The organism is Kitasatospora sp. NPDC092948 (assembly GCF_044754805.1).
GTDB lineage: Bacteria > Actinomycetota > Actinomycetes > Streptomycetales > Streptomycetaceae > Kitasatospora.
In genome coordinates this window covers 618,806-674,275 of record NZ_JBIVPU010000004.1, presented here as the reverse complement: position 1 = coordinate 674,275, position 55,470 = coordinate 618,806, and the positions used below count along the sequence as shown (strand labels likewise).

54 protein-coding genes (2 of these 54 only partly in view) are annotated in these 55,470 nt (G+C 73.0%); 16 read left to right on the top strand and 38 right to left on the bottom strand.

Annotated elements, in window-relative coordinates; all coding sequences use genetic code 11:
- Positions 1–551, top strand: the 3' end of a protein-coding gene (locus ACIQF6_RS16700; protein ID WP_400895182.1) for an acyl-CoA dehydrogenase family protein. Its footprint begins 589 nt before the window's first position; only the last 551 of its 1,140 coding nucleotides appear in the window; its start codon lies off the left edge, out of view; it ends in the stop codon at positions 549–551.
- A gap of 75 nt (positions 552–626) precedes the next feature.
- On the opposite strand, the gene ACIQF6_RS16695 is transcribed toward ACIQF6_RS16700, so the two are convergent.
- From ACIQF6_RS16695 to ACIQF6_RS16685, 3 genes are all read right to left on the bottom strand, one after another.
- Positions 627–2,084, bottom strand: coding sequence for an aldehyde dehydrogenase family protein (locus tag ACIQF6_RS16695; protein WP_400895179.1), 1,458 nt, complete (start codon positions 2,082–2,084; stop codon positions 627–629).
- Between the two features lie 57 nt (positions 2,085–2,141).
- On the bottom strand, positions 2,142–3,011 hold the full coding sequence (locus tag ACIQF6_RS16690; protein WP_400895177.1) for a helix-turn-helix domain-containing protein: 870 nt from the start codon (positions 3,009–3,011) through the stop codon (positions 2,142–2,144).
- 126 nt (positions 3,012–3,137) lie between these two features.
- Positions 3,138–5,798: an AAA family ATPase gene (locus tag ACIQF6_RS16685; RefSeq protein ID WP_400895174.1), complete on the bottom strand. Its 2,661-nt coding sequence runs from the start codon at positions 5,796–5,798 to the stop codon at positions 3,138–3,140.
- A 119-nt stretch (positions 5,799–5,917) separates the two neighbouring features.
- Between ACIQF6_RS16685 and ACIQF6_RS16680 the strand changes: the two genes are divergently transcribed.
- The 4 genes from ACIQF6_RS16680 to ACIQF6_RS16665 all read left to right on the top strand — a co-directional run bounded on the left by ACIQF6_RS16680 (position 5,918) and on the right by ACIQF6_RS16665 (position 9,622).
- Complete coding sequence (locus ACIQF6_RS16680) at positions 5,918–6,283, top strand: nuclear transport factor 2 family protein (protein WP_400895172.1); 366 nt, start codon at positions 5,918–5,920, stop codon at positions 6,281–6,283.
- Positions 6,284–6,501: 218 nt separating this feature from the next.
- A complete protein-coding gene (locus ACIQF6_RS16675) occupies positions 6,502–6,624 on the top strand; it encodes a hypothetical protein (RefSeq protein WP_400895170.1) in 123 nt (40 codons plus the stop codon).
- A 74-nt stretch (positions 6,625–6,698) separates the two neighbouring features.
- A complete protein-coding gene (locus tag ACIQF6_RS16670) occupies positions 6,699–7,403 on the top strand; it encodes an ABC transporter ATP-binding protein (RefSeq protein ID WP_400895167.1) in 705 nt (234 codons plus the stop codon).
- Positions 7,400–9,622, top strand: coding sequence for an FtsX-like permease family protein (locus tag ACIQF6_RS16665; RefSeq protein ID WP_400895164.1), 2,223 nt, complete (start codon positions 7,400–7,402; stop codon positions 9,620–9,622). Before ACIQF6_RS16670 ends, ACIQF6_RS16665 begins: the two co-directional genes overlap by 4 nt.
- A 201-nt stretch (positions 9,623–9,823) precedes the next feature.
- Here ACIQF6_RS16665 and ACIQF6_RS16660 read toward each other — a convergent pair whose 3' ends face one another.
- The 16 genes from ACIQF6_RS16660 to hisI all read right to left on the bottom strand — a co-directional run bounded on the left by ACIQF6_RS16660 (position 9,824) and on the right by hisI (position 27,141).
- Positions 9,824–11,284 (bottom strand): glutamate synthase subunit beta, encoded by a 1,461-nt coding sequence (locus ACIQF6_RS16660; protein ID WP_400895161.1) that lies wholly within the window; start codon positions 11,282–11,284, stop codon positions 9,824–9,826.
- Positions 11,277–15,872, bottom strand: coding sequence for a glutamate synthase large subunit (gltB, locus tag ACIQF6_RS16655; RefSeq protein ID WP_400895158.1), 4,596 nt, complete (start codon positions 15,870–15,872; stop codon positions 11,277–11,279). The genes ACIQF6_RS16660 and gltB overlap by 8 nt, the downstream gene beginning before the upstream one ends.
- A gap of 427 nt (positions 15,873–16,299) precedes the next feature.
- On the bottom strand, positions 16,300–17,040 hold the full coding sequence (locus ACIQF6_RS16650; RefSeq protein ID WP_400895155.1) for a VIT1/CCC1 transporter family protein: 741 nt from the start codon (positions 17,038–17,040) through the stop codon (positions 16,300–16,302).
- 184 nt (positions 17,041–17,224) lie between these two features.
- Positions 17,225–18,226 carry a prolipoprotein diacylglyceryl transferase gene (gene lgt / locus ACIQF6_RS16645; protein WP_400895152.1) on the bottom strand — a complete coding sequence of 334 codons (1,002 nt, stop codon included), beginning with the start codon at positions 18,224–18,226 and terminating at the stop codon, positions 17,225–17,227.
- 90 nt (positions 18,227–18,316) lie between these two features.
- Entirely contained in the window at positions 18,317–19,174 is an 858-nt protein-coding gene (locus ACIQF6_RS16640) for a thioredoxin domain-containing protein (protein ID WP_400895149.1), read from the bottom strand.
- Between the two features lie 60 nt (positions 19,175–19,234).
- Positions 19,235–19,747, bottom strand: coding sequence for a MauE/DoxX family redox-associated membrane protein (locus ACIQF6_RS16635; RefSeq protein WP_400895146.1), 513 nt, complete (start codon positions 19,745–19,747; stop codon positions 19,235–19,237).
- A 129-nt stretch (positions 19,748–19,876) separates the two neighbouring features.
- Positions 19,877–20,047 (bottom strand): hypothetical protein, encoded by a 171-nt coding sequence (locus tag ACIQF6_RS16630; RefSeq protein ID WP_400895143.1) that lies wholly within the window; start codon positions 20,045–20,047, stop codon positions 19,877–19,879.
- Between the two features lie 157 nt (positions 20,048–20,204).
- The gene (gene trpA / locus ACIQF6_RS16625) at positions 20,205–21,014 is read right to left on the bottom strand and encodes a tryptophan synthase subunit alpha (protein WP_400895140.1); all 810 of its coding nucleotides are present in this window, start codon (positions 21,012–21,014) and stop codon (positions 20,205–20,207) included.
- Between the two features lie 2 nt (positions 21,015–21,016).
- Complete coding sequence (trpB, locus tag ACIQF6_RS16620; protein ID WP_400895138.1) at positions 21,017–22,249, bottom strand: tryptophan synthase subunit beta; 1,233 nt, start codon at positions 22,247–22,249, stop codon at positions 21,017–21,019.
- Positions 22,250–22,304: 55 nt separating this feature from the next.
- The gene (gene trpM, locus ACIQF6_RS16615) at positions 22,305–22,454 is read right to left on the bottom strand and encodes a tryptophan biosynthesis modulator TrpM (protein WP_167349402.1); all 150 of its coding nucleotides are present in this window, start codon (positions 22,452–22,454) and stop codon (positions 22,305–22,307) included.
- 9 nt (positions 22,455–22,463) lie between these two features.
- Complete coding sequence (trpC, locus tag ACIQF6_RS16610) at positions 22,464–23,276, bottom strand: indole-3-glycerol phosphate synthase TrpC (RefSeq protein ID WP_400895136.1); 813 nt, start codon at positions 23,274–23,276, stop codon at positions 22,464–22,466.
- A gap of 208 nt (positions 23,277–23,484) precedes the next feature.
- Positions 23,485–23,919, bottom strand: a complete 435-nt coding sequence (locus ACIQF6_RS16605) for a DUF2752 domain-containing protein (RefSeq protein WP_400895134.1) — start codon at positions 23,917–23,919, stop codon at positions 23,485–23,487.
- Positions 23,920–24,009: 90 nt separating this feature from the next.
- The gene (locus ACIQF6_RS16600; RefSeq protein ID WP_400895131.1) at positions 24,010–24,258 is read right to left on the bottom strand and encodes an HGxxPAAW family protein; all 249 of its coding nucleotides are present in this window, start codon (positions 24,256–24,258) and stop codon (positions 24,010–24,012) included.
- 131 nt (positions 24,259–24,389) lie between these two features.
- Positions 24,390–24,986 carry a TIGR02234 family membrane protein gene (locus tag ACIQF6_RS16595; RefSeq protein WP_400895128.1) on the bottom strand — a complete coding sequence of 199 codons (597 nt, stop codon included), beginning with the start codon at positions 24,984–24,986 and terminating at the stop codon, positions 24,390–24,392.
- Between the two features lie 236 nt (positions 24,987–25,222).
- On the bottom strand, positions 25,223–26,725 hold the full coding sequence (locus ACIQF6_RS16590; RefSeq protein ID WP_400895126.1) for an anthranilate synthase component I: 1,503 nt from the start codon (positions 26,723–26,725) through the stop codon (positions 25,223–25,225).
- A gap of 41 nt (positions 26,726–26,766) precedes the next feature.
- Complete coding sequence (gene hisI / locus ACIQF6_RS16585) at positions 26,767–27,141, bottom strand: phosphoribosyl-AMP cyclohydrolase (RefSeq protein WP_400294568.1); 375 nt, start codon at positions 27,139–27,141, stop codon at positions 26,767–26,769.
- A gap of 110 nt (positions 27,142–27,251) precedes the next feature.
- Here hisI and ACIQF6_RS16580 point away from each other — a divergent pair, with 110 nt between their 5' ends.
- Entirely contained in the window at positions 27,252–27,950 is a 699-nt protein-coding gene (locus tag ACIQF6_RS16580) for a hypothetical protein (protein ID WP_400895123.1), read from the top strand.
- 49 nt (positions 27,951–27,999) lie between these two features.
- Here ACIQF6_RS16580 and ACIQF6_RS16575 read toward each other — a convergent pair whose 3' ends face one another.
- Positions 28,000–29,691, bottom strand: coding sequence for a hypothetical protein (locus ACIQF6_RS16575; protein ID WP_400895121.1), 1,692 nt, complete (start codon positions 29,689–29,691; stop codon positions 28,000–28,002).
- Positions 29,691–30,005, bottom strand: a complete 315-nt coding sequence (locus ACIQF6_RS16570; RefSeq protein WP_400895118.1) for a hypothetical protein — start codon at positions 30,003–30,005, stop codon at positions 29,691–29,693. The genes ACIQF6_RS16575 and ACIQF6_RS16570 overlap by 1 nt, the downstream gene beginning before the upstream one ends.
- A gap of 300 nt (positions 30,006–30,305) precedes the next feature.
- Here ACIQF6_RS16570 and ACIQF6_RS16565 point away from each other — a divergent pair, with 300 nt between their 5' ends.
- From ACIQF6_RS16565 to ACIQF6_RS16555, 3 genes are all read left to right on the top strand, one after another.
- Complete coding sequence (locus ACIQF6_RS16565) at positions 30,306–30,620, top strand: septum formation family protein (RefSeq protein WP_400895115.1); 315 nt, start codon at positions 30,306–30,308, stop codon at positions 30,618–30,620.
- A 21-nt stretch (positions 30,621–30,641) separates the two neighbouring features.
- Positions 30,642–31,280 (top strand): TIGR03085 family metal-binding protein, encoded by a 639-nt coding sequence (locus tag ACIQF6_RS16560; protein WP_400895113.1) that lies wholly within the window; start codon positions 30,642–30,644, stop codon positions 31,278–31,280.
- An 82-nt stretch (positions 31,281–31,362) separates the two neighbouring features.
- Positions 31,363–32,145 carry a VOC family protein gene (locus tag ACIQF6_RS16555; protein ID WP_400895111.1) on the top strand — a complete coding sequence of 261 codons (783 nt, stop codon included), beginning with the start codon at positions 31,363–31,365 and terminating at the stop codon, positions 32,143–32,145.
- Between the two features lie 12 nt (positions 32,146–32,157).
- Here the strand turns inward: ACIQF6_RS16555 and hisF are convergent, their stop codons facing one another.
- The 8 genes from hisF to hisD are packed head-to-tail and all read right to left on the bottom strand — an operon-like array spanning position 32,158 to position 37,930.
- Positions 32,158–32,928, bottom strand: a complete 771-nt coding sequence (gene hisF, locus ACIQF6_RS16550; protein ID WP_400895108.1) for an imidazole glycerol phosphate synthase subunit HisF — start codon at positions 32,926–32,928, stop codon at positions 32,158–32,160.
- On the bottom strand, positions 32,925–33,359 hold the full coding sequence (locus ACIQF6_RS16545) for a RidA family protein (protein WP_400895106.1): 435 nt from the start codon (positions 33,357–33,359) through the stop codon (positions 32,925–32,927). Before ACIQF6_RS16545 ends, hisF begins: the two co-directional genes overlap by 4 nt.
- Positions 33,356–34,084, bottom strand: coding sequence for a bifunctional 1-(5-phosphoribosyl)-5-((5-phosphoribosylamino)methylideneamino)imidazole-4-carboxamide isomerase/phosphoribosylanthranilate isomerase PriA (gene priA / locus ACIQF6_RS16540; RefSeq protein ID WP_400895354.1), 729 nt, complete (start codon positions 34,082–34,084; stop codon positions 33,356–33,358). Before priA ends, ACIQF6_RS16545 begins: the two co-directional genes overlap by 4 nt.
- Positions 34,085–34,106: 22 nt before the next feature.
- Complete coding sequence (gene hisH, locus ACIQF6_RS16535; protein ID WP_400895103.1) at positions 34,107–34,742, bottom strand: imidazole glycerol phosphate synthase subunit HisH; 636 nt, start codon at positions 34,740–34,742, stop codon at positions 34,107–34,109.
- A 12-nt stretch (positions 34,743–34,754) separates the two neighbouring features.
- On the bottom strand, positions 34,755–34,898 hold the full coding sequence (locus ACIQF6_RS16530; protein ID WP_400895100.1) for a hypothetical protein: 144 nt from the start codon (positions 34,896–34,898) through the stop codon (positions 34,755–34,757).
- Entirely contained in the window at positions 34,898–35,491 is a 594-nt protein-coding gene (gene hisB / locus ACIQF6_RS16525) for an imidazoleglycerol-phosphate dehydratase HisB (RefSeq protein WP_073813681.1), read from the bottom strand. The genes ACIQF6_RS16530 and hisB overlap by 1 nt, the downstream gene beginning before the upstream one ends.
- 7 nt (positions 35,492–35,498) lie before the next feature.
- Positions 35,499–36,599: a histidinol-phosphate transaminase gene (locus tag ACIQF6_RS16520; protein WP_400895095.1), complete on the bottom strand. Its 1,101-nt coding sequence runs from the start codon at positions 36,597–36,599 to the stop codon at positions 35,499–35,501.
- Complete coding sequence (gene hisD / locus ACIQF6_RS16515) at positions 36,596–37,930, bottom strand: histidinol dehydrogenase (RefSeq protein ID WP_400895092.1); 1,335 nt, start codon at positions 37,928–37,930, stop codon at positions 36,596–36,598. Before hisD ends, ACIQF6_RS16520 begins: the two co-directional genes overlap by 4 nt.
- 102 nt (positions 37,931–38,032) lie before the next feature.
- Here hisD and ACIQF6_RS16510 point away from each other — a divergent pair, with 102 nt between their 5' ends.
- From ACIQF6_RS16510 to ybaK, 3 genes are read left to right on the top strand one after another with little or no spacing between them, the layout of a single operon-like run.
- Positions 38,033–39,688, top strand: coding sequence for an oxidoreductase (locus ACIQF6_RS16510; RefSeq protein ID WP_400895089.1), 1,656 nt, complete (start codon positions 38,033–38,035; stop codon positions 39,686–39,688).
- Positions 39,689–39,748: 60 nt separating this feature from the next.
- Complete coding sequence (locus tag ACIQF6_RS16505) at positions 39,749–40,477, top strand: LON peptidase substrate-binding domain-containing protein (protein ID WP_400895086.1); 729 nt, start codon at positions 39,749–39,751, stop codon at positions 40,475–40,477.
- Positions 40,478–40,491: 14 nt separating this feature from the next.
- Positions 40,492–40,983, top strand: a complete 492-nt coding sequence (ybaK, locus tag ACIQF6_RS16500) for a Cys-tRNA(Pro) deacylase (protein WP_400895083.1) — start codon at positions 40,492–40,494, stop codon at positions 40,981–40,983.
- A 116-nt stretch (positions 40,984–41,099) separates the two neighbouring features.
- Here the strand turns inward: ybaK and ACIQF6_RS16495 are convergent, their stop codons facing one another.
- The 4 genes from ACIQF6_RS16495 to ACIQF6_RS16480 form a co-directional block, all read right to left on the bottom strand.
- Positions 41,100–41,717 (bottom strand): hypothetical protein, encoded by a 618-nt coding sequence (locus ACIQF6_RS16495; protein WP_400895080.1) that lies wholly within the window; start codon positions 41,715–41,717, stop codon positions 41,100–41,102.
- Between the two features lie 72 nt (positions 41,718–41,789).
- A complete protein-coding gene (locus ACIQF6_RS16490) occupies positions 41,790–42,590 on the bottom strand; it encodes an ABC transporter permease (RefSeq protein ID WP_400895077.1) in 801 nt (266 codons plus the stop codon).
- Entirely contained in the window at positions 42,587–43,552 is a 966-nt protein-coding gene (locus ACIQF6_RS16485; RefSeq protein WP_400895075.1) for an ABC transporter ATP-binding protein, read from the bottom strand. The genes ACIQF6_RS16490 and ACIQF6_RS16485 overlap by 4 nt, the downstream gene beginning before the upstream one ends.
- Before the next feature lie 53 nt (positions 43,553–43,605).
- Positions 43,606–44,763, bottom strand: a complete 1,158-nt coding sequence (locus tag ACIQF6_RS16480; protein ID WP_400895073.1) for an NYN domain-containing protein — start codon at positions 44,761–44,763, stop codon at positions 43,606–43,608.
- A 159-nt stretch (positions 44,764–44,922) separates the two neighbouring features.
- Here ACIQF6_RS16480 and ACIQF6_RS16475 point away from each other — a divergent pair, with 159 nt between their 5' ends.
- Positions 44,923–45,684 carry a hypothetical protein gene (locus ACIQF6_RS16475; protein WP_400895070.1) on the top strand — a complete coding sequence of 254 codons (762 nt, stop codon included), beginning with the start codon at positions 44,923–44,925 and terminating at the stop codon, positions 45,682–45,684.
- Positions 45,685–45,687: 3 nt separating this feature from the next.
- Here ACIQF6_RS16475 and fxsT read toward each other — a convergent pair whose 3' ends face one another.
- From fxsT to ACIQF6_RS16455, 4 genes are all read right to left on the bottom strand, one after another.
- Positions 45,688–47,982, bottom strand: a complete 2,295-nt coding sequence (fxsT, locus tag ACIQF6_RS16470) for an FxSxx-COOH system tetratricopeptide repeat protein (RefSeq protein WP_400895067.1) — start codon at positions 47,980–47,982, stop codon at positions 45,688–45,690.
- Positions 47,976–48,386, bottom strand: coding sequence for a hypothetical protein (locus ACIQF6_RS16465; protein WP_400895064.1), 411 nt, complete (start codon positions 48,384–48,386; stop codon positions 47,976–47,978). The genes fxsT and ACIQF6_RS16465 overlap by 7 nt, the downstream gene beginning before the upstream one ends.
- 104 nt (positions 48,387–48,490) lie before the next feature.
- A complete protein-coding gene (locus ACIQF6_RS16460; protein WP_400895061.1) occupies positions 48,491–49,519 on the bottom strand; it encodes an aspartate-semialdehyde dehydrogenase in 1,029 nt (342 codons plus the stop codon).
- 149 nt (positions 49,520–49,668) lie between these two features.
- A complete protein-coding gene (locus ACIQF6_RS16455; protein ID WP_400895058.1) occupies positions 49,669–50,496 on the bottom strand; it encodes a dihydrodipicolinate synthase family protein in 828 nt (275 codons plus the stop codon).
- Positions 50,497–50,567: 71 nt separating this feature from the next.
- On the opposite strand from ACIQF6_RS16455, the gene ACIQF6_RS16450 reads away from it, so the two are divergent.
- From ACIQF6_RS16450 to ACIQF6_RS16440, 3 genes are all read left to right on the top strand, one after another.
- Positions 50,568–51,452 carry a LysR family transcriptional regulator gene (locus tag ACIQF6_RS16450; protein ID WP_400895056.1) on the top strand — a complete coding sequence of 295 codons (885 nt, stop codon included), beginning with the start codon at positions 50,568–50,570 and terminating at the stop codon, positions 51,450–51,452.
- 435 nt (positions 51,453–51,887) lie between these two features.
- Entirely contained in the window at positions 51,888–52,337 is a 450-nt protein-coding gene (locus ACIQF6_RS16445) for a type II toxin-antitoxin system PemK/MazF family toxin (protein ID WP_400895053.1), read from the top strand.
- A 90-nt stretch (positions 52,338–52,427) separates the two neighbouring features.
- Positions 52,428–53,102: an RDD family protein gene (locus ACIQF6_RS16440; protein ID WP_400895050.1), complete on the top strand. Its 675-nt coding sequence runs from the start codon at positions 52,428–52,430 to the stop codon at positions 53,100–53,102.
- A 66-nt stretch (positions 53,103–53,168) separates the two neighbouring features.
- Here the strand turns inward: ACIQF6_RS16440 and dnaE are convergent, their stop codons facing one another.
- Positions 53,169–55,470, bottom strand: the 3' portion of a protein-coding gene (dnaE, locus tag ACIQF6_RS16435) for a DNA polymerase III subunit alpha (RefSeq protein WP_400895047.1). Its footprint extends 1,232 nt past the window's final position; only the last 2,302 of its 3,534 coding nucleotides appear in the window; its start codon lies beyond the right edge, outside the window — the gene reads right to left on this strand; it ends in the stop codon at positions 53,169–53,171.

The window sequence follows — 55,470 nt, the reverse complement described above, 5'->3', positions numbered from 1 at the left end:
ACGAACGCGAGCGGAAGCTCGGCGTCTGGTCCTCGCCCACCGCGCAGATCGGCTTCGACTCCGTGCAGGTCCCGGCCGACCGGCTGATCGGCCGCGAGGGCAAGGGCTTCCTGATCGCGATGGGCGCGCTGGACTGCGGCCGGCTGGGCATCGCCGCCTGCGCGGTCGGCCTCGCACAGGCCGCCGTCGACTACGCGGTGCGGTACGCCAAGGACCGCCGGCAGTTCGGCGAACGGATCATCTCGTTCCAGGGCGTCGGCTTCATGCTGGCGGACATGGCCACCCAGGTCGCCGCCGCGCGGGCGCTCACGCTGGCCGCCGCCCGGCTGAAGGACGCCGGCCTGCCCTACTCGCTGGAGGCGGCGAAGGCCAAGCTCTTCGCCACCGACATGGCGATGAAGGTGACCACCGACGCCGTCCAGGTGCTCGGCGGCGCCGGCTACGTCGCCGACCACCCGGTGGAGCGCTGGATGCGCGAGGCCAAGCTGCTGCAGATCGTCGAGGGGACCAACCAGATCCAGCGGCTGGTCATCGCGCAGGGCCTGGCCTGACCGGCGGGCTTCCCCGGCACGCGGTGCGCCCGACCGGTCCGGTCGGGCGCACCGCGGCGCCGAGCAGGGCGCCGGTCAGAACGGGAAGCGCGAGCGTCCGTGCTGGATCGAGATCCACTTGACGGTGGTGAAGGCGTCCACGCTGGTGTCGCCGTTGAGGCGGCCGAGGCCGGAGCTCTTCTGGCCGCCGAAGGGGACGATCGGCTCGTCCGCGATCGTGCCGTCGTTGACGTGGATCATGCCGGTGTCGATGCGCTGCGCGAACCGCACGCCGCGCTCGATGTTGCCGGTGTGAACGGCGCCGGAGAGGCCGAACGGCGTGTCGTTGGCGATCCGGACGGCCTCGTCCTCGCCGTCGAAGGGGATCAGCAGCGCGACCGGGCCGAAGATCTCGCGGTGCAGGATCGGGGCGTCCGCCGGAATGTCGGTGAGCACGGTCGGCTTCACCAGGGTGCCGACGGTCGTGCCGTGGAGCAGCGCGCGGGCCCCGCCCGCTATCGCGGCGTCGACCTCGGCGGTGACGGATTCGGCCTGCGCGGAGTTGATGAGCGGGCCGAGCTGGGTGGCGGGGTCGCTCGGGTCGCCGGCCCGCAGCGAGGCGACCTTCGCGGTGAACTTCTCGCTGAACTCGGCGAACAGGCCGCGGTCGACCAGGATGCGGTTGGCGGCCATGCAGATCTGGCCCTGGTGGACGAAGCGGCTGGCCACGGCGGCGTCCACGGCGTAGTCGACGTCGGCGTCGTCGAGCACCACCAGGGCGCTGTTGCCGCCGAGTTCGAGCACCGTGCGCTTCAGGTGCGCGGCGGCGACGGTGGCGACGTGCCGGCCGACGGTGTCGGAGCCGGTGAAGGCGATCACCTTGGGCACCGGGTGCTCGATGAACGCGTCGCCGATCTCGGCGATGTCGGTGAGCACCACGTTGAGCACGCCGGCGGGCAGCCCGGCCTCCTCGAAGATCTTCGCGATCAGGGTGCCGCCGGCCACCGGCGCGTCCTGGTGCGGCTTGAGGACGACCGCGTTGCCGAGTGCGAGCGCGGGCGCGACGGCCTTCAGCGACAGGAAGACCGGGGCGTTGAAGGGGCTGATCACGCCGACCACGCCGACCGGCAGCCGGTAGAGGCGGTTCTCCTTGCCGGGCACCGGCGAGGGCAGGATCTTGCCCTCGGCGCGCAGCGCCACCGACATGGCCTCCCGCAACATGTCCTTGACCAGCGAGAGTTCGAACGCGGACTTCATCAGGGTGCCGCCGAGTTCGACGGTCATCACGTCGAGGACCTCGGCCTCGCGGGCCTCCAGCACCTGAAGTGCCCGCTCGAAGACCAGCCGGCGCTCGTACGCGCTGGTGGCGGCCCAGGCGGGCTGCGCCCGCTCCGCGGCACGGTAGGCCTGGTCGATCTCCTCCGCGGTGGCCACCGTGAACGAGGCCAGCTTCTCCCCGCTGAAGGGATCGAGGTCCACGATGTCCCAGGAGCCGGATCCCGGCCGCCATTGGCCGTCGATGTACTGCTGGGCGAGTTCCGCGATCAAGGACATCGGATCCCTTTCGGCGTTAACGATCACCTACTGACGGATCATCATCCTAAGGGCGGGTCAGCTCTCTTGGAGGATCTCCGACAGAAGCGATCGGGTCTCGCCCTCGGACAGCGCCGCCGCCGACACCCGGTCCAGCGCGGCCGTGTACTCGGCGACCTCGCTCGGCTTGTCCAGGTACAGCGCGGTGGTGAACTGCTCGACGTACACCACGTCCACCAAGTCCGGCTCGGGGAAGCACAGCACGGTGAACGCCCCGCTGTCCGCCGCCAGCGCGCCCATGCCCAGCGGCAGCACCCGCAGGCTGATGGTCTCCCGCAGCGACAGCTCGGCCAGCCGCTCCAGCTGACCGCGCATCACCTCCGGCCCGCCGCACGGCCGGCGCAGCGCCGTCTCGTCGACGATCAGCTCCAGCCGGGCGGTGGTGTCCGCCGCGAGGTAGCGCTCCTGGCGGCGCAGCCGGACGGCCGCCCGCCGGGTGATCTCCTCGTCCGACACGCCGGGGCTGCCGGCCCGCATCACCGCGTGCACGTACTCGGGGGTCTGGAGCAGCCCGGGCACGAACTGCACCTCGTAGCTGCGCACCAGGTTCGCCGCGTCCTCCAGGTTGAGGTACGTCTGGAACCAGCCGGGGATGACGTCCCCGTAGCCGTGCCACCAGGCCGGGGCGTTGGTCTCGCCGACCAGGCCGAGCAGCGCCGCCCGGGACTGCTCGTCCTCGACGCCGTACAGCGTCAACAGGTCCGCCACGTCGCGCTGTTTGAAGCCGACCCGGCCGAGTTCCATCCGGCTGATCTTCGACTCGGAGGCGCGGATCGAGTACCCCGCGTCCTCCCTGGTCACACCTCGGGCCTCGCGCAGTCGCCGCAACTGGGCGCCCAACTGGATGCGACGCGCGGTTGCACCACTGCCCGTCTGCAGGCCCGTCATGCAAACCTCCGCCCCGAACCACCAGTTGGACCTCTGTGGGATGCAGTCTGCCACTGCCCGACGACACTCCGCGAGGGGCTTCCGGCATTTGGCCACGGCCGTTGCACAGTTGTGCTGCACCGCCCCTCAGGACAACACCGGCAACACGTCCGCGAGATCGGTGCGCGAACTCACCCCGAGCTTCGGGTACGCCTTGTACAGGTGGTGGCCGACCGTGCGGGCGCTCAGGAACAGCTGCGCGGCGATGTCCCGGTTGGACAGGCCCTGCGCGGCCAGCCGGACGATCTGCGACTCCTGCGGGGTCAGGCCCGCCACCGTCCCCACCGGGCCGCGCACCGTCGGCGCGCCGGCGGCGTCCAGCTCCAGCCGGGCCCGCTCCGCCCAGGGCAGCGCGCCCAGTTGACGCAGCGTCCGCTCGGCCGAGCGCAGCGGCACCCGGGCCTCCGCCTTGCGCCGGCCCCGGCGCAGCCACTCGCCGTACAGCAGCTCGGTCCGGGCCTGCTCCCACGGGCGCGGCTGCTCGGCGTGCCGGGCCAGCGCCGCCGCCCAGTACTCCTGCGCCAACTCCTCGGGGGCCAGCAGCGCATGGCAACGGTGCACCAGCGCCCGCGCCCACGGCAGTCCGCTGCGGTCCGCCCACCGCTCGAACCGGGCCAGCGGCTCGGCGACCTCCTCGAACCGGCGCAGCCGCACCGCCGCCTCCACCAGGTCGGGCACCGAACGGATCGCCGACACCTGGAAGTTCTGCCCGCCGCCGGCCAGCGCCGCCAGCTGCCCGAACGCGTCCTCGGCGCGGCCCGCGCCCAGCTCCAGCACGCCGAGCGCCCACTGCGTCCACGGCGCCCCGGAGCCGCCGCGGGCCCGGGCCAGTCCGGCGTGCTCCCGGCACCGGGCGTCCTCGCCGCGGGCCGCCGCCAGGTACGCCAGGAAGCCGTGCAACTGTCCGGTCCACTGCGGCTGTCCGCAGTCCTCGGCCAGCCGCAGCGCCTCCCCGGCGTGCTCGTCGGCGGCGCCCGGGCGGCCGGTGAACAGCTCCGCCTCGGCCAGGAAGAACAGCAGCGTCGGCAGCGTCCCGAACGCGCCGCCCTCCCGGGCCTCCCGGACCAGCCGGCCCGCCAGGTCCAGCACCTCCTCGTCCCGGCCCGGCAGCAGGCCGGCCCCGCACGCCAGGCTCAGGTCCACCGGCGCCACCGCGCCGGCGGCCCGCGCCGCCCGCTCGGCCTCCGCCAGCGCCGGCCCGTCCGGCGCGTCGCCCAGCGTGCCGGCCAGGTACGCCACCACCGGCACCAGCGGGTCGCCCGCGGGCAGGGCCAGTTCGCCCAGCGCCGTCAGCGTCCGGCGCACCGCGTCCGCGTCGAGGTACCAGGCCGCGTGCGCGGCCTGCACCAGCACCCGGGCCGCCGGGCCGGGCGCGAACTCCGCCGCCAGGCCCGCCGCCTCGGTCAGCCGCCGGTGCGCGGAGCGGTGCTCGCCCCGCCAGAACTCCGCCACCCCGCGGGCGAACAGCAGGTGCGCCCTGGTCACCGCGTCCAGGTCCGGGCCGTCCGCGGCGGCCGCCAGTGCCTCGGCCCGGCCGACCTCGCCCGCCTCCAGTGCCGCCTCGACCGCCTCCACCGTCAACTCCCGGGCCCGCGCCGGGTCCGGGCTCAGCCGCGCGGCCCGCTCGAACGCCGCCGACGCGCCCGTGTGCCCGCCGCGCGACGCCGCACCGGCCGCTGCCGACGCCAACTCCTCCGCCACCGCCGCGTCCCGGCCGGTCGCCGCCAGCGCCAGGTGCCAGGCCCGCCGCAGCGGCTCCCGCTCCCCGCACGCCCGGGCCAGCGCGGCGTGCGCGGCCAGCCGGTCCACCAGCGGCGCCCGGTCGACCAGCACCGACCGCAGCAGCGGATGCCGGAACGTCACCCGGTTCGTCGTCAACTCGACCCGCACCAGGCCCTGTTGCTCGGCCGGGGCGAGATCCGCCGCACTCAGCCCGGCCTCGGCCGCCGCCCGCAGCAGCACCTCCGCCGAACCGGACTCCTCCAGCGCCGCCAGCAGCAGCCACTGCTGCGCGCCGCCCGGCAGCCGGCTCACCTGCCCGTGGTACGTCAGCCGCAGCCGCCCCGCCGGGGGCAGCGCGCCCGCCGCGCCGCCCGCGGAGAGCTCCACCAGCGCCAGCGGGTTGCCCTGCGCCGCCGTCAACACCTGCTCGACGTCCCGGAGTTCGGGCGCGACGGCGGCCAGCAGCTCGGCGGCGGCGGCCCCGTCGAGCGGCTCCACCCGCAGCTCCGGCAGCCCGGGCAGCTCCGGCCCGTCCGTCCTGGTCGCCAGCAGCAGCACCACCGCCTCCGCGCCCAGCCGGCGGGCCGCCACCTGCAACGCCTCCGCGGACTCCCGGTCCGCCCACTGCACGTCGTCCACCAGGCACAGCAGCGGCCCCTGCTCGGCGAGGTCGCCCAGCAGCGTCAGCACCGCCAGCCCGACCAGCAGCCGATCCCCCGCCGGGCCGTCCGCCATCCCCAACACCCGTTCCAACGCCGCCCGTTGAGGCCCCGGCAGGGCAACCGTCCGGTCCAGCACCGGGGCCAGCAGCTGGCTGAGCGCCGCGTACGGCAGCCGCGCCTCCGACTCCACGCCCGTCGCCCGCAGCACCCGCCCCGGCGCGGCCTCCGCCGCCGCGGCCAGCAGCGCGCTCTTGCCGACCCCCGGCTCCCCGCGCAGCACCAGCACCCCGGCCCGGCCCTCAACCGCCGTCTCCAGCAGCCGACTTACCGCCGACTGCTCCGCCCCCCGTCCGTACAGCACCATGCCCAGCACCCTACCTACCCGGGCGAGTCGGCCTTACCTATGCGCGACCGATTCGGCCCCGCCGCGTTCTCCGTAACTTCTTGTCCCGCAAGGAAGACCGAACGAAAACGGAGCACACCATGGACCTGCAGAACCTCGCCGAGCGCTACCTCGCCGCCTGGAACGAGACCGACCCGGCCACCCGCCGCAAGCTCGTCGAGGACGCCTGGACCGCCGACGGCGCCTACACCGACCCGCTGGTCGCCGCCCGCGGCCACGACGAGTTCGACGCCACCCTCGCCGCCGTCCAGACCCAGTTCGCCGGCTTCACCTTCCGCCTCGCCGGCCCCGTCGACGCCCACCACAACGTCGCCCGCTTCACCTGGGAGCTCGGCCCCGAGGGCGCGGAGCCGATCGTCGTCGGCTTCGACGTCCTGACGGCCACGGAGGACGGCCGCATCGCGACGGTCGTCGGCTTCCTGGACAAGGTGCCGGCGGCCCAGTAGCCCGCACCCGAGGAGCCCGGCCGGCCCGTCAACAGGGTTCTCCGCCTTCAGGAAAATTGTGCCTGGCTTGGATGCACCTACTGAAGGCCGCTCGCCGATGGCAGGATCATCACGCCACGGGATCGCATACGGACATAGTGCGACGGAGATCCAGTGGGCAACCGTCAGAGCGGGTGCGGCGTCGGCGCGCCGCACCCGGGCGGAAGCGGGCAGCCGTCATGGCCGCCGTCGTGCTCGGCGGAACAGCACTGATCGGAGCGCCGAGCGCGTCCGCCAGGGTCTGCACGTACGCCAGTTGCTCGTCGGCGATCGACAACTGGAACGGCACCCGGATCCAGTGAACCTGCCAGGGGCGGCGCGCCGGTCGGCGCCGCCCCCGGCGTCATGTGCACGCGGCAATCAATGGGGAGCGGATATGAACCCGAGCGAATCCGCGCTCGGCGGGATCGAGACGAGCGACCTGCACTACGGGATCGCGAACAGAACGCTGCTGAGGGCGGTGAACCTGCGGGTCCGGGCCGGAGAGAGCGTCGCCGTCACCGGTCCGAGCGGGTGCGGCAAGAGCACGCTGCTGAGCCTCCTCGCCGGGCTGCTGGAGCCGAGCCGGGGAACGGTCCGGATTGCCGGGCGGGACCTCGCCGGGCTCAGCGCCGGCCGCCGCGCCGCGGTGCGCCTGCGCAGCGTCGGAATGATCTACCAGTTCGGCGAACTCCTCCCCGAGCTCAGCCCGTTGGAGAACACCGTGCTGCCGGCGCTGCTCGCCGGCGCGTCCAAGGAGGAAGCGTACGCCCGCGGGACGAGGCTGCTCGACGGTCTCGGAGTGCCGACCGCGCCCGGCGCCGAGACCGGATCGCTGTCCGGCGGCGAGCGTCAACGGGTCGCCGTGGCGCGAGCGTTGATAGGGCAGCCGCAGGTCGTGCTGGCCGACGAGCCGACCGGCGCGCTCGACGGGAAGGCCTCCGAGACCGTCGCGGACCTCCTGTTCTCCCTGCCGTCGAAGCACAGTTGCGCCCTCGTCGTGGTCACCCACAACCCGGAGGTGGCGGCCCGCGCCGACCGGGTGCTCACCATGTCCGACGGTCGCCTTGCGCCGGTCGACGACGCGGAGGTCCCCCGGTGAGCCGCACCGACCGGTCGGCAAAGGGGCGGTTCCGGCTCGTCCTGGCGATCGGACACCGGGCCGGCCGGGGACGGGCCGGCAGCGTGCACCGGGCCTCGCTGTTCTTCGCCGCTCTGCTCACCTTCCTCACCGCGTGGGCCGCGGTGTGCTCCGGGACCGTCCACGAGCAACGCGACCGGCGAATGACGGCCCGGAATCCCGTGCCGGTCGCCGAGTCCGAACACGCGTCCGCGGTGGCCCGCTGGTGGGAGCGACCGGACAACGTCGACCGCCGCAGCATCTCCGTGATCTTCGTCCGGCCGCTGCGTCCGGACACTCCGCCGCCGCCCGGACTGCCCCGCTGGCCGGCTCCCGGCGAGGCCTTCCTCTCCCCCGCGCTGCTCGCCGCGGACAGCACGACTGCGGACCGCTACGGGACACTCGCCGGCACGATCACGCACGAGGGCCTGGCCGACGGCGCCGAACTGGTCGTCTACACCAACCCGGTTCGGCCGGAGTTCTTCGCCGAGGTCGAGGAACGGACCTCCTACATCGGCGGGTTCGGCAACCCCGACCGGGTCTTCTTCTTCATCGGCAGTCACCAGTTCGACCGGAGCCTGGGCGACCTGCTGATCCTGCTGCTGCTGATGGCGGGGCTGCCGTGCGCGGCGCTGGTCCTGGTCGCGGTCCGCAGCCGGTCCGAGTCCCGCGACCGACGCCTGGCCGTGCTGGACGCGCTCGGCGCACCGACCGGGCGGCGCGCGCTGGTCCTCGCCGGTGAGGCCGCCCTCCCGCTCGCGGCCGGGGTCGGCACCGGGCTCGCGCTGGCAGCGGCCCTCTCTCCCACCTCGCCGACGCTGCCGTTCACCGGCTACGTGGCCTGGTCGGAGGATCTCCGCGCGGCCCTGCCACTGCTGCCGCCGACCGCGGCCGGGACACTGGCCGCCCTGCTGGCGATGGTCGTGGCCGCCGGCATCCGCCGTCCGGTGCGCACGGGCACCCGGCCGACCAGGGTGCCGGCCAGGCCCACCCGGTGGGCGCCTCCGGTGTTCGCCGTCGGGCTCGCGGCCGCCGCCTGGGGCTCGAACGCCCGTGGGGTGGAGGGGCGGGCCGGGTTCTTCCTCGGCGCGGCGGTCGCACTCGTCACCCTGCCGCACACGGCGTCCCAAGTGGCCCGCCGCTTGGGACGCGTGCTCGCCGAGCGCGGCGCCGCGCGGGGCGACGCAGGGCGGCTGATCGCGGGAAGGTGGCTGGCCGCTCGCCCCGCCACCCTGGCCCGGCTCAGCGCGGCCCTGCTGGTCGGGCTCGGCGTGGTGACCATCGGACAGGTCCTGACCACCCAGTTCACCGGCCCCGCGGAACAGGCCCGGCAACGATTCGAACAGTCCGGTGCCACCCTGATCCAGGTCCGCTCGCGCAACATCCCCGCCACGGCGGAGGGGTTCGTCGCGGCCGTCGGGCCGTCCCGTACCCTGCGCTACGCGCCGCTGCCGGACTCCACGAACAACTCTCCGCTGCTGTCCGTCACCGGTCGGTGCGAGGCGCTCGCCGAGCTCGGACGCCTCCGGGCCTGTCCCGCCGAACCCGTCGCCCCGAAGGAGGCCTTCGAGAGCCTGACCCCGCTCGGCCGCACCGTCCTGCTGAGCGACGAACTGGTCAGTGCCCCGGTGGAGACGGTCTGCGGTTGCGCGGACCCGGCGACCGGCGGCGATCTCGCGCTCTACGGGTTCCTCATCCTCAACCGCGACGGTGAGCCGGGCGTGTCCGCGATCGAACGGGCCGCGTACACCCATCTCATCGGTCCCATGACGAGTCGTCCGGGGCAGTCCTGGTTCCTCGGCACGGTCGCTCAGGCCGCGCAGATCCGCTGGCTTCCCGATGTCGCACTGCTCGGCCTGCTCTCGCTGGCCCTGGCCGGGTCGCTCGGCGCGGCCGGCATCTTCCTCGAACAGGCCGAGGCGCTCGGCCCGTTGGCTTCGTACCGCGCCGACGCGCGGTTCTACCGGGGCATCGCGTTCTGGAATCTCGCCCTTCCGCTGGGTTGCGTCGGTATCGCCGGGGCCGTGGTGGCCGCGCTCCTGGGCCGGCTGCTGATCAATCTCGGCAAGGGCGGCACGATGTCGCTGCCGGTCATCGTCGTGGGCCTGTCCGTCGTCGCCGTCTCCGGCGCGGCCGTCGCGCTGGTCTGCGGCCGGGTCGCAGCGGGACAGGCCGCGGCCTGGCGTCCGCGGGCGGACTGAATTGAACGGTCGGCGCGGCCGGGGGCGGACAGGGGTGTCCGTTGTCGGTCGTGCCGACCTGTAGGAACAAACAACGACGCCTGCCCTAGACCTGGTCGGGGAAAGGGGCAGGCGTCTACCGGATCCCGGCGGCTCTGGCGGGTCGGTATTTGTCGGCCGTGCCCCCCGGGAGGGGGGCTGGCGTTCTTGGGGCGGTGGGGGTCAGACCACCAGGGGACGGTCGGTCGGCCTGATCGGGGCGGGGAGCGGTGTCTTGCCACCCAGATACTTGTCGACCGCCGCGGCGGCCGAGCGGCCTTCCGCGATCGCCCAGACGATCAGCGACTGACCGCGACCGGCGTCACCGCAAACGTACACCCCGGAGACGTTGGTGCCGAACTTGCCGTCGCGGGCGATGTTTCCGCGGGCGTCGAGGTCGACGCCCAGCTGCTCGACCAGGCCGTTCTTGACGTCCGTGCCGGTGAATCCCATGGCGAGGGTGACCAGCTGCGCCGGGATCACCTTCTCGCTGCCGGGCACGGGCTCGAACTTGCCGTCCTTGAAGGCGACTTCGACCAGGTGCAGCTCCTGGACGCTGCCCTCCTCGTCGCCCGCGAAGTGCGTGGTGGAGACGGAGTAGATCCGCTCCCCGCCCTCCTCGTGCGCGGAGGTGACCTTGTACGTCATCGGCATGGTCGGCCACGGCTGACCGGCCGGACGCTCCTCCGAGGGCCGCGGCATGATCTCCAACTGGGTGACGGAGGCCGCGCCCTGACGGTGCGCGGTGCCGACGCAGTCGGCGCCGGTGTCGCCGCCGCCGATCACCACGACGTGCTTGCCCTTGGCCGAGATCGGGGAGTCGACGTAGTCGCCCTCCTGGACCTTGTTGGCCAGCGGCAGATACTCCATCGCCTGGTGGATGCCGTTCAACTCCCGCCCGGGGACGGGCAGATCACGGGCGGTGGTGGCGCCGGCGGCGATCACGACGGCGTCGAAGCGGGAGCGCAGGTCCTGGCCGGTGAGGTCGACGCCGACCTCGACGCCGGTGCGGAACCGGGTGCCCTCCGCTCGCATCTGCTCGATGCGGCGGTTGATGTGGCGCTTCTCCATCTTGAACTCGGGGATGCCGTAGCGCAGCAGCCCGCCGATCCGGTCGGCGCGCTCGTAGACGACCACGGTGTGCCCGGCCCGGGTGAGCTGCTGGGCGGCGGCCAGGCCGGACGGGCCGGAGCCCACCACGGCGACGGTCTTGCCGGACAGCCGCTCCGGGACCTGCGGGGTGACGCCGCCGCGGTCCCAGGCCTTGTCGATGATGGTGACCTCGACGTTCTTGATGGTCACCGCGTCCTGGTTGATGCCGAGCACGCACGCCGACTCGCACGGAGCCGGGCACAGGCGGCCGGTGAACTCCGGGAAGTTGTTGGTGGCGTGCAGCCGCTCGATGGCGCCGACGAAGTCGTCCCGGTACGCGAGGTCGTTCCACTCGGGGATCAGGTTCCCGAGCGGGCACCCGTTGTGGCAGAACGGAATGCCGCAGTCCATGCAGCGTCCGGCCTGCTCGGTGATGATCGGAAGGAGGCTGCGCTCGACGTAGACCTCGTTCCAGTCGCGCAGTCGCACGTCCACCGGACGGCGCTCCGCCAGCTGCTTGGGCGTGGTCAGGAAGCCCTTGGGGTCAGCCACGTGCCGCCTCCATCATCTTCGCGGTGGTGTCGGCCTCGGAGAGGCCGTCGCGCTCGGCGGCGTCCTTGGCGGCGAGCACTGCCTTGTAGTCGGTCGGCATGATCGTGGAGAAGCGGGAGACCCCGCTGCCCCAGTCGGCCAGGAGCTCGGCGGCGACGGTGGAGCCGGTCTCCTCGTAGTGCTGCTGCACGGTCTCGCGCAGCCATTCGCGGTCGGCGGCGCCCGGGGCCTCGATGCCCACCATGCCGCTGTTGACGTTGGCGGGGCGCAGGTCCAGCACGTAGGCGACGCCGCCGGACATGCCCGCCGCCAGGTTGCGGCCGGTCTCGCCGAGGACGACCACCCGGCCGCCGGTCATGTACTCCAGGCCGTGGTCGCCCACGCCCTCCACCACCAGGGTGGCGCCGGAGTTGCGGACCGCGAACCGCTCACCGGCCTTGCCGCGCAGGTGGATCCGGCCCGCGGTGGCGCCGTAGCCGATGGTGTTGCCGGCGATCACGTGGTGCTGCGCGTCGGCGCCGATCGCGGCAGCGTCCCGGGCCGGGCGGACCACGATCACGCCGCCGGACAGGCCCTTGCCGACGTAGTCGTTGGCGTCGCCCTCCAGGCGCAGCGTCACGCCCTTGGGGAGGAAGGCGCCGAACGACTGGCCGGCCGAGCCGGTGAAGGTGACGTCGATGGTGCCCTCGGGCAGGCCCTCGCCGCGGTACTTCTTGGTCACCCGGTGGCCGAGCATGGTGCCGACCGTGCGGTTGACGTTGCGGATCGGCAGCTGGATGCGGACGGCGTCGCCGCGCTCCAGGGCGTCCTCGGCGAGCTCGATCAGCTGGTTGTCGAGGGCCTTGTCGAGGGCGTGGTCCTGCTCGGTGGTGCGGTGCAGGGCCGCGCCCTCGGGCAGGTCGGGGACGTGGAACAGCGGGGCGAGGTCGAGCCCGGCGGCCTTCCAGTGGTCGATCGCGGCGCGCGCGTCGATGTGCTCGGCGTGGCCGACGGCCTCCTCCAGCGAGCGGAAGCCCAGCTCGGCGAGGATCTCGCGGACCTCCTCGGCGATGAACTCGAAGAAGTTGACCACGAATTCGGGCTTGCCGTTGAACCGCCGGCGCAGCACCGGGTTCTGGGTGGCGACGCCGACCGGGCAGGTGTCCAGGTGGCAGACCCGCATCATGATGCAGCCGGAGACCACCAGCGGGGCGGTCGCGAAGCCGAACTCCTCGGCGCCCAGCAGGGCGGCGATGACGACGTCGCGGCCGGTCTTCAGCTGGCCGTCGGTCTGCACCACGATGCGGTCGCGCAGGCCGTTGAGCAGCAGGGTCTGCTGGGTCTCGGCGAGGCCGAGCTCCCAGGGGCCGCCGGCGTGCTTGAGCGAGGTCAGCGGCGAGGCGCCGGTGCCGCCGTCGTGGCCGGAGACCAGCACCACGTCGGCGTGCGCCTTGGAGACGCCGGCCGCGACCGTGCCGACGCCGACCTCGGAGACCAGCTTCACGTGGATGCGGGCGTCCGGGTTGGCGTTCTTCAGGTCGTGGATCAGCTGCGCCAGATCCTCGATGGAGTAGATGTCGTGGTGCGGCGGCGGGGAGATCAGGCCGACGCCCGGGGTGGAGTGCCGGGTCTTCGCCACCCACGGGTAGACCTTGTGGCCGGGCAGCTGGCCGCCCTCGCCGGGCTTGGCGCCCTGGGCCATCTTGATCTGGATGTCGTCGGCGTTGACCAGGTACTCGGAGGTGACGCCGAACCGGCCGGAGGCGACCTGCTTGATCGCCGAGCGGCGCTCCGGGTCGTACAGGCGGTCCGGGTCCTCGCCGCCCTCGCCGGTGTTGGACTTGCCGCCGAGCCGGTTCATCGCGATGGCGAGGGTCTCGTGCGCCTCCATCGAGATGGAGCCGTAGGACATCGCGCCGGTGGAGAACCTCTTGACGATCTCGGAGACCGGCTCGACCTCGTCGACGGGGATCGGGGCCCGGCCGAGGCCGTCCAGCCGGAACAGGCCGCGCAGCGTCATCAGCCGCTCGGACTGGGCGTTCACCCGGTCCGTGTACTGCTTGAAGATGTCGTAGCGCCGGGTGCGGGTGGAGTGCTGGAGCCGGAACACCGTGTCCGGGTCGAACAGGTGCGGCTCGCCCTCCCGGCGCCACTGGTACTCGCCGCCGATCTCCAGCGCGCGGTGCGCGGCGGAGATGCCGGACGCCGGGTACGCCTTGGCGTGCCGGGCGGCGGTCTCCCTGGCGATCTCGTCCAGGCCGATGCCGCCGAGCTTGGTGGTGGTGCCGGCGAAGTAGGCGTCCACCAACTCCTGGGACAGGCCGATGGCTTCGAAGACCTGCGCGCCGCGGTAGGAGGCGACGGTGGAGATGCCCATCTTGGACATCACCTTCAGCACGCCCTTGCCGAGCGCCTTGATCAGGTTCTTGATCGCCTTCTCGGGCTCGGCGCCCTGGACGAAGACCCCCTGCTGGACGAGGTCCTCGACGGACTCCATCGCCAGGTACGGGTTGACCGCGCCGGCGCCGTAGCCGATCAGCAGCGCGACGTGGTGCACCTCGCGGACGTCGCCCGCCTCGACCAGCAGTGACACCTGGGTGCGCTGCTTGGTGCGGATCAGGTGGTGGTGGATCGCCGAGGTGAGCAGCAGCGACGGGATCGGCGCGTGCTCGGCGTCCGAGTGCCGGTCGGAGAGGACGACGATCCGGGCGCCGTCGGCGATCGCCGCGTCGGCCTCGGCGGCGATCTCGGCGAGCCGGGCGGCCAGGCCCTGGCCGCCGGTCGCGACCTTGTACAGGCCGGACAGCGTGACGGCCTTCAGGCCGGGCTGGTCGCCGTCCGCGTTGACGTGGACCAGCTTGGCCAGCTCGTCGTTGTCGATCACCGGGAAGGTGATGCCGACCGAGCGGCAGTGCGCCGGGGTGGCGTCCAGCAGGTTGCCCTCGGGGCCGAGGTTGCTGTGCAGCGAGGTGACCAGCTCTTCGCGGATGGCGTCCAGCGGCGGGTTGGTGACCTGGGCGAACAGCTGGGTGAAGTAGTCGAACAGCAGGCGCGGCTTCTCGCTGAGCGCGGCGATCGGCGAGTCGGTGCCCATCGAGCCGAGCGCCTCGGCGCCGGTCTTGGCCATCGGCGCGAGGATGACCCGCAGCTCCTCCTCGGTGTAGCCGAAGGTCTGCTGACGGCGCGTCACCGAGGCGTGGGTGTGGGCGATGTGCTCGCGCTCGGGGAGCTTGGCGAGCTGGATCTGTCCGCCGGCGACCCACTCCTCGTAGGGGTGCTCGGCGGCGAGCGCGGACTTGATCTCCTCGTCCGCGACGATCCGGTGCTCGGCGGTGTCGACCAGGAACATCCGGCCGGGCTGGAGGCGGCCCTTCCTGACCACCCGGTCCTGCTCGATGTCGAGCACGCCGACCTCGGAGGAGAGCACGACCAGGCCGTCCTCGGTGATCCAGTACCGGGCGGGGCGCAGGCCGTTGCGGTCCAGGACGGCGCCGATCCGGGTGCCGTCGGTGAAGGTGACGCAGGCCGGGCCGTCCCAGGGCTCCATCAGGTTGGAGTGGTACTGGTAGAACGCGCGGCGGGCCGGGTCCATGGTGGCGTGGTTCTCCCACGCCTCCGGGATCATCATCAGCACCGCGTGCGGCAGCGACCGGCCGCCGAGGTGGAGCAGCTCCAGCACCTCGTCGAAGGACGCCGAGTCGGAGTGGTCCGGGGTGCAGACCGGGAAGATCCGGCCCAGGTCGCCGGGGATCAGGTCGGTGGCGAGCTGGGACTCCCGGGCGGTCATCCAGTTGCGGTTGCCCTTGACCGTGTTGATCTCGCCGTTGTGCGCGACGAAACGGTACGGGTGGGCCAGCGGCCAGCTCGGGAAGGTGTTGGTGGAGAACCGCGAGTGCACCAGGCCGATCGCGGAGGCGTACAGCCGGTCCGACAGGTCGGGGAAGAACGGCTCCAGCTGACCGGTCGTCAGCATGCCCTTGTAGACCAGGGTCCGGGCGGACAGCGAGGGGAAGTACACCCCGGCCTCCCGCTCGGCGCGCTTGCGCACCACGAACGCGATCCGGTCCAGCTCGATGCCCGCGCGCTCGCCGTGGCCCAGCAGCAGCTGGCGGAAGCGCGGCATGACGGAGCGCGCGGTGGCGCCCAGCAGTTCGGGGGCGGTGGGGACGTCGCGCCAGCCGAGGACGGTCAGGTCCTCCTCGGCGGCGATCGCCTCGATCCGGGCGGCAGCGGCGGCCGCCGCGTCCTCGTCGACCGGCAGGAAGGCGATGCCGACCGCGTAGGAGCCGGCCGCGGGAAGCTCGAAGTCGACGTTGGCGCGCAGGAACGCGTCCGGGATCTGGGTCAGGATGCCCGCGCCGTCGCCGGAGTCGGGCTCGGCGCCGGTGGCGCCGCGGTGCTCCAGGTTGCGCAGTACGGTCAGGGCCTGCTCGACGATCCGGTGGTCGGCGACACCGGTCAGCGTGGCCACGAAGCCGACGCCGCAGGCGTCGTGCTCGTTGCGCGGGTCGTACAGACCCTGGGCCTGGGGACGCGCGTCCGGAACGAGGGCGTAGGGGCCGGCGGCCCGGGTGTCCTCGTGGCCGGAGTGCATGGATGCAGACAGCATCGGCTCTCCCGTCGTCGTGATCAGTTGCTTGATGCAAAGGGACGACGTTGGCCCTGATGCGAATTGGTCGGTGCAGGTTACATGATGCCGGGCGTCCCGGGAAGTGGGATTCTGCGTCCGCATCGCGGACGCAACCCCAGGTCACGGACCGGATGGAGGGTAGGCGCAGCGTCGCGCGTCGAGACCAGTGTGCCCGGGGTCGAGAGGGACGAAACAGGGGCGAAACGCCCATGGAACGATCTTTGCCAGGGGTTGACCTGGGATTCCCGGACCGGGACGCCGACCCCGCTTGGGATTGTGCGGGTCGGCGACCGGATGTTGAGACTAGGGCAAGGCGAGCACCCCTGCCCATGTGTGGAACATCACGCACCCGAATGCATAGTCATGCAGAGGTCTGGGTGTTCGTACAAGCCCGTCCGGGGCCCGGTCAGCCGATCGCCCCGCCGATCAGCCGGCCCAGCAGGAAGGTGACGGCCGCCGCCGCGCCGCCCAGCGCCAGCTGGCGCAGGCCGCTGAACCACCAGGTGCGGGCGGTCACCCGGGCCACCGCCGCGCCGCAGGCGAACAGGCCGAGCATCGCCAGCAGCGCGGCCGGCCACAGCGCCGTCGCGCCCAGCAGGTAGGGCAGCACCGGCAGCAGCGCGCCCAGCGCGAAGCAGCCGAACGAGGAGACGGCGGCGATCAGCGGCGAGGGCAGGTCCTCCGGGTCCACGCCGAGTTCCTCGCGGGCGTGCACGGCGAGCAGCGTGTCCGGGTCGGCGGACAGCTGGCGGGCGACCTCCATCGCCAGCTCCGGGTCCACGCCCTTGGCCACGTACAGCTGCGCCAGCTCGGCGAGCTCGCCGTGCGGGTTGCGCTTCAGCTCGATCCGCTCGGCCTCCAGCTCGGCCTCCACCAGCTCGCGCTGGGAGGCCACCGAGGTGTACTCCCCCACCGCCATGGAGAACGCGCCGGCCGCCAGGCCGGCCAGTCCGGTCAGCACCACGGTGCTCGGCTCGGCGGCGCCGCCGACCACGCCGGTCATCAGCGCGAAGTTGGACACCAGGCCGTCCACCGCGCCGAACACGGCCGGCCGCAGCCAGCCGCCGTTGACGTCCCGGTGGTGGCCGTCGGCGGGTATCCGGGGCTGCGGGCTGTCGGTGTGCTGGTCGGCGGTGATGGTGCTCATGCGGGCGGCTCCCCTTCCGGGCACGGCGAAGAACCCCCCTGCCGGGTTCCGAACAGGTTGCTCGTGCCCCTCGAAACTAGCCGTTTGACCTGCGAGTTTCCAGCAAAGTAAGCCTGACCAAAGGCAGTTGGGGCCGCCCCGCCGATGGTGGCGGAACGGCCCCGGGGAGGGTCAACTGGCGTGCTCAGGAGGACTTTTCGGAGCCCTCCGCGGCCTTCACGCCCTGGTCGTCCTGTGCGTCCTCGGACGTCCCGGCGTCCTTCGCGCCGCCGGACGTCCCGGTGTCCTTCGCGTCCTTCGGCGTGTCGCCGGCCGGGGCGTCCGCGGTGCCGGCCGCGGCCTCGGCGCGCTCCAGGGTGGCCTGCGGGTCGATCTCGTCCGGGTCCTCGCGGCCGGGGCGCAGCCTGCCGACGACCACGATGTAGGCCACCGCGCCGAGGAAGACCAGGATCGCCGTCCAGTCGTTGAGCCGCAGGCCGAAGAAGCGGTGCGCCTCGTCGATCCGCAGGTACTCGGTCCAGAACCGGCCCACCGTGTAGGCGGCGACGTACAGCGCGAAGGCCCGGCCGTGGCCGAGGGTGAAGCGCCGGTCGGCCCAGATCACCAGCACCGCGACCAGCACGCACCAGAGCGACTCGTACAGGAAGGTCGGGTGGTAGGTGCCGGTGACCACTTCGCCGTTCGGCAGGGTCTTGTCGATCTCCAGGCCCCAGGGCAGCGTGGTGGGCTTGCCGTACAGCTCCTGGTTGAACCAGTTGCCCCAGCGGCCGACGGCCTGGGCGAGCGCGATGCCGGGGGCGACCGCGTCGGCCCAGGCGGGCAGCGGGACGCCGCGGCGGCGGGCGCCGATCCAGGCGCCGACCGCACCGAGGGCGATGGCGCCCCAGATGCCGAGGCCGCCCTGCCAGATCTTCAGCGCGTCGAGCGGGTGCTTGCCCTCGCCGAAGTACAGCTGGTTGTCGGTGATGACGTGGTACAGCCGACCGCCGACCAGGCCGAACGGCACCGCCCAGACGGCGATGTCGCCGACCGTGTGCCGACCGCCGCCGCGAGCGACCCAGCGCCTGCTGCCGAGCCACACGGCCACGAGGACACCGACGATGATGCAGAAGGCGTAGGCGCGCAGCGGGATGGGTCCCAGGTACAGGACGCCCCGCGACGGGCTCGGAATGTATGCGAGATCCATGACATCCTCGACGCTACCGTGTCCCGCCCGTCATACCGGCACCGGTGCGGGTCACGGAAGCATCAAACCTCCCGGTCGGTCCTTCGGCGGTCAGGGCGACGGCGGGGTGTTGCTCTCGACGGCGGTCGAGGTGGGCGCCGGGCTCTGCCCGTGCGAGCCGGGGGTTCCCAGCGGCTTGCCCTGGTTGGCCTCGTCCACCCACTTCACCAGGTTCTCCTGGCTGATCTGCTCGTCGCCCTTCTTCGGGTAGATCGGCTGGCCGTTGAGCAGCACCGTCGGCGTGGACTTGAAGCTGGACTTGTCGAAGTCCTGCTGGACCGCGGACACCCAGCCGCTGAACCGGTTGGTGTCGACGCAGGACTGGAATTCGGGGTTGTCCAGGCCCGGCACCTGCTTGCCCAGGTCGACCAGGGTCTGCTTGCTGCCGAAGGTGTCCTCGGTCTCACCCGGCTGGTTGCGGTACAGCACGTCGTGGAAGTCCCGGAAGTGCCCGGCGTTCTGCGCGCAGCCCAGCGCGTTGGCGCCGTACTTGGAGCCGTTGCCGCCCAGCGAGCGGTCGATGAACGAGACGATGTGGTAGTTGACGAAGATCTTGCCGGCGTCCTCCAGCTGGTCGATGGTCGGCGAGAAGGCGCGCTCGAAGCTGCCGCAGGCCGGGCAGCGCGGGTCCTCGTACACGGTGAGGGTGGACGGGGCGTCGGCGGATCCGACCGGGATGATCAGGTTCTTGTCGCCGATGGTGCCCGCCGGGGCGGCGGTCGGGGTCTCCGGCTTGGAGCGCTGGTTCTGCACCACCACGCCGACCACCACGGCGGCGGCGATCACCGCGATCACCGCGCCGCCGACCACCAGCTTCTTGTTCCGCTTCGCCCGGGCCTCCTGACCCGCCCGTTCCTCCAGCATCCGCTCACGGGCGCTGCGCTTGCCTTCTTCGTTCTTCTCGCTCATGAGGTCTTCTGCCATGGTCCAGGGGGTCGGTTCTCTTCGATGGGTGGGCGGTGCGGCACCTCAGGCGGCCAGCCAGGCGTCCGCCGAGAGCTTGGTGCGGGGACGGAGGATCAGCCAGGCCGACAGCAGCAGGAAGCCGATGTCGCGGAGGATCTCCTGCAGGTACGTGGTCTTCGACTCGTCCACCGTGCCGCCGCCGCCGAAGCAGCCGCAGTCGATCGAGATGCCGCGCGCCCAGGCGGAGGAGATGCCGGCGATGAACACCAGCAGCAGCGTCGCGGAGATCACCGCGACCACCCGGGTCCCCAGGCCCAGCACCAGCAGCACCGCCAGGGCCAGCTCCAGGAACGGCAGCCCCCAGCCGACCGGCTTCACCAGCGCCTCGGGGAGGATCTCGTAGGCCCGTACGGCCTGCGCCGCCTCCGCCGGGTCGGCGACCTTCGCCAGCCCGGCCCAGCCCCACACCACGGCCAGGCCCAGCCGCACCGCCAGCCCGAACCACTCCGCCGCCGGGCCGTCCACCACCCGGCGAAACCCGCTCACCCGGTCGTGTTCGGCCTGCTGACTGGCCATCGGTTCCCCCTCGGGCGCGCTCCACGGATTCCTGCCTGATGAACCGTAGGGGATGGCGGGTGGTTCCTCCATATTCGCGAGTTACGCCGGACGAGTGAGGCTATGTGGACATATGTCCGATGATGCGCATCATCGTCCCGGCGGCCCGCACTCCGCCTCCGACTGCTGGCACACCACCGCCCGCTCCGCGCCCCGGCGGGCCAACTCCCGCTGCACGTCGCCGCTTCCGGCCAGCGCGGCGACCAGCGCCAGCCCGGCCAGCAGCGCCCGCAGCAGGACCGCCTTCTGCACCCGAGCCATCCGCCCGCCCTTTCACCGCCCGACCGTCAGCGGGTTCAACGGCCGGCCCGGGACAAGATCACCGAGCGGCCCGGACAGTTCACCCGATCAGGTGGCGGCCCGGAAACGGCGAAGAGCCGCCCGGGAGTTGATCCCGGACGGCTCTCGGCCCGACGCGCTACTTGCGGCGCACGCCCGACGCCAGGTCGGCGGCCAGCTCCCGGACGGCGGCCACGCCGGCCGCCGGCTCGGCGGCCTCCAGCAGGCGCTTGACGAACGCGGAGCCGACGATCACGCCGTCCGCGAAGGCGGCGACCTCGGCGGCCTGGTCGGCGTTGGAGACGCCCAGGCCGACGCAGACCGGCAGCGCCGTGGCGGCGCGGGTCCGGGCCACCAGGTCCTCGGCCAGGTTGCCGACCGCGGACCGGGTGCCGGTGACGCCCATCACCGCGGCGGCGTAGACGAAGCCGGAGCCGGCCGCGGTGACCTCGGCCAGGCGGGCGTCCTTGGAGGACGGGGCGACCACGAACACGGTGTCCAGGCCGTGCTCCCCGGCGGCCTTGCGCCACTCCGCGGACTCCTCGACCGGCAGGTCCGGCAGGATGCAGCCCGCTCCGCCGGCCGCGGCCAGGTCGGCGGCGAACCGGGCCACGCCGTAGCGGTCCACCGGGTTCCAGTACGTCATCACCAGCACCGGCACGGCCGGGTGCGCCGCGGCGACCTCGGCGACGGTGCGCAGCACGTCCTTGATCTTCACGCCGCCGCGCAGCGCGATGTCGTCGGCGGTCTGGATGACCGCGCCGTCCAGCACCGGGTCGGAGTGCGGCAGGCCGACCTCGACGACGTCGCAGCCGCCGTCGATCAGCGCGTTGATCGCGTCGATGCCGCCGTCGACGGTCGGGAAGCCGGCCGGCAGGTAGCCGATCAGCGCGGCCCGGCCCTCGGCCTTGGCGGCGGCGAGGGCGGTGGTGAGCTTGGTGTCGGCCATGGTCAGTTGGTCCCCTCGGCGTCGTCGTAGAGGCCGAAGTACTCGGCGGCGGTGTGCATGTCCTTGTCGCCGCGACCGGACAGCGACACCAGGATGGTCGCCTCCGGGCCCAGCTCGCGGCCGAGTTCGAGCGCGCCGGCCAGCGCGTGCGCGGACTCGATGGCCGGGATGATGCCCTCGGTGCGGGACAGCAGCCGCAGCGCCTCCATCGCGGCGCGGTCGGTGACCGGGCGGTACTCGGCCCGGCCGGTGTCCTTCAGCCAGGCGTGCTCGGGGCCGACGCCCGGGTAGTCCAGGCCGGCCGAGATCGAGTGCGACTCGATGGTCTGGCCGTCCTCGTCCTGCAGCACGTAGGTGCGCGAGCCGTGCAGCACGCCCGGGTCGCCCTTGGTGAGGGTGGCGGCGTGCTTCGGGGTGTCGGCGCCGTCGCCGGCCGCCTCGCAGCCGATCAGGCGCACGCCCGCGTCCGGGATGAACTCGTGGAAGATGCCCATCGCGTTGGAGCCGCCGCCGACGCAGGCGACCACCGCGTCGGGCAGCCGCCCGGTGCGGTCCAGCACCTGCTGCCGGGCCTCGATGCCGATGACCCGGTGGAAGTCGCGCACCATCATCGGGAACGGGTGCGGGCCGGCGACGGTGCCGAACAGGTAGTGGGTGGAGTCGACGTTGGCGACCCAGTCGCGGAACGCCTCGTTGATGGCGTCCTTCAGGGTGCGGCTGCCGGACTTGACCGGGATCACCTCGGCGCCCAGCATCCGCATCCGGGCCACGTTCAGGGCCTGGCGCTGGGTGTCGATCTCGCCCATGTAGATCGTGCAGTCGAAGCCGAACAGCGCGCAGGCGGTGGCGGTGGCCACGCCGTGCTGGCCGGCGCCGGTCTCGGCGATGATCCGGGTCTTGCCCATCCGGCGGGTCAGCAGCGCCTGGCCCAGCACGTTGTTGATCTTGTGCGAGCCGGTGTGGTTCAGGTCCTCGCGCTTGAGCAGCACCCGCGCCCCGCCGGCCTCGGCGGAGAACCGGTGGACGTCGGTCAGCGGGCTGGGCCGGCCGGTGTAGTCCTTCAGCAGGGCGTCGAGTTCGGCGGCGAACGCCGGGTCGGCCTTGGCCTTCTCGTACTCCTCGGCGACCTGCTCGACGGCGGCGACCAGCGCCTCCGGGATGAAGCGGCCCCCGTAGGCGCCGAAGTAGCCGCGGGCGTCCGGGACTTGGGTACCCGGAACGTTGAGCTCGGACATGAAGCGTCCTCTGTGTGGAAGTTGACGGCGTGAAGGTGGAACGGGCGGCGAGAGCTCAGCCGCGCGTTCCGCGCCATCGGCGTCCGGGGACCTGTCCGGGCTCGCAGCCGATCACGTAGCGCACCCGCCGCCCCAGCACCCGGCGTGCGGGCGCGCGGCAGCCGCGCGGGCGGCAGCCGGGGGCGAGACGGGTGGCGATCGACATGGCGGAGGGTCAGCCCCGCCCGTTGTTGCGCAGCGCCGGGTGGGCGCCGGCGGCGACCAGGTCGGCGACCGCGGTGCGCGGGTCGCGGCCGGTCACCAGGGACTCGCCGACCAGCACCGCGTCGGCGCCCTGGTTGGCGTAGGTGATCAGGTCGTGCGGGCCGCGGACCCCGGACTCGGCGACCTTGACGATGTGCGCCGGGATGGCGTCCACCACGTTGCCGAAGGTGTTCCGGTCGACCTGGAGGGTCTTCAGGTTGCGGGCGTTGACGCCGATGATCTTCGCGCCGGCGTCCACCGCGCGGGCGATCTCCTCCTCGTCGTGCACCTCGACCAGCGGGGTCAGCCCGATCGACTCGGCCCGCTCGATCAGCGAGACGAGAGCCGGCTGCTCCAGCGCGGCGACGATCAGCAGCGCCAGGTCCGCGCCGTGCGCGCGGGCCTCCCACAGCTGGTAGGCGGTGACGATGAAGTCCTTGCGCAGGATCGGGGTCTCGACCGCGGCGCGCACCGTGTCCAGGTCCGCCAGCGAACCGCCGAAGCGGCGCTGCTCGGTGAGCACGCTGATCGCGGCGGCCCCGCCGGCCGCGTAGTCGACCGCGAGTGCGGCCGGGTCGGCGATCGCCGCCAGCGCGCCCTTGGACGGGCTGGAGCGCTTGACCTCGCAGATCACCCGGACGCCGTCGCCACGCAGCGCGGCCACGCCGTCCTTCGCCTCGGGTGCCTTCGCGGCGAGCTCCTTGAGCTCGTCCAGGGAGGTCCGGGCCTGTCGCTCGGCGAGGTCCTGCCGGACCCCGTCGATGATCTCGTCGAGCACAGTCACGCGTGCGCCCCCATCGTGTATCGCTGGTGTGGCCGGGGACACAGGTGCACGTCCTCGGCCTTTCGATGGTATCGGGCCCGGGGGGCGCACTCCGCATCCGACCGGCGCGCGTCTCGATCGGCGGACCGCCGGGCGCGTGCCCAGGGCCTGTTCGGGCGCGGATTCCGGGCCGGCCCGGGCCCTCGGCCGGACCGCCGGGGCGCGTGTTTCAGACCACCGGGGGTGCGAGTCCGGCGCCGATCGGGAGGTTGCGGACCACCGTGAACAGGACCAGCGCCAGCATCAGCAGCACGGTCTGCCGGCCGGTCAGCCGGACGCCCGCGGGGCGGCCGCGCACCGCCCGCACCGTCCAGCGCGCCCACAGCACCAGCGCGGTCAGCGCCAGCAGCGTCACCAGCAGGTTGTCGTGGGCCGCGGTCAGCAGGTCGCCCCTGGTCAGCGCGTGCACGCAGCGCAGGCCGCCGCAGCCGGGGCACCACCAGCCGGTGGCCTGCAACACCGGGCAGACCGGGTAGTGGCCGGGCGTGTTCGGGTCGACCGCGGCGACGAACGCGGTGGGCATCGCCACCGCGGCCAGCGCCGCCAGCGGACGGACCAGCCGGCGCGGCACCGAGCCGGCGGCGGGAGCGGGAGGAGCGTTCACGGGCACGATTGTGCCCGGGCCGGTCGGGGAACCGCCCCGGAAAACGCCGAACGGCGGGCCCGCGGCCCGCCGTTCGTACCGTCCCCGAGGTCAGGCCGCGGTGACCGCGGCGCGCTCCTCGGTGGACGCGGGCGCGAAGTTCTTGCTGGGCTGCTTGCCCATGCCCGCCATCGACATCGCCTTGCCGACCACGCCGCCGATCAGCACCACGGCGAGACCCGCGATGACCAGCACGACGTTCGGCATGATCATGGCCACACCGGACACACAGAAACCGACGAAGGAAATGACCACGCCCGTCCACGCGGCGGGGGTGTGGCCGTGCGCTGCTGCAGCCATCTGTTGGTGCTCCTTGAATCTCCGGGGCCCCGATCGGGCGGTCCTGGGCGGCGCTCGACGGGTTGACACCTCCATTGTGCCGGGCCCAACACGGCTCCCCCAAGCGGGGTCCACCGTGGTCCCGAGCACACTCAGCCGGTGGGGTCCTCGCCGCGGTCCAGGGCCTTCCACAGGTCAGCGGGACTGTTCCCGGCCGGGGCGGGCCTCCGACGGCCGGTCGGCGCCTCGTAACGGGATCCCATGGCGGGCCAGCTCCGGCCGAAACGGGCCGTCACCACGCCCGCCGCGACCAGCAGCAGACCGCCCGCCAGGGCCACCCACGGCCAGCCGGTGCGGGTGATCTCCTCGGCGTGCGCGCTGGTCAGTCCGAGCTGTCCGGCGGCCAGGGCGTGCAGGCCCGCGGTGTCGGTCCGGCCGATCAGCGCCCCGGCGACCGCGCCGACGCCCGCCAGCGCCGTCAGCAGGCCCACCAGCAGCCGGGCCCGGCCGCGCACCGCGAACACCACGACGGCGGCGGCCATCGCCACCAGCGCCATGCCGGTCGGCAGCCCGGTCAGCTTGCTGCCCGGGGCGGAGATCGCGATCCGGCCGCCGGCCGTGCCCGGCGCCACCCCCTCCGCCCAGGTACGGCCGACCGCGGTCAGCACCAGCGCGGCGCCGAGCGCGGTCAGCAGCAGCATCAGCGCGAGGGTGCCTCGGGACTTGGGGGCAGCGGGGGTCTCACTCACCCGACCAGTGTCCCCGACCGCACACCGCCACCCGCCACCGCCCCACACCCACCGCACGCCGCAGGCCCGACCGCACGCCATCGGCCCCGACCACCACAGCCCCGACCGCGCACCGCCACCCGCCACCGCCCGACACGCACCCCACGCCGCAGGCCATAGGCCACAGGCCATCGCCCGACGGCACGCCGACCCCCACGGCCCCCGGGCGCCCCGCCCCGCCGTTGGCGTGGCGTGGCTCAGCGCAGCGTGTTCGCGGCGGCGACCGCCCGCAGCACCGCGGTGGCCTTGTTGCGGCACTCGGTGTCCTCGGCGTGCGGGTCGGAGTCGGCGACCACGCCCGCCCCGGCCTGGACGTACGCGGTGCCGCCGCGGATCACCGCGGTGCGGATCGCGATCGCGGTGTCCGAGTCGCCGGCGAAGTCCAGGTAGCCGACGCAGCCGCCGTACAGGCCGCGGCGGGTCGGCTCCAGCTCCTCGATGATCTGCATGGCTCGCGGCTTGGGCGCGCCGGACAGCGTGCCGGCCGGGAAGCAGGCGGTGAGCACGTCGAACGCGCTGCGGCCCTCGGCGACCTTGCCGGTGACGGTGGAGACGATGTGCATGACGTGGCTGTAGCGCTCGACCGCCATGAACTCCACCACCTCGACCGAGCCCGGCGCGCAGACCCGGCCCAGGTCGTTGCGGCCCAGGTCGACCAGCATCAGGTGCTCGGCCCGCTCCTTCGGGTCGGCGAGCAGTTCCGCGGCCAGCTCGGCGTCCTCCAGCGCGGTGGCGCCGCGGTGCCGGGTGCCGGCGATCGGGTGCACCATCGCCTCGCCCTCGGCGACCTTCACCAGGGCCTCCGGGCTGGAGCCGACCACGTCGAAGCCGCCCTCCGCGCCGCCGTCCGGGCCGGGGAAGCGGAACAGGTACATGTACGGGCTGGGGTTGGTGGTGCGCAGCACGCGGTAGACGTCCAGCGCGGACGCCTCGCAGGGGGCCTCGAAGCGCTGCGAGGGCACCACCTGGAACGCCTCGCCGGCCCGGATCCGCTCCTTCACCACCTCCACCGCCTTGCGGTAGGGCTCGCCGCCGAACGGCGAGTGCGCGTCCACCTCGGTCGGCGTCCAGGTGGCCAGGCCCGGGTCGACGGGGCGACGCAGGTCGGCCTCCATCGCGTCCAGCCGGGCCACCGCGTCGGCGTACGCCTCGTCCACGCCGGTGGCCAGGTCGTTGTGGTTGACGGCGTTGGCGATCAGCAGCACGGTGCCGTCGGCGTGGTCGAGCACCGCCAGGTCGGTGGCCAACAGCATGGTCAGCTCGGGGAGTTGCAGGTCGTCCGGGGTGAGCTCGGGCAGCTTCTCCAGGCGTCGGACCACGTCGTAGCCGAGATAGCCGACCAGGCCGCCGGTGAGCGGCGGCAGGCCGTCGTCGGGGTGCCGCGGGGTGTGCAGGGCGGCCAGCGTGGCGCGCAGCACCTCCAGCGGGTCGCCGGAGGTCGGGATGCCGACCGGGGGCTCGCCCAGCCAGCGCGCGCCGCCGTCCCGACCGACCGTCAGGACCGCGCCGGAGCGCACCCCGACGAACGAGTACCGGGCCCAGCTGCCCTGTTCGGCGGACTCCAGCAGGAAGGTGCCGGGCCGCTCGGCGGCCAGGCTGCGGTACACGCCGATCGGAGTGAGGCCGTCCGCGAGGAGCCGGCGGGTGACGGGAATGACCCGGGTGTCTGCGGCGAGCGTGCGGAAAGCCTCAAGTTCCATGGGGCACCGATCGGATGAGAGAGCGGATGGTCGGGAACAGGCTAGCGGGACAGCGGCAGCACGTCGGCGTCGAAGCAGGTCCGGTCGCCGGTGTGGCAGGCCGCGCCGACCTGGTCGACCTTGACCAGCAGGGTGTCGCCGTCGCAGTCCAGCGCGACGTGCTTGACGTGCTGCACGTGGCCGGAGGTGTCGCCCTTCACCCAGTACTCGTTGCGACTGCGGCTCCAGTACGTGCAGCGGCCGGTGGTCAGGGTGCGGTGCAGCGCCTCGTCGTCCATCCAGCCGAGCATCAGCACCTCACCGGTGTCGTACTGCTGGGCGACGGCGGGCAGCAGGCCGTCCGCGGTGCGCTTGAGGCGGGCGGCGATCGCCGGGTCCAGGGCGGTGCTGCCGGGGGCGGCGGGGTTGGTCGACATGCCCCCATTCTCGCAGGGCGCGCCGGTCGGCCCGGGCGAGCGGCCCCGACCCGGTAGTTTGAGCCCCGACAAAAAAGCAGAACTGCTGTGCAAGTTGGGGGAATTCACGGGTGAGCCAGTACCAGTCGCAACCACTGCCCACCGCCGCGTTCGGCGACTACCGGCTCCAGCGGACGGCGGGCGAGCACCTCCACCCCGGCGAGCCGATGATCGGCGCCTGGGCGATGAAGCTGGACCGCCTGGCGCCGCTGTGGTGGGACCGGGACACCGTCCGGGCCGCGAGCTACGCCCCGCTGACCTGGATCCACAACTTCTTCGTCGCCCTGTGGCGCGGATTCTGGATGTACTTCCTGCCCCGCTGGCTGGTCATCCTGTTCGTCCCGGACCTGCACATGCGCCGCCCCTACGGCCTGTCGCTGACCCGGCGCGCCTACCGGGCGCTGCGCCGGCCGCTGCACGGCGGCTCGCTGAGCGGCGGCGAGGGCAGCACGGCGTGGCAGTTCTGGCGGGCGGTTCGGACCACGCCCGGCGAGAAGCTGCTCGCCGACCACGACTACTTCACGGTGCTGCTGACGGACCGTCGGCTGCTGGTCCTCAGCCGCTGGACGTACGGGCAGCACACCGAGCACTACCGGGCCGTCCCGCTGTACGAACTCCCGCTCGGCAGCTGGTGGCTGCGCCCCGACACCCCGAACGACGTCTGGGCCGCCCGCCAGGACCTGCTGTTCGCGGACGGCTCCTGGATCGCCCTGGACTTCGAGGACTCCGACGAGCGGCAGGCGTTCCGCGCGGTGACGGCGGGGCGCTGACGTCCCGGCCGGGCCCCGCCGCCGCTCCGGCGGCGGGGCCCGGTTCCGATCAGCCGAACGCGGTCGAGATCCGCGACTCGTCCACCCGGTACGGCGCCGGGTCGTGGGCCAGGCCCACGTCGTGCAGGAGTTCCTGCTTGATCGCTTCCTTGTTGGTGTCGCCGGTCAGGGCCTCCTTGGCGACCGCCCAGGAGGACTGCCCGGCCGCCTTGAGGCCGCCCTTCACGGTGCCGTCGCCGCGCTGCAGGTTGTCGTCGTCGCTGATGCCCATCACGTTGTCGAAGGTGTCCTTCACCTTCCCGGTGATCTGCTCGTCGAGCTGCTTGGCCGCCTTCGCCGCGAGGCCCTCGCCCTGCTCCAGCTCGCGGATGCCCTCGAACGCCTTCTTGACGTTCTTGACCTCCTTCAGCGCCTTGCTGATGCCCTCCATGTTGCGGACGGCCTTCACCGCGCTGCCCAGCTCCTTGAGCGCCTTCAGCAGCTCCTCCAGCTTCTGCGCCAGCTGGGTGGAGACCCGGGCCACCCGGGCCACGAAGGTGGCGATCTCCGCCTCGCTGATCAGCGCGTCCGCGATCAGGCCGATGCCCATGGTGAACACCGCGATCACCGCCTCGGCGGCCAGCGACACGATCAGCGCCTCGATCGCCTCGCTGATGATCTGGATCACCATGCCCTCGGCCATCGCGCACTCCTGCGCCGCCGAGTTGATGATCTGCGCGGTCTGCATCATGCCGTCCGCGGTCTGGTCGAGCGCGTCCGCGACATCGCCCATGTGCCCGCCGAAGGCGTCGCTGGCCCCGCCCGCCCACGCCTCGGAGAGCGGCACCGCGCCGCTGCGCAGCTCGCGCGCGACCGACTGCACGGCGTGCGCCTGCGCCTGCCACTCCTCGGCGGCGTTGTTCAGCTCGGCCAGGTCGCCGGTGACCTTCTCCAGCATGTCGATCAGGCCGGACTCCTTCAGCGCCCACTCGACCGCCTCGTCGAGCGCCCCGCCCAGGCCGCCCCGGCTGGGGTGCTGCGCCGGGTCGAGGTTCGCCATCGCCTGCTCGACCTGCGCGTGCGCCCAGGCGTAGGCGTTGCTCTGGCGCTCCATGATGCCGGGAGGCGCCTGGCCGTAGGCGATCATTTCGCGGCCGTTGCGGTTCTGCTCGGCCGCCGCCGCGGCGGCCTGCGCGGCGGCCGCGCCGATGACCGCACCGAGCCCGCCGCCGGCCTCGCCACCGCCGGCGGCGCCCTCACCGGCGCCACCGCCCGACTCGGGCGCCGGGTCCTTCGGGCCGAACAGCTGGTCGCCGGCCCAGTCGGCGGCGCGCTGGCTCAGGCCGTCGAGGACCGTCGAGGCCCCGTCCTTGAGCTTGCCCTTGAACCAGCCCTCCCGCGGGTCGATCGGCCCGACCCCGGGCGTGTCGTCGCCGCCCGCCGGCTGGTGCGACGGCGCCGGCTGGGGCTGCGTGGTGTGCGACGGCGAGGGCTGCTGCGGGAGGTGCGGCGGCGCCGGCATCTGCGGCGTCGTCGGGTGCCCCGAGCCGGCCGGCGGCTGGGTCGTGTGCGACGGCGAGGGCTGGGCGGTGTGCCCCGGGCCGGCCGGCGGCTGCGTGGTGTGCGACGGCGGCGTCTGCGTGGTGTGCGACGGCTGCGTCGTCGTCTGGTGCGAGGTGCTGTCGTGGCTGTGGCTGCCGCCGGAGCCGCCCGAGGACGACTTGCCCGATGTGGACGTCTTGGGGCTCGGCTTGTAGGTCATTACTGAGCACCGCCCATCACGCGCGCCACGTACTCCTCGTGGGCCACGTAGTTCTCCGAGACGCCGGCGAGCCCCTGCGAGGTGCCGTCGACGGCGCTTCCCAGCTTGTCGACGTTCTGCCGGCTGGCGTTGGCGTGCTCCTGGTACGCCGACGCCAGGTGCTGGGCGTTCGGCAGGTGTCCGAAAGCGTCGGACGCGATGGTGATCGAGGCGGTGACCGACGCGATCCTGCTCAGCTGTTCGGACTGCTCCGCGAGCAGTGACGCATATCGGTCAAGTGCGCCCGGTTCCACCCGAAACCCGCTGTCCCCCATGACAGTTGCCCTCCCTCGGCGACCTATACAACAGGCGGGTCATCCTACTGATCCGCATGCAAAGGCTTCGCAAACAGATGTCCGAAAAGGACTGACGCGGCAACCTGCAGGCCATCACAATGGCGTGGGAATCAGGGGGTTGGCATGAGTGGGCGACAGAAGACGGTCCTGGCTGCGGCGGTGGCGGCGATTATCGCGGTGGTGGCCGCCGTTCTGCTGTGGCCGGACCCGCACCGGCCGGTCGCCGCCCCACCGCCTCCCCCCAGTTCCTCCCCAGCGCCTTCACCGAGTCCGACCAAGGTGATTCCGTACCCGTACTTCACCCCGGGGACGTGCTTCCAGGTGCCGCGGCTCAGCAACGTGCAGCAGCCCACCGCCGTCCCCTGCGAGCAGCCGCACGACGCCGAGTCGATCGCCAACGCGGACCTGCCGGACGGGCTGGCCGACCTGCCGGCGATCTTCCGCACCATGACCGACCTGTGCAAGGAGCCGACCAAGCAGGCCCTGGCGCGCACCACCGGCGGCCCGCGGCACGGCACCTCGGTCGGCCTGCCGTTGGAGTTCTACCAGCAGGGCATGCGCGGCATCACCTGCGCGCTCACGTTCAAAGCCTGACCGCTGCGTAGGCTGGGCGGCATGTCGAGCCTTGCGCGGGCCGAGCGTGCCCGTCTTTCCGGATTGTTGTCGGCGGCCGGCCCCGACCGGCCGACCCTGTGTGCGGGGTGGCTGACCAGGGACCTGGTGGCGCACCTGGTGGTGCGGGAGGGGCGGCCGGACGCGGCGGCCGGGATCAGGGTGCGGGCGCTCGCCGGGTGGACGCACCGGGTGCAGGACCGGGTGGCGCAGCGCCCGTACGGGGCGCTGGTGAAGTCCTTCCGCTCGGGTCCGCCCGCGCTGTCGCCGTTCAACCTGCCGGGCGTGGACGAGGCGGCGAACCTGCTGGAGTACTTCGTGCACGCGGAGGACGTCCGCCGGGCGGTGCCGTTCGGGCCGGAGGAGCCGAAGGCCGAGTTGGTCGAGGCGCTGTGGCGGCGGGTGCCGGTGGCGGCCCGGCTGGGCGACAGCCGCCCGTCGGTGTCGTTGCGGCTGGTGCGCCCGGACGGCCGGGAGGTGACGGTCCGTCGGCACGACCGGCCGGTGGTGACGGTGACCGGGGAGCCCGGCGAGCTGGTGCTGTTCCTGTTCGGGCGCGGCGCGAAGGCCGCGGTGACGGTGACGGGCGAGCCGGCGGCGGTCGCCGAGCTGGCCGAGGCGCTGCCGCTGCCGGAGGACTGACGGCGCGTCACACCGCTCCACCCGGCCCGGAGGTGCCAGCCTGGCGGTGGCCCCGCCCACCCCGTCCCTCCCTGGAGCGCCCATGGTCAGCACCGATTTCCGGACCGGATCGCCGAACTGGATCGACCTCGGCAGCCCGGACCCGGCCGAGTCCGAGCTGTTCTACGGCGCGGTGTTCGGCTGGACCTTCGAGTCGGGCGGCCCGGACGCGGGCGGCTACGGCTTCTTCCGCAAGGAGGGCCGCACGGTCGCGGCGGCCGGCCCGCTGACCGAGGCGGAGGCGCTGCCCGCCTGGACGGTGTACTTCCGCACCGAGGACGCCGACCGCACCGCCGCGGCCGTCGCCGAGGCCGGCGGCACGGTGCGGGTGCCGCCGTCGGACGTCATGGCGGAGGGCCGGTTCGCGCAGTTCACCGACCCGACGGGCGGCGACTTCGCGGTCTGGCAGCCCGGCCGGACCCGCGGGCTGGAGGCGGTCCGGGAGACCGACGCGCTGTGCTGGGCGGAGCTGCACACCTCCGACGCCGCCAAGGCGCTGCGCTTCTACCGGGCCCTGTTCGGCTGGCGGGCGCGCGACAGCGGGGTGCCGGGCGTGGACTACACGGTGCTGTCCACCGCCGAGGGCGAGGACCCGCGCGAGGCGTCCTTCGGCGGCGCGGCGGGCGTGCACCCGCGGGTGAACGTCGGCTGGCTGGTCCACTTCGCGGTGGCGGACGCGCTGCTGGCGACCGATCAGGTCCGCAAGGCCGGCGGCAGCATCCTGGTGCCGCCGGAGCAGGTGCCGACGGTGGGGCGGATCGCGGTGCTCGCCGACCCGTTCGGCGCGCAGTTCGCGATCCTGGAGCCGGAGCCCCGCCGCGCCTGACCCGGCGGCGGCTCAGCGGACGGGGTGCCCGGTCGCGCGGAGCTCGTCCTTGACCTGGCCGATCGTCAGGTCGCCGAAGTGGAAGACGCTGGCGGCGAGCACCGCGTCGGCGCCGGCGTCGACGGCGGGCGCGAAGTCGGCGAGCTTGCCGGCCCCGCCGGAGGCGATGACGGGCAGCGAGACGAGCTTGCGGACGGCCCGGAGCATCTCCAGGTCGTAGCCGTCCTTGGTGCCGTCGGCGTCCATCGAGTTCAGCAGGATCTCGCCGGCGCCGAGTTCGGCGGCCCGCACCGCCCACTCGACGGCGTCCAGGCCGGTGCCCTGCCGCCCGCCGTGGGTGGTGACCTCGAAGCCGGAGGCGGTCTCGGTGCCCTCGGGGCAGCGCCGGGCGTCCACCGACAGGACCAGCACCTGGCGGCCGAAGCGCTGCGCGATCTCGCGGATCAGCTCGGGGCGGGCGATCGCCGCGGTGTTGACGCCGACCTTGTCCGCGCCGGCCCGCAGCAGCTTGTCGACGTCCTCGACGGCGCGCACGCCGCCGCCGACGGTCAGCGGGATGAACACCTGCTCGGCGGTGCGGCGGACCACGTCGTAGGTGGTCTCCCGGGAGCCGGACGAGGCGGTGATGTCGAGGAAGGTCAACTCGTCGGCGCCCTGGGTGTCGTACAGCTTGGCGAGTTCGACCGGGTCGCCGGCGTCGCGCAGGTTCTGGAAGTTGACGCCCTTCACGACGCGTCCGGCGTCCACGTCCAGACAGGGGATGACGCGTACTGCGAGTGTCACGGCTGCTTGCCTTCCAGAGTGCGGGCCAGGCCGGGCCGGTGGGCCTCCACCTCGACCTCGACCATCATGCGGGAGTCGGTCAGGCCCTCGACCACCACCATGGTGGTGACCGGCCGGACCGTGTCGAAGATTTCCTTGTGGGCGCGGCCGACCGCCTCGCAGTCCCGGACGTGGGTCAGGTACATCCGGGTGCGGACCACGTCGGCGACGGTGAGTCCGTAGGGGTCGAGCGCGTCCAGCGCCACCTTGAACGCGGCGATCGTCTGCTCGTACGGGTCGCCCTCGGACAGCACGGCCCCGTCCTCGAAGGCGGTGCAGCCCGCGACCAGGACGAAATCCCCGGCCGCCACCGCCCGAGAGCTTCCGTAGGCGTCCTCGAAGGGGGACTCAGCGGAACGGCGGGCGACGGCGGCCGGGGTTTCGTCGGTCATCGGGACACAGCCTCCAGGGCCTCTTCGAGGGTGAACTTCTGCTCGTAGAGGGCCTTGCCGACGATCGAGCCCTCGACGCCCTCCGGCACCAGGGTGGCGATCGCGCGCAGGTCGTCCAGCGACGACACGCCGCCGGAGGCGACCACGGGGCGGTCGGTGGCGGCGCAGACGTCGCGCAGCAGCTGCAGGTTGGGGCCGGTCAGGGTGCCGTCGCGGTTGACGTCGGTGACCACGTAGCGGGCGCAGCCCTCGGAGTCCAGGCGGGCCAGCACGTCGAACAGCTGGCCGCCGTCGCGGGTCCAGCCGCGGCCGCGCAGGGTGGTGCCGACCACGTCCAGGCCGACGGCGATCTTGTCACCGTGCTGGGCGATCACCTTGGCGACCCACTCGGGGCTCTCCAGCGCGGCGGTGCCGAGGTTGACCCGGGTGCAGCCGGTGGCGAGCGCGGCGGCCAGCGACTCGTCGTCGCGGATGCCGCCGGACAGCTCGACCTTGATGTCGAGTCGGCCGGTGACCTCGCGGAGCAGGTCGCGGTTGCTGCCGGTGCCGAACGCGGCGTCCAAGTCGACCAGGTGCAGCCACTCGGCGCCGGCGTTCTGCCAGGCCAGGGCGGCGGCCAGCGGCTCGCCGAAGGAGGTCTCGGTGCCGGAGGCGCCCTTGACCAGGCGAACGGCCTGGCCGTCCCGGACGTCGACGGCGGGCAGCAGTTCGAGGCGGTTGGTCATGGTCAGCGGTTCTCTCAAGTCCTCAGAGGGTGTCGACCCAGTTGGTCAGCAGGGCGGCGCCGGCATCGCCGGACTTCTCGGGGTGGAACTGGGTGGCCCACAGCGGGCCGTTCTCCACCGCGGCGACGAAGGGCTGCCCGTGGGTGGTCCAGGCCACCTTCGGGGCGCGGATCTTCTCGGAGTGGGTCTCCAGCGCCCAGTGCCGCACACCGTAGGAGTGCACGAAGTAGAACCGGGTGTCGGCGTCCATCCCGGCGAACATCCGGGTGTCCTCGGGGGCGTCCACGGTGTTCCAGCCCATGTGCGGGACGACCGGCGCGTCCAGCGGCTCGACCACGCCGGGCCACTCGTCGCAGCCCGCGGTCTCCACGCCGTGCTCGACGCCCTTCTCGAACAGGATCTGCATGCCGACGCAGATCCCCAGCACCGGGCGGCCGCCGGCCAGCCGGCGGCCGATGATCTGCTCGCCGCGCACCGCCTTCAGGCCGCGCATGCACGCCTCGAAGGCGCCGACGCCGGGCACCAGCAGCCCGTCCGCGTCCATCGCCTGCTGGAAGTTCGAGGTGACGGTGACGTCGGCGCCGGTCCGCTCGACGGCGCGCTGGGCGGAGCGCAGATTGCCGGAGCCGTAGTCCAGCACCACCACGTTCTTGCTCATGTCGCAAAGCTCCTAGTAGCGCAGGATGCCGGCGGCCAGGCACATGACCGAGGCGAAGCCGAGGACGAGGATCACGCTCTTCGGCTTCGCCTGCTTCCAGAACGAATAGACGCCGGCGGCGAAGAAGAGGCCGAGGAAGATCAGGACCGATGCCATCAGAGGGCGCCCTTCGTGGACGGGAGGATGCCTTCGGCCCGCGGGTCCCGCTCGGAGGCGTAGCGCAGCGCCCGGGCGAGCGCCTTGAACTGGCACTCGACGATGTGGTGCGCGTTGCGGCCGTACGGCACGTGGACGTGCAGGGCGATCTGCGCCTGCGCCACGAAGGACTCCAGGATGTGCCGGGTCATCGTGGTGTCGTACGAGCCGATCATCGGGGCGATGCCCTCGGGCTCGCTGTGCACCAGGTACGGGCGGCCCGACAGGTCGACCGTGACCTGCGCCAGCGACTCGTCCAGCGGGACGGTGCAGTTGCCGAACCGGTAGATGCCGACCTTGTCGCCGAGCGCCTGCTTGAAGGCGGCGCCGAGGGCGAGCGCGGTGTCCTCGATGGTGTGGTGGGTGTCGATGTGCAGGTCGCCGTCGGTCTTCACGGTGAGGTCGAAGAGACCGTGGCGGCCCAACTGGTCGAGCATGTGGTCGTAGAACCCGACGCCCGTGGAGACGTCCGTCCTGCCGGTTCCGTCGAGGTCGATCTCGACCAGGACGGAGGTCTCCTTGGTGGTGCGTTCGACGCGGCCGATACGGGACATTGCGGGTTTACAGCTCCTTGATTGCAGCGGAGACGGCGCTCAGGAAGGCGTCGTTCTCGGCGGGGGTACCGGCGGTGACGCGCAGTCGTCCGGGCACGCCGTTGTCGCGGATCAGCACGCCCCGGTCGAGGATCGCCTGCCACACCGCGCGGGTGTCGGCGAAGCGGCCGAACTGGATGAAGTTGGCGTCCGATTCGGTCACTTCGAGGCCCAGCTCGCGCAGCGCGACCACCAGCCGGTCGCGTTCGGACTTCAGCTGCGCGACGTAGCCGAGCAGCGTGTCGGTGTGCTCCAGGCAGGCCAGCGCCGTCGCCTGGGTGACCGCCGACAGGTGGTACGGCAGCCGGACCAGCTGCACCGCGTCGACCACGGCCGGGTCGGCCGCCAGGTAGCCGAGCCGCAGCCCGGCCGCACCGAACGCCTTCGACATGGTGCGCGAGACCACCAGGTTCGGGCGGCCGTCGAGCAGCGGGAGCAGCGAGGCGCGGTGCGAGAACTCGACGTACGCCTCGTCCACCACCACCATGCTGGGCTTCGCGGCCTGTGCGGCCTCGTACAGCGCGAGCACCGTGTCGGCCTCGACGGCGGTGCCGGTCGGGTTGTTCGGCGAGCAGATGAACACCACGTCCGGGCGCAGCTCGGCGATCGCCGCGCGGGCCGCGTCCACGTCGATGGTGAAGTCCTCGTTGCGCGGGCCGGACACCCAGGCGGTGCCGGTGCCGCGGGCGATCAGCGCGTGCATCGAGTACGAGGGCTCGAAGCCGATCGCGGTGCGGCCGGGCCCGCCGAAGGTCTGCAGCAGCTGCTGGAGCACCTCGTTGGAGCCGTTGGCGGCCCACACCTGGTCCTTCGTCACGGCGTGGCCGGTGGTGTCGGTCAGGTACGCCGCCAGGCCGGTGCGCAGCTCCACCGCGTCCCGGTCCGGGTAGCGGTTGAGCTGCCGGGCGGCGTCGGCGACCCGCTCGGCGATCCGGGCCACCAGGGGCTCGGGGAGCGGGTACGGGTTCTCGTTGGTGTTCAGCTGGACGGGCACGTCCAACTGCGGTGCGCCGTAAGGGGACTGGCCGCGCAGCTCGTCCCGGACGGGGAGGTCGTCGATCTTCGTCACGAGGCGGGAACCGTCCACTCGCTGTGCCAATTGAGTTCGTCTCCGACAAAACGTGCCTTCACAGCATCCCCGTGGCCGGGCAGGTCCTCGGCCTCGGACAGGTTGACCACGTGCGCGGCGATCCCGGCCAGCGCCTCGCGGTCGTACTCGACGACCTGGACGCCGCGCAGGAAGGTCTGCACGGACAGGCCCGAGGAGTGGCAGGCGCAGCCGCCGGTCGGCAGCACGTGGTTGGAGCCGGCCGCGTAGTCGCCCAGCGAGACCGGGGTGAAGCGGCCGAGGAAGATCGCGCCGGCGTTGCGCACCCGCTCGGAGACGGCGTGCGGGTCGGCGGTCTGGATCTCCAGGTGTTCGGCGGCGTACGCGTTGACCACGGCCAGGCCCTGGTCGAGGCCGTCGACCAGGATGATCCCGGACTGCGGGCCGCCCAGCGCCTCGGCCACCCGCTCGGAGTGCCGGGTGCGGGCGACCTGCGTCTTCAGCTCGGCCTCGACCGCGTCGGCCAGCTCCACCGAGGCGGTGACCAGCACCGAGCCGGAGGTCGGGCCGTGCTCGGCCTGGCTGATCAGGTCGGCGGCGACCTCGGCGGCGTCCGCGGTGTCGTCCGCGAGCACCATGATCTCGGTCGGGCCGGCCTCTGAGTCGATGCCGATCCGGCCGGCGAACAGCCGCTTGGCGGCGGCGACGTAGATGTTGCCCGGGCCGGTGACCAGGTTGACGGGCGCGCACTCCTCGGTGCCGAGCGCGAACATCGCCACCGCCTGGGCGCCGCCCACCGCGTACACCTCGTCCACGCCGAGCAGCGCGCACGCCGCCAGGATGGTCGGGTGCACCCGGCCGCCGAACGCCTTCTGCGGCGGCGAGGTGACGGCGATGCCGCGCACCCCGGCCTCCTGGGCGGGCACCACATTCATCACAACGGAGGACGGGTAGACCGCCAGACCGCCCGGCACGTACAGGCCGACCCGGTCCACCGGCACCCACCGCTGGGTGACGGTGCCGCCCGGCACCACCTGCGTGGTGTGGCCGGTGCGGCGCTGGTCGCCGTGGACGGCGCGGGCCCGGCGGATCGACTCCTCCAGCGCGGCGCGCACCTTCGGGTCGAGCTGCTCCAGGGCCTCGGCGATCTGCTCGGCCGGGACCCGGGTGGACGTCAGCCGCACGCCGTCGAAGCGTTCGGTGATCTCGATCAACGCCGCCACGCCACGATGGCGTACGTCCTCCGCGATCGGCCGCACCTTCTCAAGGGCGGCCTCCACGTCGAACTCGGCACGGGGCAGCACGTCGCGGGGGTCCTGGTCGGAGCCGCGGAGGTCGATTCGAGAGATCACAGGCCCAAGTGTAAGGAGTGGCGAAAACCGGCAGCCGGGCATTTCAGTCCGTGATACGAAGAGTGAGACACCACCAAGATCATCCATCGGGGGGACGGACGGATGGAACGGGCGCCGCGGGGCTGGACCGAGACCGAGCGCGGACTGTGGGCCGCCTTCCGCCGCGGCGAGGTGTACGACCTGCGCGCCGGGCGCGCCGCCGGCCCCGCCGACCTCGTCCTGCCCGCCCCCGCCGGCGAGGCCGTCCGCCCCGACGGCGAGAGCTCCGGACCGGACGACCCGTTCACCGCCGAGGAGTGGGGCCCGGAACGCACCGTCCGCGCCGAGGTGATCGCCCGGCTGCTGCTGCACGGACCCGAACCCGTCCCCGGCCGGGTCACCGCGCTCAAGCTCACCGGCGCCCGGATCACCGGCGACTTCACCCTGGCCGGCGGCGCCATCGGCGGCTACGTCGAGTTCCAGCTGTGCCGCTTCGACCGCAAGCTGCTGCTCTCCGAGGCCACCGCCGGCACCCTGCGGCTGGTCTCCTGCGCCCTCCCCCGGCTGGAGGCCTCCCGGCTCGCCACCGAGGGCGACGTGCACCTCGCCCGCTGCGGCATACCCGGCGGCATCCGGCTCACCGACGCCCGGATCGGCACCGACCTGCTGCTCAACCAGGCCGCCGTCGGCCCCGACGCGTACGGGCGGGCGATCTCCGCCGACGGCCTCACCATCAGCCAGGACTGCGAGGCCGAGCGCCTCGAACTGCACGGCGAGTTCAGCCTGCGCTCGGCCCGGATCGGCGGCCGGCTCTCGCTGCGCGGCGCCGCCCTGCGCTCCGCCCCCGCCAACCCGAACGCGCTCAACGCCCCGCGGATCACCATCGGCCACACCCTGTACCTGTCCGGCTCCGACGACACCACCTGGACCGGCTCGCGCACCGTCTACGGCTCCGGCTACGGCGAGTCCGGCGACCGCCTCGACCAGCGCGCCACCAGCCACACCCCGTTCCGCTCCTGGGGCCGGATCCGGCTCTCCGACGCCCGCTTCGACAACGCCTGCCTGATCACCTCCGCCGAGTTCCACCTCGGCCCGGGCCAGGAACTCTCCCTCAACCGGATCCAGACCCCGGAACTGCGCTTCACCTGCGCGACCCCGCCCACCGGCACCGTCAGCCTCAACCGCGCCCGGATCGGCAACCTGGTCGACTCCCCCGGTGCCTGGCCCACCGACCGCCACGTCTCGCTCACCGGCTTCAGCTACGAATCGCTCCGCCCGGTCGAACCGTTCCCGCTGGAGCGCCGCGTCGCCTGGATCGAGTCCGGCGCCGAATTCCGCCCCGAGGCGTACGAGCAGCTCGCGGCGGCCCTGCGCCGCGACGGCGCCGACGAGGACGCCCGCACCGTCCTGTTGGCCAAGCAGCGCCGCCGCCGGGCCACCCTGCCGCTGCCGGGCCGGCTCTGGGGCCACCTCCAGGACGCCGCGATCGGCTACGGCTACCGCCCCGGCCGGGCCGCCACCTGGCTGGTCCTCGCCTGGGCGCTCGGCACCCTGTACTTCCGGGAACACCCGCCGGCCCCGATCAAGCCCGACGAAACGGTGGTGTGGAACCCGGCCCTGTACGCGGCCGGCAAGGTCCTCCCGCTGATCGACCTCGGCCAGGCCGGCTGGAACCCCGACCACCCCGGCCAGTGGGTCGCCACCGCCCTGGTGCTGACCGGCTGGGTGCTCGCCACCACCGCCGTGGCCGGCGTCACCCGGCTCCTCCAGCGCGGCTGAGGCCCGTCCCGGCGGTAAGTCCGGAGCGGCGGCGGCCCGACGGGAACTACGCTGTCCGCCGTGACTGATCGGCTCCCGCTCTTCCCGCTCAACACGGTCCTCTATCCGGGCCTGGTACTGCCCCTGCACGTCTTCGAGGAGCGCTACCGCCGCCTGGTCGCCGACCTGCAGAAGCTGCCCGAGGACGAACCGCGCCGCTTCGGCGTGATCGCCATCAGGGACGGCCGGGAGACCGCACCGGTCCGCGAGTCCGACGACCCCGCAGGCCCGCTGGACGGCATCGGCGCCCCCGGCGACGACCCGCTGGACGCCCTCCACCCGGTCGGCTGCGTCGCCGACGTCGCCTCCGTCCGCGAGCAGCCCGAGGGCCGCTACGAACTCCTCGTCACCGGCACCACCCGGTTCCGGCTGCGCGCGATCGACGCCACCGGCCCCTACCTGGTCGGCGACGTCTCGGTGCTCCCCGAACAGCCCGGCGAGGGCTCCGGCGCACTCGCCGCCGGTGTCGAACGCGCCTTCCGCACCTACCAGAAGCGCCTGGCCGGCGCCCGCGAGGCCACCCTCAACGGCGAGCCCGAACTCCCCGACGACCCGCAGGTGCTCTCCTACCTGGTCGCCGCCGCGACCACCCTGCCGGTGGCCGTCAAGCAGGAGCTCCTCGCCTGCCCCGACACCGCGCAGCGCCTCACCCGCGAACTCGAACTGCTCCGCCAGGAGAGCGCGGTGATCGCCAAACTCCCGTCCCTGCCCGCCGCCGATCTCACCCGCCAGGCGTTCAGCCCGAACTGAGGACTCCCCGCCCCATGCCGAAGAAGAAAACCGCCGGCGGCACCCCCGCCACCGTCGCCCTCGACGCCGCCGACGTCCCGTTCACCGTCCACGAGTACACCCACGACCCCGCCGCGAGCTCCTACGGTGCCGAAGCCGCCGAAGTCCTCGGCGTCCCGGCGGCCCGCGTCTTCAAGACCCTCCTCGCCGAGACCGACGGCGCCCTCGCCGTCGCCGTCGTCCCCGTCTCCGGCCAACTCGACCTCAAGGCCCTCGCCACCGCGCTCGGCGCCAAACGCGCCACCATGGCCGACCCCGCCGCCGCCGAACGCTCCACCGGCTACGTCCTCGGCGGGATCTCCCCGCTCGGCCAACGCAAGAAGCTCCGCACCGTCATCGACACCTCGGCCCTCGACCACCTGACGGTCTACGTCTCCGCCGGCAAGCGCGGCATGGAGATCGAACTCGCCCCGGCGGACCTGGTGCGCCTGACGAACGCGGCCACTTGGGCAATCGGGAAAGCCTGAGAGGACGGGGAGGCTCGCACGAGGAAGGGGCTCAACCGCAAGATCGCGACGCGGGACGATGACCTGCACGTGATCGCGACCTTGCGGAGGTGACGTGCGCTTGTCGCGCGGTTCCCCTACTGCACCCAGTACGGCGGCCGGTCCGGCTCCCGCTTGCCGAACGTCGCCGACAGTGCGAGCAGCACAATCGTTGCCGTCATCGGCCACACCAGCAGCGCCCCGTGCGCGGTCAGCTCCAGCGGCCCGTCGAACGAGCCGCCGTTGCCGACCGACAGGGCGTGTGCGCGGAGGTCGGTGGTGGGGCCGAGGCGGGTGCCGAGCTGCCAGCCGATGATCGAGCCGAGCAGGCCGCCCGTGGTGAGGCCGACGGCGACGGCGATGCCGCCGCCGCGGGCGCGGGTCCACAGGAAGGCGCCGAGGGCGGTGAGCACGCCGAGGGCGAGGCCGAGGAGGGAGAAGACGCCGACGGCGGCGATCTGCTGTTCGCCTTCGGGGTCGCGGTAGAGGATCCGGTTGTCCTGGACCTCGAAGCCGATCCGGGGGGCGAGCCAGAGCCAGAGCAGGCCGAGGACGACGCCGAGGACCGCTCCGGCGACAGCGATGATCGCTCCGATCCGCAGTTCGGGGACGACCGGCGTCCGCTCGACGGGGGCGGGCGACTGCGGCAGGTGGGGCGGGGCGAACGGGTCCGCCCCGGGCGGCGTGTCACCCGCAGGTGTGTTCGGTACGGTCACGCCCCCATCGTTTCATGGCCGCCCCCGCAGCTGTCGATCTCCCGACGGTGCAAGGTCCGCGCGGAACCCGGCTCAGCGGGCGGCGCGCCGGTACGCCCAGGTGGCGAGCGTCAGCGAGGCGAGGCCGACGGCGGCGCAGACGCCGAGGTCGATCAGGACGCGGGCCCAGTCGGGCTGCGGGGCGAAGGTGAGGGCGAAGGCGTCGACGCCGTAGCTGGAGGGCAGCAGGTCGCGCAGCCACTGCACCGGGACGGGCAGCCGGGAGGCCGGCAGGACGCCCAGCAGCAGGGCCGCGGACATGCCCAACTGTCCGGCGAGGGTGGCGAGTTCCTGGCGCGGGGCGAGCAGCCCGAGCGCCGCGCCGAGCCCGGCGAGGGCGGCTCCGGCGAGCGGGATCACGGCGAGCAGGATCCACAGCCGGCCCATCGGCAGGTCGAACATCCAGCTGCCGGCGGCGGCGGTGAAGAAGACGCCGGGCACGGTGAAGGAGGCGTACGCGGCGGCGGTGCCGAGCACCACGGAGGCGGGCGGGACGGGCAGCGTCGCGTAGTGGTCGAGGCCGCCGGTGTGGCGGAGCCGGCCGAAGTACTGGGCGAGCAGGTTGAGCGCCACGAAGGCGACGACCAGGACGGCGGAGCCGGCCACCACGGCGTGCGCGGAGGGGTTGTCGCCGGGGTCGACGACGCCGCGCATCATCACCAGGATGCCGATGGACTGGAAGGTGGCGACGAACAGCAGCGGGATCCGGGAGACCTTGGCGCGGGCCAGCTGCGCGCGGTAGACGGCGGCCAGCGCGGGCAGCAGCCGGGCGGCGGGGGCCAGCGGCGCGGCCTGCGCGGTCTCGGTCGCGACGGGGGCGTCGAGCAGGGTCATCGGGCGAGTCCTCCGTGCCGGCCGCCGAGCCGGAGGTAGGCGTCCTCAAGGGTGGGGGTGGCGAGGGTGAAGTCGTCGAGGGCGGCGAAGGCGGGGCCGGTGGTGACGGCGGCGACCAGTTCGCGGGCCTCGTCGGGGGTGGTGCGGACGGTCCAGCGGCGGCCGGTGCGTTCGGCCCGTTCGGCGAGCGCGGCGACGGCGGGGACGCCGGTCGGGGCGTCGGTCCGCCACACCAGGTCGAGCCGGACGTGGCCGTCCACCAGGGCCTTCAGGCCGCCGGGGGTGTCGCAGGCGATGACCTTGCCGCCGTCGACGACGGCGACCCGGTCGAGCACGGTCTCGGCCTCGATGACGTTGTGGGTGACCAGCAGCACGGTGGTGCCGCGTTCGGCGCGGCGGCGGTCGACGGCGCTCCAGACGGCGCGGCGGGCGACCGGGTCCATGCCGGTGGTGGGCTCGTCCAGGACCAGCAGCGGGCGTTCGCCGACCAGGGTGGCGCCGAAGCAGGCGAGGCGGCGCTGGCCGCCGGAGAGTTTGGCGAGCGGGCGGTGGGCGAGCGGTTCGAGGCCGAGTTCGGTGATCACGTCGGCGGTCTCGGCGCGGGCGGCGGCCCGGGACAGGCCGCGCAGCCGGCCAGTGGTCTCGGCGGCGAGGGCGACGGTGAGCTCGTCGAGCGCGGTGGATTCCTGGCCGAGGTAGCCGAGCAGCCGGGCGGCCCGCTCGGGGTACCGGACGATGTCGTGGCCGAGCAGCTCGATGGTGCCGGCGTCGGGGCGGAGCAGGCCGGTGAGCTGGCGGACCAGGGTCGACTTGCCGGCGCCGTTGGGGCCGAGCAGCCCGAAGATCTCGCCGCGTCGGACGGCGAGATCGATGCCGTCGTTGGCCCGGACCTCGGTGCCGCCCGCCCGGTAGGTCTTGACCAGGCCGCTGACAGTGCAGCAGCCCTGAGGTGCCTTGCTCACGACGGAAGACTCTACGCGCCGCACCGGACCTTCCGGGCACGCGGGTCACGCCGTCAGCTGTCCTCCAGCGCCTCCGCCGGACGGCGGCGGTCGGGGACCCGGGCGGCCAGTTCCTTCCAGAAGCCCTCCCGGATGGCGTACCGGTCCTGCTCGTCGATCTGGTCCTCCTTGTGCGCGAGCAGGCCGAACCGGGCGGCGTAGCGCAGCAGTTCGCCGTCGAGACGGTGCGGGATGCGCGGGTGGTCGGTCCACAGCAGGGCGGGGCGGTCGGTGGGGGCGAGCCGGTCGAGCCAGCGGCGGGCGAACACCTGGCCGACCTCCTGCGGGTCGCCGCCGACGCTGGTGATGTCCTCCTCGCGGTCGGCCCAGCGCTGGGCGGCGGTGGTGAGCCGGTCCAGGGTGGGCAGCGCGTCGGCGGGGGCGTGGCTGTCGGCTCGCTCCAGCCAGCCGCGGTCGGAGGACCAGCGCAGCACCGGCCCGCCGAGCGTCGCAGCCGGCGTCGACACCGGAGCGGGGGCCCGGCCCGCCAGATCCTTGGGAGTCGGGATGACCCGTAACGGGGCGGGCGCGACGACGGCAGCAGGCGCGGCGGCGACCCGGGGCCGCGGCGGGGCGGGCAGCACCGCGACCGGCGCGACCGCGGTGACGGGTTCGGGTGCGGCCTCCCGGGAGCGGGCCCAGCGTTCGATCCAGGCACGGTCGAGGACCCGGCGCTCGTCCGCCTCGCCGACCAGTTCCTCGGACTGGTTGAAGTCGCCGTCGGCGGCCTCCAGCGCCCACAGGTGGACGGCCACCCCGTGCTCCTTGGCGGACGCCACACCCGGCAGCAGGTCCCCGTCGCCGGTGACCAGCACCACGTCGGCGCAGGCGTGGTTGCCGGCGAGTTCGCTGAGTTCCGCGTGCATCGCGGCGTCCACGCCCTTCTGCACCCAGCGGCCCTCGGCCCTGGTCAGCGCGCCGAGCCGGACCGTCACCCGGGGCAGGACCCGCAGTCGCCGGTGCTCGGGCGCCGGTCTGCGGTCGATGGCGGCGTCGAACCAGTAGATCCGCAGCAGCGGCAGCCCGGTCTCCTCCTCGGCGCGTTCCCGCAGCGCGCCGATCAGCACCGGGTGGTCGACGGCGATCCGTGACCGGCCGGGTTCTCCGGCGAGCAGGCTGGCGGCGGCGCCCAGCAGGTAGCCCGCGTCGACCAGGACGACGCAGCGATCCATCTCCGGCACCTCCTCCTCGGCCCGGCGCCGCGGCGGTGGGGACGCCGCCCGGCAGTCCGGCCACCGTTGCGCACACCTCTACCCCTCGTTCGCCCCGCGAACCGCGCGAAGGGTTTCCGTCGCAACCCTGGATACTGGGACACCGTGCGGAAAAGTGCGGTGGCATTGTGCGGAGTGGCGGCGGTCGGTGCGATCGCCCTCGTCCTGGTGCCCGCGACCGTCCCGGAGACCTCCAGCGGCGACACCGCACTGGTCTCCGTCGTCGTCAACGGCGGCCGCCCGCTCGAACTCGGCCCGACCGAGACCCGGACCTTCCCCATCGAGGTGACGGCCACCGACCGCTCCGGCATCCGCACCGTCGACCCGATCGGCCTGTGGGGCCCGAACTACTCGACCCTCAAGGTCGGCCCGATGACCTGCGCCCCCCTCGACGCCACCGGCACCGTCAGCCGCTGCACCGGCGAAGCCACCGCCTCCGCCACCTCCCGCATCCTCTTCGACGACCAGGCCGGCACCTGGTTCGTCGACCTCCGCATCCGCGCCAACGACGGCGACCGCTACGTCTCCAAGTCCGCCGGCGGCTTCTCCCTCAAACGCACCGCCCGCTTCGACCGGGCCACCGCCCCCGCAACGGCTCCCACCGACCGGCCGGTCCACCTCACCGCCCGTCTCCAACGCGCCATGTGGGACACGCACGACTACATCCCCCAGCAGTCCACCACCGTCTACCTCCAGTTCCGCCCCACCGGCTCCCACACCTGGACCACCATGGCGACCGTGGAGACGGACGGCGAGGGCCGGGTGGCCATCGACATGCCGGCCCACACGTCGGGGACGTACCAGTGGTACACGGCCGGCGACAAGTGGACGGGCGGGGCGGTGTCGGACGAGCTGCCGGTGACGGTGCAGCCCGGGCAGTAGCGGCTACCCGGTGTCCGCCCGCCTCACCGTGGCGAGCCGGTCGCGCACGGCCACGGTGTCGGGGTGCCGCTCGCCGAGCACCCGCGTGCGCTGGTCGAGCACCGTCGCGTACAGCCGGGCCGCGCGCGCCGTCTCGCCGATCCGTGCGCAGCCGAAGGCGAGGTTGCTGCGGCTCATCAGCGTGACGGGGTGCTCCTCGCCCAGCAGCTGTTCGCGCTGCGCCAGCACGAGTTCGAGGAGCGGCAGCGCCCGACGGCCGTCGCCGGACATGACGTACCCGCAGGCCAGGCGGCTGCGGCTCATCAACGTGTGGAGGTGCAGCTCGCCCAGCACCTGCTCGCGCTGCGCCAGCACGAGTTCGAGGAGCGGCAGCGCCCGACACAGGTCGCCGGCGGACAGGTGCGCGTCGGCCAGGCCGGCGCGGCTCGTCAGCGCGTGGGGATGCAGCTCGCCGAGCACCTGCTCGCGCTGCGCCAGGACCATTTCACCGAGCGTCACCGCCCGCGCCGTGTCGCCCAACCTCAGGTACGCGTCGACGAGATCGCTGCGGCTGTCCAGCGTCTCGGCGTGCGAGTCGCCGAGCAGCCGCGCGCGCTGCGCCACCACCGCCTCGAAGAGCAGCGCGGCCCGCTTCGCCTCACCCGCCGCCAGGTAGGCGCCGCCGAGGTTGTTGCGCGCCATCAGGGTGTCGGGATGCAACTCGCCGAGCACCTGCTCGTGTTCCGCCACCACCTGCTCGAAGAGCGGCACCGCACGCCGCGGATCACCGGACGTCAGATAGCCGAAGGCGAGGTTGTGACGGCTCCGCAGGGTCTCGGCGTGCAGCTCGCCGAACACCTGCTCGCGCTGCGCCAGCGCCTGTTCGTAGAGCGGCAGCGCCCGCCGCAGATCACCGGCGGACGTCCGGGCCCGGGCGAGGTTGCCGCGTGCGGCCAGCGTGTCGGGATGCAGGTCGCCCCGGCCCTGCTCGCACTGCGCGAGGACCGCCTCGTAGAGTGCGACGGTTCGGGCGGTGTGTCCCTGGATGTCGAGACGCCGTGCCGCGCGGTAGTAGACCTCGGTGACGGCCTCGTCGTGGTGTCCGGCCGGTCGGGTCTCGGCCAGCGCGATCAGGTGCGGGATCAGCGGGTCCCGGTCGTCCGCCTCCGGGTCGAGCCCGTCCAGCGCCCGGACCAGCGCCCGCTCCGCCACGAGCCGGCCGGCCGCCGCCCCGTCGGCTCCGGTGCGCAGCACCTGCTGGACCAGCCGGTGGACGCTGACGGCATGTCGGGTGACGGTCGCCATGCTGTAGGCGGCGAGGTCGCCCAGCGCCTCGTGCACCGCGTCCGGGTCCTCGCCGTCCGTCTCCAGCAGCCCGACCGGCGTCCCGTCCGGCGCGAGCCACGCCAGGGTGTGCAGCAGCTCCACCGCGCGCGGGTTGCGAGCGGTGAGCGCGTCGAGGGTCTGCGTCCAGATCCGGGCCATGGTGCGTTCGGCGTCCAGGCCGTCAGCGGCCTTGTCCAGCTTGGTCGGCAGCCGCCGGTGGTAGGCCGCGACCGTGACGGTGGGGTTCTGCCGCAGGTAGGCCCCGGCCTGTTCCAGGGCCAGCGGGAGGTACCCGAGTTCGGCGGCCAGGGCGCGCACGTCCTGGAGTTCACGGGCTGTCGGTTCGTCGTCGCCGTACGCGGCGGCGCGGATCAGCTCGGCAGCCCGGTCCGGGTCGAGCGTGCCGAGCGCCAGCGTCCGCACGGTCCGGGGCCAGCCCACCGCGCGCCGGCTGGTGATCAGGTGCCGCCCGCCGCCGAGCGCCCCCAGGTACGGCGAAAGGTCCGCCACCGCCTCGACGTTGTCGAACACCAGCAGCCAGCCCGGGTGCCACTGGAGCCACGCCATCGCCCATGCGACGGGATCGGCGGCCGGCCCCGGGAGCAGCCGCCGCGTCAGCTCGGCCAGCGACTGTTCGATCCGGGTCGGTGAGTCCGCGTTGATCCACCACACCGTGGAGTGCGCGTGCCGGTACCGATGCGCGTACGCGAGCGCCAGCGTGGTCTTTCCCACGCCCCCGAGCCCGTGCACGGTGGCCGCCCGGGTGATCGCGGTGTCGCCGCCCTCGGCAAGGGCCTCCCTCAGCCGGGCGAGTTCCTCGTCCCGGCCGAGGCACAGCGGCGCGGGCGGCAGGTTGGTCAGACCCGGTGGGGCCTGCACGTCACGAGCCGCGTTGAGGATCTCGCCGGGCAGGCCGATCACGTCGCCGGTGATGGCCGTGCCGATGTACTGACCGGCGATCGCCCGCTCGCCGGAGGCTTCCGGACTCACCACGCGCCGGAGCGTCCGCCGCCGATGTTGATCGTCCCGATGCTGTACGCCGCGATCGACCGCTCCCCGGACGCGGTGATGTTGATCGCCCCACTGGGCATCAACCCGGCCAGCTCCGCCCGCAGTTCGGCGTCATCGCGCAGCGCCCGCTTCAACTGCTGGCGCAGCGCCGCCGCCGCGTCCGCATCGTCCGGGTCGGCGGCCGCATCGCCCACCGCCCCCTCCAACTCGGCGGCCTGCCCGGGCCGACGCCGCAGCACGGCCTGGAGGATCCGCCGCCCGAGGTTCGCCGTGGCGTCCGCCGCCGCGTCCTCGGCGCGCGTCAGCACGGCCGTCCCGTACGCGCCCACCGCCGAGGCCAGGTACGGCCCCGCCTGCTCGACCAGCTGCACGATCTCCGCGCTCATCCGAAACGCCCCCAAGTCACTTGTCCGGCACTCCCCATGCCGAAGCGTAACGAAAGGGCGCGGGAGGCTGCTCGCCTCCCGCGCCCGAAGAACCGGACGAGCCGTCAGCCGCGCAGCTCCGCCGCGACCAGCTCCGCGATCTGCACCGTGTTGAGCGCGGCGCCCTTGCGCAGGTTGTCGTTGGAGAGGAACAGCGACAGGCCGTTGTCGACCGTCTCGTCCGCCCGGATCCGGCCCACGTAGCTCGGGTCCTGGCCGGCGGCCTGGAGCGGGGTGGGGATGTCGGTGAGGACGACGCCGGGGGCGGAGGCCAGCAGCTCGGTGGCGCGCGCAGCGGTGAGCGGGCGGGCGAAGCGGGCGTTGACCTGGAGGGAGTGGCCGGTGAAGACCGGGACTCGGACGCAGGTGCCGGAGACCTTCAGCTCGGGGATGCCGAGGATCTTGCGGCTCTCGTGGCGGAGCTTCTGCTCCTCGTCGGTCTCGTTGCTGCCGTCGTCGACCAGCGCGCCGGCGAACGGCAGCACGTTGAACGCGATCGGGCGCTTGTAGACGCCGGGCGCGGGGTACTCGACGGCCGCGCCGTCGTGGACCAGCGCGGTGGCGCCGTCGACGACCTTGCGGGCCTGCTCGTGCAGCTCGGAGACGCCGGCCAGGCCGGAGCCGGAGACCGCCTGGTAGGTGGAGACCACCAGCGCGACCAGCTCGGACTCGTCGTGCAGCGGGCGCAGGACGGGCATCGCGGCCATGGTGGTGCAGTTCGGGTTGGCGATGATGCCCTTGGGGCGCTCGGCGATCGCGTCGGGGTTGACCTCGGCGACGACCAGCGGGACCTCGGGGTCGCGGCGCCAGGCGGAGGAGTTGTCGATGACGACGGCTCCGGCCTCGGCGACCTTAGGGGCGAGGGCCTTGGAGGTGGCTCCGCCGGCGGAGAAGATCACGATGTCGAGGCCGCGGTAGTCGGCCGTGGCGGCGTCCTCGACGGTGACCTCGGTGTCCTTCCAGGGCAGGGTGCGCCCGGCCGAGCGGGCCGAGGCGAACAGCCGCAGCTGCTCGACCGGGAAGTTGCGCTCCGCCAGGATCTCGCGGACCACGCCGCCGACCTGACCGGTGGCTCCTACGATGCCGATCCTCATCCGTCTCCTCCTCCTACGGTGTGCAAAAGTCATCATGCCTTGTCAGAGGGGGTGCGCGCGGAGGCGTCCCAAGGCGTGAACGCCTGCCGTCCAGCTCGGCAATCCCTCCGGTCCGGCCCGCCGGGTACCGGAAATTCTCCCGGAAACCGTCAGCCGTGCGCGAGCAGCGGCAGCCGCACCGCGGGGCTGGGGATGCGTCCGGCGCGGTGCAGCAGCGCCTTCAGCGCGGTCGGGTTGGGTCCGGCGAACGCGGCCCGGGACACCTCGACCAGCTCCGCGCCGAGCTTGCGGGCCAGCGGCACGTCGCCGTCGGCCCAGGCCCGGTGCAGGGCGACGAAGCGGGCGGTCTCCAGGTGGGCGGAGGCCAGGATGCCGCCGTCGGCGCCGAGCGCGAGCAGCGGGGAGAGCAGCAGGTCGTCGCCGGCCAGCACGCCGCGCGGGCCGGCGGCCAGCAGGGCGACAGCCTGTTCGTCGACCGCGCCGGGGGCGTACTTGAGGCCCGCGACCTGCGGCAGCGCCAGCAGGTCCAGCAGGGTGGCGGCGCCCAGCGGCTGCCCGGTGCGGTACGGGATGTGGTAGATCACCAGCGGCAGGGGGCTGGTGGCGGCCAGGGCCCGGAAGTGGGCGAGCACCCCGGCCTCGCCGGGCCGGACGAACGCGGGGACGGCGACCAGCGCGGCGTCCGCCCGGCCGTCCAGCCGGCCGAGCGCCTCGGCGGTCCGCGCGGTGCCGCCGTGGCCGGCGCCGACGGTCAGGACGGCCCCGTACTCGCCGGTGACGCGGCGGCAGAGTTCGATCACCGCGTCCTGTTCGGCGTCGGTGAGGGAACCGGGTTCGCCGGTGGTGCCGAGCGCGACCAGTCCGGCGGCTCCGGCGTCCAGGCTGTCGCGGGCCAGCTGCTCCAGGGCGTCGAGGGCGAGGTCGCCGTCGGCGGTGAAGGGAGTGACCAGCGGGACGTGAATGCCGTGGAGTTCCATGGCAGAAGCCTGCCGGGGGCCGACCGTGCGGGTCCAGTTCACATTTCCGATGGCTCTCGTAAGCTGGGCCGATGCTCGATGTGCGACGACTGCGGCTGCTGCGCGAACTGGCCCACCTGGGGACGATCGCGGCGGTGGCGGACGCCCTGGCGTTCAGTCCTTCGGCGGTGTCCCAGCAACTGTCGGTGCTGGAGCGGGAGGCGGGGGTGCCGCTGCTGGAGCGGACCGGGCGGCGGGTGGCGCTGACCCCGGCCGGGCGGAACCTGGTACGGCACACCGAGGCGGTGCTGGAGCTGCTGGAGCGGGCGGACGCCGAGCTGGCGCACGCCCGCAGCGGCCTGGCCGGCCCGCTGCGGATCGGCGCCTACCCGTCGGCGGTGCGCGCCCTGGTCCCGGCGGCGCTGGCCGAGCTGGCGTCCCGGCACCCGGAACTGGAGGCCATGGTGAGCGAGGTGGACCCGGCGGCGGTGGCGGCGGCGCTGCGGGCGGGCGAGCTGGACCTGGCGCTGGTGCACGAGTACGACCTGGTGCCGGGCGAGCCGGAGGAGGGCATCGCGCTGACCGGCCCGGTGTTCGCCGAGCCGCTGTACCTGGCGGCCCGCACCGCCGGCGCCCTCGCCGACCACCGGACCGGTGCCTGGATCACCGCCCCGCCCGGCACGCTCTGCCACGAGCTCACCCAACGCGCCTGCCAGGCCGCCGGGTTCAGCCCGCGGATCCGGCACCGGGTGGACGACTTCGCGTCCCAGCTGGCCCTGGTGGCGGTCGGCCAGGGGGTGGCACTGGTACCGCACCTGGGCACCGGGAACTGCCCGCCCGGCGTGGTACTGACCCGCCTGCCGATCTACCGCCGCACCCGCACCGCATTCCGCGCCGGCGCAGCCGCCCACCCGGCGGTCGCGGCGTTCGCAGCAGCCCTGCACGCAGCAGTACCGGCCGAACTCCGCGCATCCTGACGACCCGCCGACCGAACCCGCCCCGGCCAGGAACCCGAAAACCGCCTGACGGCCCGCCGACCGGACCCACCCCGGCCGGAAACCCGAAAACCGCCTGACGGCCCACCGACCGGACCCACCCCGACCGGAAACCCGAAACCCGCCTGCTGCCCGAGTCAGCCGAAGGCCCGAAACGGCCGGAAGCCCGAAGCCGCCGGGAATCCGGTACGACCGGAGGCCCTGAACCGCCGGAAGCCCGGAACCGCCGGAGGCCCGACACCACCGAAAGCCCGAACCGGCCCGAAGCCCAAAACCGCCGGAGGCCCAAAACGGCCGGAAGCCTGAACCGACCCGAAGCCCAAGACGACCCGAAGCCCGAACCGACCCGAAGCCCGAACCGACCCGAGCCCGAACCCGAAACCGCCGGAGGCTGGAATCGGTCGATAGCCTTCCGCCATGCATGAGTTGAACGAGCAGACGGAGCAGCCCGGCCGGTTCGGCGCCCAGGCGACGGTGGAGGTCGTGGCGGAGCGGATCGGGTCGGTGCACACCGTGTACGCGCCGGACCACAACGGCGACCCGGACCCGGGTGAGGTCGTCTGGACGTGGGTGCCGTTCGAGGAGAACGACGGCCGTGGCAAGGACCGCCCGGTGCTGGTGGTGGCCCGGGAGCGGTCCGGCGCGTTGCTGACGGTGATGCTGTCCAGCAAGGGCCACGACCGGAACCCGGACTGGGTGCCGCTCGGCGCCGGCCCGTGGGACCGCAGCGGCCGGGACTCCTGGGTGGCGCTGGACCGGGTGTTCCGGGTGCACCACGGCGGGATGCGGCGCGAGGCGTGTGCCCTGGACCGGGTGCGGTTCCAGTTGGTGGTCGACTCGTTGAGGCATCGTTACGGCTGGCACTGAGTAACGATTGTCCGATCGTCGTACACAGGCTGGCCTCAACCGGGTACAACGGCTCCAGCAACTCCCAACAGTTGACCTGGAGTCGGACGCATGAGCAGCAACACTCCTCCTGGCTACGGGCCGCAGGACCCGTACGGCCAGAACCCGTACGGTCAGCAGCAGCCGCCGGCGGGCGGCGGCTACGGCGCCCCGCCCCCGCCGCCGCCCCCGCCGGGCTACGGCGAGCAGCAGCCCGGGTACGGCGGCCAGCCCGGCTACGGTCAGCAGCCGGGCTACGGCGCCCCGCAGGGCCAGTGGCCGGGCTGGCTCGCCCCGCCGCTGCCGCCCGGCGTCCCGCCGACCCCGGGGACCCGTGCCCTGGCGACACCGGTGGACCGGTTCGTGGCCCGCTTCATCGACGGCCTGATCGTCGGCGTCGTGATCGGGATCGTGTCCTCCGTGACCGTCGGCTTCCTCGGCTTCGGGTACTTCGTGCTGCTGGCCGTCGGGTACGTCGTCTACGACGGCGTCATGATGACCACTCAGCACTGCCAGACCGTCGGCAAGAAGGTCATGAAGCTCCGGGTGGTCGGCGTGGCCACCGGTGCGCGCCCGACCGACAACGAGCTGTGGACCCGGGCCGGCGTCCTGGGCGGCCCGCTCGTCCTCCCGTTCATCGGCAGCCTGCTGTTCCTGGTCAACGGCCTCTCGCAGCTGTGGGACAAGCCGCTCCAGCAGACCTTCCACGACAAGGCCGGCAAGACCGTGGTGGTCAAGGAGAACTGACCCGGCGTCACCGGCGAAGAGCCCCCGCGGAGCAGGAACTCCGCGGGGGCTCTTCGTTCGTTCGGGTCAGCTGGCCAGGCAGCTCGGCCCGAGCAGCTGCTTGAGGTCGCCGAACAGCGCGGGGTCGGACTTCACCCGGTGCCGGTCGAGGCGCAGCACCACGGTCCTGGTCCGCCCGCGCAGGTGGACGTGGACCTCGGTGGAGCCGCGGTGACTGCCCAGCACCTCGCCGAGCCGCTGCACGATCGGCGGGGTGAGCTTGTTCTCCGGCACGGTGATCACGATCGGCAGCTGCGCGCCGACGTTGGACAGGTCGGGCACCGAGAGTTCCATGCCCATCAGCCGCGGCACGTCCTCCCGCTTGTCGAGCTTGCCGCGGACGAACACCACGGCGTCCTCGACGAGTTGGGAGGAGACCAGCTGGTAGCTGGCGGGGAAGAACATGCAGTCGATGGAGCCGGCCAGGTCCTCGACGGTGGCGATCGCCCAGGCGTTGCCCTGCTTGGTCATCTTGCGCTGGAGGCCGGAGATGATGCCGCCGATGGTGACGATGGTGCCGTCGGGGCGTTCGGCGAGGTCGGCGACCGCGCAGTCGGCCTTGTCGGCGAGCACGTGCTCGATGCCGTGCAGCGGGTGCGAGGAGACGTACAGGCCGAGCATCTCGCGCTCCTGGGTGAGCAGGAAGGACTTGTCCCACTCCTCCTCGGAGAACACCACGTCCAGGCCGAAGCTCGGCTCGTCGGAGACGCTGTCGCCGCCGAACAGGTCGAACTGGCCCTCGGCCTCCTTGCGCTTGATCGAGACCACGTTGTCGATCATCGGCTCGAACTGGGCGGTCAGGCCCTTGCGGGTGTGCCCGAGCGAGTCGAAGGAGCCGGCCTTGATCAGCGATTCGACGGTCCGCTTGTTGCAGACCACGGCCTCGACCTTGTCCAGGAAGTCCGGGAAGGAGGTGTACTTCCCCTTGGCCTTCCGGGTGCGGATCATCGACTCCACCACCGGCCCGCCGACGTTGCGGATCGCGGTCAGGCCGAACCGGACGGTGTCGCTGCCGTGCGGGGTGAAGTCGGCGTCGGACTCGTTGACGTCCGGCGGGAGCACCTGGATGCCCATCTTGCGGCACTCGTTGAGGTAGACCGCGGACTTGTCCTTGTCGTCCTTGACCGAGGTGAGCAGGCCGGACATGTACTCGGCCGGGTAGTTGGCCTTGAGGTAGGCGGTCCAGTAGGAGACCAGTCCGTAGCCGGCGGTGTGGGCTTTGTTGAAGGCGTAGCCGGAGAACGGGACGAGGACGTCCCAGACGGCCTGGATCGCGGCGTCCGAGTAGCCGTGTTCGCGGCAGCCCCTCTGGAAGGGGACGAACTCGGCCTCCAGGATCTCCTTCTTCTTCTTGCCCATCGCGCGGCGCAGCAGGTCGGCCTGGCCGAGCGAGTAGCCGGCCAGGATCTGCGCGGCCTTCTGCACCTGCTCCTGGTAGACGATCAGGCCGTAGGTCGGCTTGAGGATCTCCTCCAGGGGCTTCTCCAGCTCCGGGTGGATCGGGGTGATGTCCTGCTGGCCGTTCTTGCGCAGCGCGTAGTTGGTGTGCGAGTTGACGCCCATCGGACCCGGGCGGTACAGCGCGAGGACGGCGGAGATGTCTTCGAAGTTGTCGGGCTTCATCAGGCGCAGCAGCGAGCGCATGGGGCCGCCGTCGAGCTGGAAGACGCCGAGCGTGTCGCCGCGGGCGAGCAGTTCGTAGGTGGGCTTGTCGTCGAGCGGCAGGTCGAGCAGCTCGATCTTGATGCCCTTGTTCTTCTCGATCGCCTTGACGGCGTCGTCCATGATCGTCAGGTTGCGCAGGCCGAGGAAGTCCATCTTGAGAAGGCCGAGGCCCTCGCAGGTGGGGTAGTCGAACTGCGTGATGGTGACGCCGTCGGTGTGCCGGGTCCAGACCGGGATGTGGTCGGTCAGCGGCTCGGCGGACATGATGACGCCGGCGGCGTGCACGCCGGGCTGGCGGATCAGGCCCTCGATGCCGCGCGCGGTGTCGATGACCTTCTTGACGTCCGGGTCGCTCTCGTACAGGCCGCGGATCTCGCCGGCCTCGCCGTAGCGGGGGTGCGAGTTGTCGGTGATGCCGGAGAGCGGGATGCCCTTGCCCATGACGTCCGGCGGCATCGCCTTGGTGATCCGGTCGCCCATCGCGTACGGGTAGCCGAGGACGCGCGAGGAGTCCTTGATGGCGGCCTTCGCCTTGATGGTGCCGTACGTGACGATCATGGCGACCTTGTCGGAGCCCCACTTCTCCGTCACGTAGCGGATCACGTCGCCGCGCCGGCGCTCGTCGAAGTCGATGTCGACGTCGGGCATGGAGATGCGCTCGGGG

Bases quoted from the DNA above. Each gene is read 5' to 3' on its own strand.
- ACIQF6_RS16695 (WP_400895179.1), bottom strand. From the start codon at position 2,084: ATGTCCTTGATCGCGGAACTCGCCCAGCAGTACATCGACGGCCAATGG.
- ACIQF6_RS16690 (WP_400895177.1), bottom strand. From the start codon at position 3,011: ATGACGGGCCTGCAGACGGGCAGTGGTGCAACCGCGCGTCGCATCCAG.
- ACIQF6_RS16685 (WP_400895174.1), bottom strand. From the start codon at position 5,798: ATGGTGCTGTACGGACGGGGGGCGGAGCAGTCGGCGGTAAGTCGGCTG.
- ACIQF6_RS16680 (WP_400895172.1), top strand. From the start codon at position 5,918: ATGGACCTGCAGAACCTCGCCGAGCGCTACCTCGCCGCCTGGAACGAG.
- ACIQF6_RS16675 (WP_400895170.1), top strand. From the start codon at position 6,502: ATGGCCGCCGTCGTGCTCGGCGGAACAGCACTGATCGGAGCGCCGAGC.
- ACIQF6_RS16670 (WP_400895167.1), top strand. From the start codon at position 6,699: ATGAACCCGAGCGAATCCGCGCTCGGCGGGATCGAGACGAGCGACCTG.
- gltB (WP_400895158.1), bottom strand. From the start codon at position 15,872: ATGCTGTCTGCATCCATGCACTCCGGCCACGAGGACACCCGGGCCGCC.
- ACIQF6_RS16650 (WP_400895155.1), bottom strand. From the start codon at position 17,040: ATGAGCACCATCACCGCCGACCAGCACACCGACAGCCCGCAGCCCCGG.
- lgt (WP_400895152.1), bottom strand. From the start codon at position 18,226: ATGGATCTCGCATACATTCCGAGCCCGTCGCGGGGCGTCCTGTACCTG.
- ACIQF6_RS16640 (WP_400895149.1), bottom strand. From the start codon at position 19,174: ATGAGCGAGAAGAACGAAGAAGGCAAGCGCAGCGCCCGTGAGCGGATG.
- ACIQF6_RS16635 (WP_400895146.1), bottom strand. From the start codon at position 19,747: ATGGCCAGTCAGCAGGCCGAACACGACCGGGTGAGCGGGTTTCGCCGG.
- ACIQF6_RS16630 (WP_400895143.1), bottom strand. From the start codon at position 20,047: ATGGCTCGGGTGCAGAAGGCGGTCCTGCTGCGGGCGCTGCTGGCCGGG.
- trpA (WP_400895140.1), bottom strand. From the start codon at position 21,014: ATGGCCGACACCAAGCTCACCACCGCCCTCGCCGCCGCCAAGGCCGAG.
- trpB (WP_400895138.1), bottom strand. From the start codon at position 22,249: ATGTCCGAGCTCAACGTTCCGGGTACCCAAGTCCCGGACGCCCGCGGC.
- trpM (WP_167349402.1), bottom strand. From the start codon at position 22,454: ATGTCGATCGCCACCCGTCTCGCCCCCGGCTGCCGCCCGCGCGGCTGC.
- ACIQF6_RS16600 (WP_400895131.1), bottom strand. From the start codon at position 24,258: ATGGCTGCAGCAGCGCACGGCCACACCCCCGCCGCGTGGACGGGCGTG.
- ACIQF6_RS16590 (WP_400895126.1), bottom strand. From the start codon at position 26,725: ATGGAACTTGAGGCTTTCCGCACGCTCGCCGCAGACACCCGGGTCATT.
- hisI (WP_400294568.1), bottom strand. From the start codon at position 27,141: ATGTCGACCAACCCCGCCGCCCCCGGCAGCACCGCCCTGGACCCGGCG.
- ACIQF6_RS16575 (WP_400895121.1), bottom strand. From the start codon at position 29,691: ATGACCTACAAGCCGAGCCCCAAGACGTCCACATCGGGCAAGTCGTCC.
- ACIQF6_RS16570 (WP_400895118.1), bottom strand. From the start codon at position 30,005: ATGGGGGACAGCGGGTTTCGGGTGGAACCGGGCGCACTTGACCGATAT.
- ACIQF6_RS16560 (WP_400895113.1), top strand. From the start codon at position 30,642: ATGTCGAGCCTTGCGCGGGCCGAGCGTGCCCGTCTTTCCGGATTGTTG.
- ACIQF6_RS16555 (WP_400895111.1), top strand. From the start codon at position 31,363: ATGGTCAGCACCGATTTCCGGACCGGATCGCCGAACTGGATCGACCTC.
- ACIQF6_RS16545 (WP_400895106.1), bottom strand. From the start codon at position 33,359: ATGACCGACGAAACCCCGGCCGCCGTCGCCCGCCGTTCCGCTGAGTCC.
- priA (WP_400895354.1), bottom strand. From the start codon at position 34,084: ATGACCAACCGCCTCGAACTGCTGCCCGCCGTCGACGTCCGGGACGGC.
- hisH (WP_400895103.1), bottom strand. From the start codon at position 34,742: ATGAGCAAGAACGTGGTGGTGCTGGACTACGGCTCCGGCAATCTGCGC.
- ACIQF6_RS16530 (WP_400895100.1), bottom strand. From the start codon at position 34,898: ATGGCATCGGTCCTGATCTTCCTCGGCCTCTTCTTCGCCGCCGGCGTC.
- hisB (WP_073813681.1), bottom strand. From the start codon at position 35,491: ATGTCCCGTATCGGCCGCGTCGAACGCACCACCAAGGAGACCTCCGTC.
- ACIQF6_RS16510 (WP_400895089.1), top strand. From the start codon at position 38,033: ATGGAACGGGCGCCGCGGGGCTGGACCGAGACCGAGCGCGGACTGTGG.
- ybaK (WP_400895083.1), top strand. From the start codon at position 40,492: ATGCCGAAGAAGAAAACCGCCGGCGGCACCCCCGCCACCGTCGCCCTC.
- ACIQF6_RS16490 (WP_400895077.1), bottom strand. From the start codon at position 42,590: ATGACCCTGCTCGACGCCCCCGTCGCGACCGAGACCGCGCAGGCCGCG.
- ACIQF6_RS16480 (WP_400895073.1), bottom strand. From the start codon at position 44,763: ATGGATCGCTGCGTCGTCCTGGTCGACGCGGGCTACCTGCTGGGCGCC.
- ACIQF6_RS16465 (WP_400895064.1), bottom strand. From the start codon at position 48,386: ATGAGCGCGGAGATCGTGCAGCTGGTCGAGCAGGCGGGGCCGTACCTG.
- ACIQF6_RS16460 (WP_400895061.1), bottom strand. From the start codon at position 49,519: ATGAGGATCGGCATCGTAGGAGCCACCGGTCAGGTCGGCGGCGTGGTC.
- ACIQF6_RS16455 (WP_400895058.1), bottom strand. From the start codon at position 50,496: ATGGAACTCCACGGCATTCACGTCCCGCTGGTCACTCCCTTCACCGCC.
- ACIQF6_RS16450 (WP_400895056.1), top strand. From the start codon at position 50,568: ATGCTCGATGTGCGACGACTGCGGCTGCTGCGCGAACTGGCCCACCTG.
- ACIQF6_RS16445 (WP_400895053.1), top strand. From the start codon at position 51,888: ATGCATGAGTTGAACGAGCAGACGGAGCAGCCCGGCCGGTTCGGCGCC.
- ACIQF6_RS16440 (WP_400895050.1), top strand. From the start codon at position 52,428: ATGAGCAGCAACACTCCTCCTGGCTACGGGCCGCAGGACCCGTACGGC.